This window comes from Faecalibacillus intestinalis (genome assembly GCF_015097455.1).
GTDB classification, from domain to species: Bacteria; Bacillota_I; Bacilli_A; order Erysipelotrichales; family Coprobacillaceae; genus Faecalibacillus; species Faecalibacillus intestinalis.
This window is the reverse complement of the sequence record NZ_AP024085.1, coordinates 1,038,088-1,095,758: the sequence shown is the minus strand read 5'-3', so window position 1 is coordinate 1,095,758 and position 57,671 is coordinate 1,038,088. Positions and strand designations below refer to the sequence as shown.

69 protein-coding genes, 7 tRNA genes, 1 riboswitch and 1 other annotated feature (2 of these 78 only partly in view) are annotated in these 57,671 nt (G+C 27.9%); of the genes, 13 read left to right on the top strand and 63 right to left on the bottom strand.

Annotated elements, in window-relative coordinates:
* On the top strand, positions 1-273 hold the final stretch of the coding sequence (locus tag Fi14EGH31_RS05755) for a MurR/RpiR family transcriptional regulator (RefSeq protein WP_117782304.1). The gene continues 477 nt to the left of window position 1, outside the view; the window shows 273 of its 750 coding nt (coding positions 478-750); the start codon falls outside the window, past its left edge; its stop codon occupies positions 271-273.
* An 11-nt stretch (positions 274-284) separates the two neighbouring features.
* Here Fi14EGH31_RS05755 and Fi14EGH31_RS05750 read toward each other — a convergent pair whose 3' ends face one another.
* The 13 genes from Fi14EGH31_RS05750 to Fi14EGH31_RS05690 form a co-directional block, all read right to left on the bottom strand.
* Positions 285-1,034: an arginase family protein gene (locus Fi14EGH31_RS05750; protein WP_227408604.1), complete on the bottom strand. Its 750-nt coding sequence runs from the start codon at positions 1,032-1,034 to the stop codon at positions 285-287.
* Between the two features lie 49 nt (positions 1,035-1,083).
* Complete coding sequence (locus Fi14EGH31_RS05745; RefSeq protein WP_118573496.1) at positions 1,084-1,374, bottom strand: HAD family hydrolase; 291 nt, start codon at positions 1,372-1,374, stop codon at positions 1,084-1,086.
* Between the two features lie 86 nt (positions 1,375-1,460).
* Entirely contained in the window at positions 1,461-2,324 is an 864-nt protein-coding gene (locus Fi14EGH31_RS05740; RefSeq protein ID WP_022000820.1) for a LysR family transcriptional regulator, read from the bottom strand.
* 18 nt (positions 2,325-2,342) lie between these two features.
* The gene (locus tag Fi14EGH31_RS05735; protein WP_200765232.1) at positions 2,343-3,230 is read right to left on the bottom strand and encodes a DMT family transporter; all 888 of its coding nucleotides are present in this window, start codon (positions 3,228-3,230) and stop codon (positions 2,343-2,345) included.
* Between the two features lie 95 nt (positions 3,231-3,325).
* Positions 3,326-4,519 carry a sensor domain-containing diguanylate cyclase gene (locus Fi14EGH31_RS05730; protein WP_267905659.1) on the bottom strand — a complete coding sequence of 398 codons (1,194 nt, stop codon included), beginning with the start codon at positions 4,517-4,519 and terminating at the stop codon, positions 3,326-3,328.
* Positions 4,520-4,585: 66 nt separating this feature from the next.
* Complete coding sequence (locus Fi14EGH31_RS05725; RefSeq protein ID WP_200765230.1) at positions 4,586-4,789, bottom strand: hypothetical protein; 204 nt, start codon at positions 4,787-4,789, stop codon at positions 4,586-4,588.
* A gap of 274 nt (positions 4,790-5,063) precedes the next feature.
* Positions 5,064-6,308: a diguanylate cyclase gene (locus Fi14EGH31_RS05720; protein WP_107030643.1), complete on the bottom strand. Its 1,245-nt coding sequence runs from the start codon at positions 6,306-6,308 to the stop codon at positions 5,064-5,066.
* Positions 6,309-6,432: 124 nt separating this feature from the next.
* A complete protein-coding gene (locus tag Fi14EGH31_RS05715; RefSeq protein WP_230308049.1) occupies positions 6,433-6,690 on the bottom strand; it encodes a response regulator in 258 nt (85 codons plus the stop codon).
* 258 nt (positions 6,691-6,948) lie between these two features.
* The gene (locus Fi14EGH31_RS05710) at positions 6,949-7,431 is read right to left on the bottom strand and encodes an RNA-guided endonuclease TnpB family protein (protein WP_107030644.1); all 483 of its coding nucleotides are present in this window, start codon (positions 7,429-7,431) and stop codon (positions 6,949-6,951) included.
* A complete protein-coding gene (locus Fi14EGH31_RS05705; protein ID WP_022001236.1) occupies positions 7,412-8,026 on the bottom strand; it encodes a TetR/AcrR family transcriptional regulator in 615 nt (204 codons plus the stop codon). The genes Fi14EGH31_RS05710 and Fi14EGH31_RS05705 overlap by 20 nt, the downstream gene beginning before the upstream one ends.
* Positions 8,027-8,256: 230 nt before the next feature.
* Positions 8,257-10,653 carry a leucine--tRNA ligase gene (gene leuS, locus Fi14EGH31_RS05700; RefSeq protein ID WP_022001235.1) on the bottom strand — a complete coding sequence of 799 codons (2,397 nt, stop codon included), beginning with the start codon at positions 10,651-10,653 and terminating at the stop codon, positions 8,257-8,259.
* Between the two features lie 35 nt (positions 10,654-10,688).
* Positions 10,689-10,896: a binding site (T-box leader), on the bottom strand.
* 45 nt (positions 10,897-10,941) lie between these two features.
* Positions 10,942-12,765: an ABC transporter ATP-binding protein/permease gene (locus Fi14EGH31_RS05695; RefSeq protein WP_200765228.1), complete on the bottom strand. Its 1,824-nt coding sequence runs from the start codon at positions 12,763-12,765 to the stop codon at positions 10,942-10,944.
* Between the two features lies 1 nt (position 12,766).
* On the bottom strand, positions 12,767-14,512 hold the full coding sequence (locus Fi14EGH31_RS05690) for an ABC transporter ATP-binding protein/permease (RefSeq protein WP_200765227.1): 1,746 nt from the start codon (positions 14,510-14,512) through the stop codon (positions 12,767-12,769).
* A 38-nt stretch (positions 14,513-14,550) separates the two neighbouring features.
* Here Fi14EGH31_RS05690 and Fi14EGH31_RS05685 point away from each other — a divergent pair, with 38 nt between their 5' ends.
* A complete protein-coding gene (locus tag Fi14EGH31_RS05685; RefSeq protein ID WP_118473717.1) occupies positions 14,551-15,489 on the top strand; it encodes a TIGR01212 family radical SAM protein in 939 nt (312 codons plus the stop codon).
* A 133-nt stretch (positions 15,490-15,622) separates the two neighbouring features.
* Here Fi14EGH31_RS05685 and hpf read toward each other — a convergent pair whose 3' ends face one another.
* The 3 genes from hpf to Fi14EGH31_RS05670 form a co-directional block, all read right to left on the bottom strand.
* Positions 15,623-16,153, bottom strand: a complete 531-nt coding sequence (gene hpf, locus Fi14EGH31_RS05680; protein ID WP_022001231.1) for a ribosome hibernation-promoting factor, HPF/YfiA family — start codon at positions 16,151-16,153, stop codon at positions 15,623-15,625.
* A gap of 126 nt (positions 16,154-16,279) precedes the next feature.
* Positions 16,280-17,422 (bottom strand): methionine adenosyltransferase, encoded by a 1,143-nt coding sequence (gene metK / locus Fi14EGH31_RS05675; RefSeq protein WP_117788494.1) that lies wholly within the window; start codon positions 17,420-17,422, stop codon positions 16,280-16,282.
* A gap of 62 nt (positions 17,423-17,484) precedes the next feature.
* A riboswitch (SAM riboswitch) is annotated at positions 17,485-17,584 on the bottom strand.
* Between the two features lie 228 nt (positions 17,585-17,812).
* Entirely contained in the window at positions 17,813-18,052 is a 240-nt protein-coding gene (locus Fi14EGH31_RS05670; protein ID WP_117482020.1) for a NifU family protein, read from the bottom strand.
* A 129-nt stretch (positions 18,053-18,181) separates the two neighbouring features.
* Here Fi14EGH31_RS05670 and Fi14EGH31_RS05665 point away from each other — a divergent pair, with 129 nt between their 5' ends.
* From Fi14EGH31_RS05665 to Fi14EGH31_RS05650, 4 genes are all read left to right on the top strand, one after another.
* Positions 18,182-18,559, top strand: coding sequence for a S1 RNA-binding domain-containing protein (locus Fi14EGH31_RS05665; RefSeq protein WP_022001228.1), 378 nt, complete (start codon positions 18,182-18,184; stop codon positions 18,557-18,559).
* On the top strand, positions 18,560-19,840 hold the full coding sequence (locus tag Fi14EGH31_RS05660) for a glucose-6-phosphate isomerase (RefSeq protein ID WP_022001227.1): 1,281 nt from the start codon (positions 18,560-18,562) through the stop codon (positions 19,838-19,840).
* A gap of 62 nt (positions 19,841-19,902) precedes the next feature.
* The gene (locus tag Fi14EGH31_RS05655) at positions 19,903-20,538 is read left to right on the top strand and encodes a sporulation protein YunB (protein ID WP_200765226.1); all 636 of its coding nucleotides are present in this window, start codon (positions 19,903-19,905) and stop codon (positions 20,536-20,538) included.
* A complete protein-coding gene (locus tag Fi14EGH31_RS05650; protein ID WP_117347149.1) occupies positions 20,523-21,311 on the top strand; it encodes a hypothetical protein in 789 nt (262 codons plus the stop codon). Before Fi14EGH31_RS05655 ends, Fi14EGH31_RS05650 begins: the two co-directional genes overlap by 16 nt.
* Positions 21,312-21,359: 48 nt before the next feature.
* On the opposite strand, the gene Fi14EGH31_RS15570 is transcribed toward Fi14EGH31_RS05650, so the two are convergent.
* From Fi14EGH31_RS15570 to sufC, 19 genes are all read right to left on the bottom strand, one after another.
* Positions 21,360-21,533, bottom strand: coding sequence for a M15 family metallopeptidase (locus Fi14EGH31_RS15570; protein WP_317994137.1), 174 nt, complete (start codon positions 21,531-21,533; stop codon positions 21,360-21,362).
* A gap of 88 nt (positions 21,534-21,621) precedes the next feature.
* Positions 21,622-21,852 carry a D-alanyl-D-alanine carboxypeptidase family protein gene (locus Fi14EGH31_RS15565; RefSeq protein WP_267905647.1) on the bottom strand — a complete coding sequence of 77 codons (231 nt, stop codon included), beginning with the start codon at positions 21,850-21,852 and terminating at the stop codon, positions 21,622-21,624.
* Positions 21,853-21,867: 15 nt separating this feature from the next.
* Entirely contained in the window at positions 21,868-22,110 is a 243-nt protein-coding gene (locus Fi14EGH31_RS15325; RefSeq protein ID WP_022001224.1) for a hypothetical protein, read from the bottom strand.
* 68 nt (positions 22,111-22,178) lie between these two features.
* The gene (locus Fi14EGH31_RS15320) at positions 22,179-22,403 is read right to left on the bottom strand and encodes a hypothetical protein (RefSeq protein ID WP_234697833.1); all 225 of its coding nucleotides are present in this window, start codon (positions 22,401-22,403) and stop codon (positions 22,179-22,181) included.
* 69 nt (positions 22,404-22,472) lie between these two features.
* Complete coding sequence (locus Fi14EGH31_RS15560) at positions 22,473-22,607, bottom strand: hypothetical protein (RefSeq protein WP_267905646.1); 135 nt, start codon at positions 22,605-22,607, stop codon at positions 22,473-22,475.
* 17 nt (positions 22,608-22,624) lie between these two features.
* Complete coding sequence (locus tag Fi14EGH31_RS15315) at positions 22,625-22,873, bottom strand: ATP-binding protein (protein ID WP_234697832.1); 249 nt, start codon at positions 22,871-22,873, stop codon at positions 22,625-22,627.
* A 243-nt stretch (positions 22,874-23,116) separates the two neighbouring features.
* A tRNA-Gly gene (locus Fi14EGH31_RS05630) sits at positions 23,117-23,190 on the bottom strand.
* Between the two features lie 6 nt (positions 23,191-23,196).
* Positions 23,197-23,285 (bottom strand) — tRNA-Leu (locus tag Fi14EGH31_RS05625).
* 13 nt (positions 23,286-23,298) lie between these two features.
* Positions 23,299-23,374, bottom strand: a tRNA-Lys gene (locus tag Fi14EGH31_RS05620).
* A gap of 8 nt (positions 23,375-23,382) precedes the next feature.
* Positions 23,383-23,458 (bottom strand) — tRNA-Gln (locus tag Fi14EGH31_RS05615).
* A gap of 13 nt (positions 23,459-23,471) precedes the next feature.
* Positions 23,472-23,555 (bottom strand) — tRNA-Tyr (locus tag Fi14EGH31_RS05610).
* A gap of 4 nt (positions 23,556-23,559) precedes the next feature.
* Positions 23,560-23,635, bottom strand: a tRNA-Thr gene (locus Fi14EGH31_RS05605).
* A gap of 30 nt (positions 23,636-23,665) precedes the next feature.
* Positions 23,666-23,741 (bottom strand) — tRNA-Val (locus tag Fi14EGH31_RS05600).
* A 64-nt stretch (positions 23,742-23,805) separates the two neighbouring features.
* Positions 23,806-24,330, bottom strand: coding sequence for a 5-formyltetrahydrofolate cyclo-ligase (locus Fi14EGH31_RS05595; RefSeq protein WP_107030621.1), 525 nt, complete (start codon positions 24,328-24,330; stop codon positions 23,806-23,808).
* Entirely contained in the window at positions 24,323-25,702 is a 1,380-nt protein-coding gene (sufB, locus tag Fi14EGH31_RS05590; RefSeq protein WP_200765225.1) for a Fe-S cluster assembly protein SufB, read from the bottom strand. Before sufB ends, Fi14EGH31_RS05595 begins: the two co-directional genes overlap by 8 nt.
* Complete coding sequence (gene sufU, locus Fi14EGH31_RS05585) at positions 25,692-26,144, bottom strand: Fe-S cluster assembly sulfur transfer protein SufU (RefSeq protein ID WP_022002251.1); 453 nt, start codon at positions 26,142-26,144, stop codon at positions 25,692-25,694. The genes sufB and sufU overlap by 11 nt, the downstream gene beginning before the upstream one ends.
* Positions 26,128-27,351: an aminotransferase class V-fold PLP-dependent enzyme gene (locus Fi14EGH31_RS05580; RefSeq protein ID WP_200765224.1), complete on the bottom strand. Its 1,224-nt coding sequence runs from the start codon at positions 27,349-27,351 to the stop codon at positions 26,128-26,130. The genes sufU and Fi14EGH31_RS05580 overlap by 17 nt, the downstream gene beginning before the upstream one ends.
* Positions 27,351-28,250: a SufB/SufD family protein gene (locus tag Fi14EGH31_RS05575; protein WP_107030619.1), complete on the bottom strand. Its 900-nt coding sequence runs from the start codon at positions 28,248-28,250 to the stop codon at positions 27,351-27,353. Before Fi14EGH31_RS05575 ends, Fi14EGH31_RS05580 begins: the two co-directional genes overlap by 1 nt.
* The gene (gene sufC, locus Fi14EGH31_RS05570; RefSeq protein ID WP_117347151.1) at positions 28,250-29,062 is read right to left on the bottom strand and encodes a Fe-S cluster assembly ATPase SufC; all 813 of its coding nucleotides are present in this window, start codon (positions 29,060-29,062) and stop codon (positions 28,250-28,252) included. The genes Fi14EGH31_RS05575 and sufC overlap by 1 nt, the downstream gene beginning before the upstream one ends.
* Positions 29,063-29,197: 135 nt before the next feature.
* On the opposite strand from sufC, the gene Fi14EGH31_RS05565 reads away from it, so the two are divergent.
* Entirely contained in the window at positions 29,198-30,277 is a 1,080-nt protein-coding gene (locus Fi14EGH31_RS05565; RefSeq protein ID WP_022002255.1) for an AI-2E family transporter, read from the top strand.
* An 18-nt stretch (positions 30,278-30,295) separates the two neighbouring features.
* On the opposite strand, the gene Fi14EGH31_RS15690 is transcribed toward Fi14EGH31_RS05565, so the two are convergent.
* Positions 30,296-30,370: a YjcZ family sporulation protein gene (locus Fi14EGH31_RS15690; protein ID WP_081919121.1), complete on the bottom strand. Its 75-nt coding sequence runs from the start codon at positions 30,368-30,370 to the stop codon at positions 30,296-30,298.
* Positions 30,371-30,503: 133 nt separating this feature from the next.
* Between Fi14EGH31_RS15690 and Fi14EGH31_RS05555 the strand changes: the two genes are divergently transcribed.
* Genes Fi14EGH31_RS05555 through Fi14EGH31_RS05545 form a run of 3 tightly spaced genes read left to right on the top strand, consistent with a single transcriptional unit; the run spans position 30,504 to position 32,863 of the window.
* Positions 30,504-31,499, top strand: coding sequence for a peptidylprolyl isomerase (locus tag Fi14EGH31_RS05555; protein WP_117793056.1), 996 nt, complete (start codon positions 30,504-30,506; stop codon positions 31,497-31,499).
* On the top strand, positions 31,499-32,407 hold the full coding sequence (locus tag Fi14EGH31_RS05550; RefSeq protein WP_117347153.1) for a peptidylprolyl isomerase PrsA family protein: 909 nt from the start codon (positions 31,499-31,501) through the stop codon (positions 32,405-32,407). The genes Fi14EGH31_RS05555 and Fi14EGH31_RS05550 overlap by 1 nt, the downstream gene beginning before the upstream one ends.
* Before the next feature lie 54 nt (positions 32,408-32,461).
* Positions 32,462-32,863, top strand: coding sequence for an HIT family protein (locus Fi14EGH31_RS05545; protein WP_107030616.1), 402 nt, complete (start codon positions 32,462-32,464; stop codon positions 32,861-32,863).
* A gap of 20 nt (positions 32,864-32,883) precedes the next feature.
* Here Fi14EGH31_RS05545 and Fi14EGH31_RS05540 read toward each other — a convergent pair whose 3' ends face one another.
* The 14 genes from Fi14EGH31_RS05540 to Fi14EGH31_RS05475 all read right to left on the bottom strand — a co-directional run bounded on the left by Fi14EGH31_RS05540 (position 32,884) and on the right by Fi14EGH31_RS05475 (position 46,210).
* On the bottom strand, positions 32,884-33,777 hold the full coding sequence (locus Fi14EGH31_RS05540; protein ID WP_022002259.1) for an SPL family radical SAM protein: 894 nt from the start codon (positions 33,775-33,777) through the stop codon (positions 32,884-32,886).
* A gap of 115 nt (positions 33,778-33,892) precedes the next feature.
* Complete coding sequence (locus Fi14EGH31_RS05535) at positions 33,893-35,509, bottom strand: putative polysaccharide biosynthesis protein (RefSeq protein WP_117788826.1); 1,617 nt, start codon at positions 35,507-35,509, stop codon at positions 33,893-33,895.
* 78 nt (positions 35,510-35,587) lie between these two features.
* Complete coding sequence (locus tag Fi14EGH31_RS05530) at positions 35,588-36,211, bottom strand: hypothetical protein (protein ID WP_117347155.1); 624 nt, start codon at positions 36,209-36,211, stop codon at positions 35,588-35,590.
* A gap of 62 nt (positions 36,212-36,273) precedes the next feature.
* Complete coding sequence (locus Fi14EGH31_RS05525) at positions 36,274-37,701, bottom strand: 6-phospho-beta-glucosidase (protein WP_107030615.1); 1,428 nt, start codon at positions 37,699-37,701, stop codon at positions 36,274-36,276.
* Positions 37,702-37,793: 92 nt separating this feature from the next.
* Entirely contained in the window at positions 37,794-38,498 is a 705-nt protein-coding gene (locus Fi14EGH31_RS05520; protein WP_022002263.1) for a MurR/RpiR family transcriptional regulator, read from the bottom strand.
* A gap of 50 nt (positions 38,499-38,548) precedes the next feature.
* Positions 38,549-39,442 (bottom strand): ROK family protein, encoded by an 894-nt coding sequence (locus Fi14EGH31_RS05515; protein WP_107030614.1) that lies wholly within the window; start codon positions 39,440-39,442, stop codon positions 38,549-38,551.
* Between the two features lie 25 nt (positions 39,443-39,467).
* A complete protein-coding gene (locus Fi14EGH31_RS05510; RefSeq protein ID WP_022002264.1) occupies positions 39,468-40,103 on the bottom strand; it encodes an RDD family protein in 636 nt (211 codons plus the stop codon).
* Positions 40,104-40,115: 12 nt separating this feature from the next.
* A complete protein-coding gene (locus Fi14EGH31_RS05505; protein ID WP_200765223.1) occupies positions 40,116-41,534 on the bottom strand; it encodes a 6-phospho-beta-glucosidase in 1,419 nt (472 codons plus the stop codon).
* Positions 41,527-42,864, bottom strand: coding sequence for a PTS sugar transporter subunit IIC (locus Fi14EGH31_RS05500; RefSeq protein WP_022002266.1), 1,338 nt, complete (start codon positions 42,862-42,864; stop codon positions 41,527-41,529). The genes Fi14EGH31_RS05505 and Fi14EGH31_RS05500 overlap by 8 nt, the downstream gene beginning before the upstream one ends.
* Before the next feature lie 162 nt (positions 42,865-43,026).
* Positions 43,027-43,737, bottom strand: coding sequence for a MurR/RpiR family transcriptional regulator (locus tag Fi14EGH31_RS05495; protein WP_022002267.1), 711 nt, complete (start codon positions 43,735-43,737; stop codon positions 43,027-43,029).
* A 59-nt stretch (positions 43,738-43,796) separates the two neighbouring features.
* Positions 43,797-44,348, bottom strand: a complete 552-nt coding sequence (locus tag Fi14EGH31_RS05490) for a DUF3793 family protein (RefSeq protein WP_117575909.1) — start codon at positions 44,346-44,348, stop codon at positions 43,797-43,799.
* Positions 44,349-44,350: 2 nt separating this feature from the next.
* Positions 44,351-44,701: a class Ib ribonucleoside-diphosphate reductase assembly flavoprotein NrdI gene (gene nrdI / locus Fi14EGH31_RS05485; RefSeq protein WP_117575910.1), complete on the bottom strand. Its 351-nt coding sequence runs from the start codon at positions 44,699-44,701 to the stop codon at positions 44,351-44,353.
* Between the two features lie 168 nt (positions 44,702-44,869).
* Complete coding sequence (locus Fi14EGH31_RS05480) at positions 44,870-45,373, bottom strand: DUF4351 domain-containing protein (protein ID WP_117575911.1); 504 nt, start codon at positions 45,371-45,373, stop codon at positions 44,870-44,872.
* A gap of 84 nt (positions 45,374-45,457) precedes the next feature.
* Positions 45,458-46,210 carry a hypothetical protein gene (locus Fi14EGH31_RS05475; RefSeq protein ID WP_117865365.1) on the bottom strand — a complete coding sequence of 251 codons (753 nt, stop codon included), beginning with the start codon at positions 46,208-46,210 and terminating at the stop codon, positions 45,458-45,460.
* Between the two features lie 239 nt (positions 46,211-46,449).
* On the opposite strand from Fi14EGH31_RS05475, the gene Fi14EGH31_RS05470 reads away from it, so the two are divergent.
* Positions 46,450-46,836, top strand: a complete 387-nt coding sequence (locus tag Fi14EGH31_RS05470; protein WP_117872467.1) for a hypothetical protein — start codon at positions 46,450-46,452, stop codon at positions 46,834-46,836.
* On the opposite strand, the gene Fi14EGH31_RS05465 is transcribed toward Fi14EGH31_RS05470, so the two are convergent.
* From Fi14EGH31_RS05465 to Fi14EGH31_RS05440, 6 genes are all read right to left on the bottom strand, one after another.
* Complete coding sequence (locus Fi14EGH31_RS05465) at positions 46,783-47,850, bottom strand: IS3 family transposase (RefSeq protein WP_032090451.1); 1,068 nt, start codon at positions 47,848-47,850, stop codon at positions 46,783-46,785. The genes Fi14EGH31_RS05470 and Fi14EGH31_RS05465 overlap by 54 nt on opposite strands.
* A gap of 56 nt (positions 47,851-47,906) precedes the next feature.
* Positions 47,907-48,260, bottom strand: coding sequence for an HTH domain-containing protein (locus tag Fi14EGH31_RS05460; RefSeq protein WP_117575914.1), 354 nt, complete (start codon positions 48,258-48,260; stop codon positions 47,907-47,909).
* 292 nt (positions 48,261-48,552) lie between these two features.
* Complete coding sequence (locus Fi14EGH31_RS05455) at positions 48,553-49,107, bottom strand: hypothetical protein (RefSeq protein ID WP_200765222.1); 555 nt, start codon at positions 49,105-49,107, stop codon at positions 48,553-48,555.
* A 24-nt stretch (positions 49,108-49,131) separates the two neighbouring features.
* Positions 49,132-49,773 carry a hypothetical protein gene (locus Fi14EGH31_RS05450; protein ID WP_200765221.1) on the bottom strand — a complete coding sequence of 214 codons (642 nt, stop codon included), beginning with the start codon at positions 49,771-49,773 and terminating at the stop codon, positions 49,132-49,134.
* Positions 49,770-50,468, bottom strand: coding sequence for a LytR/AlgR family response regulator transcription factor (locus tag Fi14EGH31_RS05445; protein ID WP_117575916.1), 699 nt, complete (start codon positions 50,466-50,468; stop codon positions 49,770-49,772). Before Fi14EGH31_RS05445 ends, Fi14EGH31_RS05450 begins: the two co-directional genes overlap by 4 nt.
* Before the next feature lie 80 nt (positions 50,469-50,548).
* Entirely contained in the window at positions 50,549-50,707 is a 159-nt protein-coding gene (locus tag Fi14EGH31_RS05440) for an AgrD family cyclic lactone autoinducer peptide (RefSeq protein ID WP_117575917.1), read from the bottom strand.
* A gap of 162 nt (positions 50,708-50,869) precedes the next feature.
* Between Fi14EGH31_RS05440 and Fi14EGH31_RS05435 the strand changes: the two genes are divergently transcribed.
* Both Fi14EGH31_RS05435 and Fi14EGH31_RS05430 read left to right on the top strand, forming a co-directional pair.
* Positions 50,870-51,169: a helix-turn-helix domain-containing protein gene (locus tag Fi14EGH31_RS05435; protein WP_117575918.1), complete on the top strand. Its 300-nt coding sequence runs from the start codon at positions 50,870-50,872 to the stop codon at positions 51,167-51,169.
* 1 nt (position 51,170) lies between these two features.
* Complete coding sequence (locus Fi14EGH31_RS05430) at positions 51,171-51,716, top strand: accessory gene regulator B family protein (RefSeq protein WP_158575456.1); 546 nt, start codon at positions 51,171-51,173, stop codon at positions 51,714-51,716.
* A gap of 209 nt (positions 51,717-51,925) precedes the next feature.
* Here Fi14EGH31_RS05430 and Fi14EGH31_RS05425 read toward each other — a convergent pair whose 3' ends face one another.
* From Fi14EGH31_RS05425 to Fi14EGH31_RS05395, 7 genes are all read right to left on the bottom strand, one after another.
* Positions 51,926-52,612, bottom strand: a complete 687-nt coding sequence (locus tag Fi14EGH31_RS05425) for a DarT1-associated NADAR antitoxin family protein (RefSeq protein ID WP_117575920.1) — start codon at positions 52,610-52,612, stop codon at positions 51,926-51,928.
* A 27-nt stretch (positions 52,613-52,639) separates the two neighbouring features.
* The gene (locus tag Fi14EGH31_RS05420) at positions 52,640-53,272 is read right to left on the bottom strand and encodes a DarT ssDNA thymidine ADP-ribosyltransferase family protein (RefSeq protein ID WP_117575921.1); all 633 of its coding nucleotides are present in this window, start codon (positions 53,270-53,272) and stop codon (positions 52,640-52,642) included.
* Positions 53,273-53,359: 87 nt separating this feature from the next.
* Positions 53,360-54,391 carry a hypothetical protein gene (locus tag Fi14EGH31_RS05415; RefSeq protein ID WP_117575922.1) on the bottom strand — a complete coding sequence of 344 codons (1,032 nt, stop codon included), beginning with the start codon at positions 54,389-54,391 and terminating at the stop codon, positions 53,360-53,362.
* A gap of 177 nt (positions 54,392-54,568) precedes the next feature.
* Positions 54,569-55,339, bottom strand: a complete 771-nt coding sequence (locus tag Fi14EGH31_RS05410) for a hypothetical protein (RefSeq protein WP_117865379.1) — start codon at positions 55,337-55,339, stop codon at positions 54,569-54,571.
* A 33-nt stretch (positions 55,340-55,372) separates the two neighbouring features.
* The gene (locus Fi14EGH31_RS05405) at positions 55,373-55,609 is read right to left on the bottom strand and encodes a hypothetical protein (protein WP_117865381.1); all 237 of its coding nucleotides are present in this window, start codon (positions 55,607-55,609) and stop codon (positions 55,373-55,375) included.
* Between the two features lie 1,303 nt (positions 55,610-56,912).
* The gene (locus tag Fi14EGH31_RS05400) at positions 56,913-57,359 is read right to left on the bottom strand and encodes a hypothetical protein (RefSeq protein ID WP_117575924.1); all 447 of its coding nucleotides are present in this window, start codon (positions 57,357-57,359) and stop codon (positions 56,913-56,915) included.
* An 80-nt stretch (positions 57,360-57,439) separates the two neighbouring features.
* Positions 57,440-57,671, bottom strand: partial view of an RHS repeat-associated core domain-containing protein gene (locus Fi14EGH31_RS05395; protein WP_200765220.1) — the end only. 8,501 nt of this gene lie beyond the right edge of the window; 232 of the gene's 8,733 nt are visible here — the last part of the coding sequence; the start codon falls outside the window, past its right edge; the stop codon is at positions 57,440-57,442.

Here is a 57,671-nt window from a genome sequence, read left to right as displayed (position 1 = left end):
CTTTATAATACAATTCACGAAGATGATCTCTTGATTTATTTTTCTATTGAAGGTAATCAAAATAATGTTTCTCGTTTTTTTGACCTTACAAACGCCTCTAAAAATACGTATATGATTACTTTAAATCCAAAGCCTAAATTATTGATTGAAAATACACTTATTCTTCCAGGATATACTTTATCTAAACAATCAATTGTTGATTTACAATCGATTGTTGTAATCTTTGTAGAATTACTTTTAAATATGTTTCATAATACTTTAAAAGAGGATTAAGTTTTTTTTACTTAATCCTCTTCTTTTTTTAAAAATGAAAGTATTTTTTCATTAAAAGCATCATCTTCTTTAATTTCATTTAATTGTCCTACTTCATTAGCACATTCTCCACAAATATCAATTCCAATTGTTTGACTGTTTTTAAATAAATAAGCGAGTAATATTTTAAATTCCATGAGTTGCATAGAACCTTGATCCCAATCTGTTTGAATAACATTTTGACTCAAAACATCTTTATCAATTGAAATATATAAAGGATATTGACGTAATAAATCATCAACTTTTTTCCACACTTCTCTATTTTCTAAATCATCATCTGTTAAATAGAGAACCTGATCTTGACGTTTAATCAATGAAACCTGTTTTTCATCAATACCTATTAAAATCACTTTTTTTAAATATTTATTATTTTCTAAACTATTTAAAATCCAAGATCCACAACTTAAAATATCATCAAACATCGGTTGCATCATATCACTATGATGATCAAAAACAACTAAAATAAAATCATGTTTCATTTTTTCTATCCAAAACTCACTAACATAATGAAAATTACCAGAATCTATAAAATGTATGCCTTCAGGAGATAGATTACTTATTTTAGCTTCTATTGTTCTTCTTGCTTCTTGACTACAATAACCATAAACACCTTGTAATTCATGTAAATCAAGCCATCTAATATTTTTATGTTTATAAAACTTTTCATTTTCATAAATTCCTGTAAAATCCATGACCGTCATGTTATTTTGTTTTTTAAACATTTTAAACACTTCCTTTGTTTTTATCCTAGCATAAAAAAAGTAACTTCCGTTACTCTTTTAATAAATATTTTTCAATTGCTTCAACGCACCCATCATGATCACAATCACTTACAATAACATCACCATATTGTTTAATTTCATCAATCGCATTATCCATCACAACCGCAAGTCCTGCTACCTTTAAAGCTTCAAGCTCTGCAGAGTTTCTTCCTGTATTTAAAATCACAATTTTATTATACGCAACCGCTCTAGCAATTGCTTCTTGAGTTTTCTTTGAAATTTGTTTATTAGAATTTAATAATGTTCCTTCCATATCAAAAGCTATTAGTTTATATTCCATACGACTTTCTCCACTACAAATGGTAGTGTATCATTTTTAATCAATTAAAAAAGTCTCTTTCCATTTTAGAAAAAAGACTTGTTTTTCTACAATACATCACAATTTACATGCTCAATAAATTCAAGAAATGCTTTAGATTTTTGCGTATTCTTTAAATAAGCCATATAAAATGTTTGTTTTTCATCTATATCTTTAATTTTTATTTTTTTGATTGGCAACAAATCATAAACTGCCATATCAGGAACAATCGCTACCCCTAAATCATGACCTACAAAACCACCAACGACTTCATCTTCCTCTAATTCCATTGATATATGAGGATGTATTTTTGACTTTTCTAAAAGATGATCGATCATTGGACGAATTCCACTATTTTTAGTAAAAGTAATAAAAGGTAGATCTTCTATTTGTTTTAAATCAATTTCATCATTTTTAGCAAGTGGATGATTAAGACTGACGATTACATAAAACTCTTGTGTTACAACAGGTTTAAAAAATATATCTTGATCATCTACATAGGAACAAAAAACAATATCTAAATCATTTTTCTTTAAATCATGAATAAGATCATAAGAAAAACCACTATGGCATTGAAAGGTCACATTTTCATTTTGAAAAGAAGAAATTAGTTGGGGAATATAGCTCATCCCTAATCTTCTTACAAAACCAATATTTAAAGTTTCTTTTCCTTTTGAAATTTGTTTAATATTTTCTATAGAATCATCTAAACGATTAAGAATTGGCTCGATTTCTTTTAAAAATAGTTTTCCATACTTTGTTAGAACAACATTTCTTCCCTTTTTTTCAAACAACGCAACATCTAGTTCATCTTCCAATAAATGAATGGCATGCGTTAAACTCGGTTGAGTAATATGTAATTTTAAAGCTGCTTTTGTATAATGTTCTTCTTGTGCTAATGTCGTAAAATAACGTAATTGATATAAATTCATTGTCATCACCTAATATGATTATACTAGGACTTCTTTTTCTTTTCGAGTACGTTTTTTAAATAATAAGCTAATTAAAACACCAACGATAATAAAAGCTGATCCCAATACAAATGAAGTTGTCAAAACTTCATGAAAAACAACAACTCCTAAAAATGAAGAAGTTAATGTTTGAATTGGATAAAAAGCACTACAAGTATTAGCAGGTAATAATGATAAACTTTTATTCCATAAAATATTCGTAAATGCCGTACAAACAACTCCCATATAAACAAGTCCTAAAACAGCACCTAAATCTACTTGAATAAGAGGGTGTGTCACTTGTACTTCTAAAAAGGAAACTGGAATATTACAAACTGTTGCAATCAACATTGATACTTTTGTAAGTGTTAATGCACCGTATTTATTAGAAATCTTTCTTGAAATAACGGACATAAACGCCCAACCAATAACTGCAATAAAAGAAATAAGCACACCTAAAAATTGAATATTAGCTCCTGTCCCAATAATCATATAAACACCAAACAATGATAAAATAATTCCTGCAATTTTATTCATTTCTAATTTTTCATTTAAAATAATCATGGCCATCACACTAATAATCACTGGATTTAATGAATTAATAAGTGAAGCCATTGATCCACCGGCAATCTTCGTTCCTAAAAGTTGGCAATCAACAGAAACAAAATAACCAATAAATCCCATAATAAAAAAATATTTATAATCACTTTTTTCAATTTTTTCTTTCTCACTTTTTAATGAGATTAAACTTAGTGCTATAAAAGCAATTAAATAACGAAACATTGCTACTGTAAACGTAGGAATCTTTCCTAAAACAAATTGACTGACAACATACAAACTTCCCCATAACATAAATGTTGTCAATAAATATACATAAGATTTTTTCATTTTCTTCTCTCCCTTAGTTCTACAGTATACATTTCTATTTATATAAATAAAAATAGATAAAAATTATCAATTTGATAGTTTTTATCTATAATTTATTATTTTGTATAACATGTATAACCATTTCTACCTTGATTCTTTGTTTGATACAAAGCCTGATCAGCTAAATTATACAAGTCTTTAAATGTTGTTCCATGTTCAGGATAAAAGGCAATCCCAATACTACAAGAAATTGTTCCTTTAAAATTGTCAATTTCAATATTTCTTATCTTTTGACATATTTCTTGGGCTTTATTTATCGCATTTCCATGCTCTTGAATATCTTTAACAAAAACAATAAATTCATCACCACCTGCACGCCCTACAATATCCTCTATTGTAAAAGATTCTTTTAAAATTGAGCCAAAGTTTTTTAAAACTTCATCACCAATAACATGGCCATTTAAATCATTTACTGTTTTAAAATTATCAACATCGATCATAAAAAGTGCCCCTAATTGTTGAGAAGAATCATTTTTTAAATATGTACTAATTTCATTTTGCAATGTTTCCTTATTTTTTATACCTGTTAATGCATCGATACGTACAAATTCTAATAATCTTTTTTGATGTTTATTGTTTACTTTATAAATTGTAAATAACAAAATCACTAACGCAAAAACAAATAAAGTAAAAAGCAAATATTCAGCATAAATGATAAATGTATAAGATTCCTGTGCTACATCTGCATCAATGTTATAACACATGATCCAATCATTGATTTTTAATGGATAATAAGCCATATAAGATGTTTTATTATTATAATTTAAAGTCATATAACCATTTTCTTGTTTAATCCATTTTTGTTTTAAACTTTGAAGATCATCCGGAGATAAAACATTGTATTCAGCAAAATAACTAAAAATACTTTCAGAAGCTAAAAAATCTTTATTTTTAACAGCATTATTATAAGTAATCAACTGCCCTTCTTTAGAAACAAGAAAGGCCGATCCTTTTCCATCATAAATACCTCTAAAAACAATTTTATTTAGATTCCCAATATCATAGCTACCACCTATAACTCCTACAATTTCTTTTTGTTGATCATAAATAGGTACCGCTATAATAACACGTGCCTCCCCTGCAATAACACTTTCAAGTGGAGCGCTTAAGACTCTATTTCCCTTTAGTGCTTCTTGAAAATATTCACGTTGACTTACATTCTTTACGGCACCATTATCATAATGACTTTCTCCATTTTTATCAATAATTCCAACATTTTCTAATTTTGTATATTCTTTAATGGAATGAATTAAATTTATATTATCTTCGCAAAATAAATCTTGCTGGCTTATATGATTACCAACACCTTCAAGATATCAATATTGAATATCTATATACTGTTTTAAACTTTCAGTTTGTTTTTCTGTATTAGCAACCACTTTATTAACAGATTCATTTTCTATATCTTTTTTTATATAAAAGAAAAACGAAATAGAACAAATCATTATAAAAACAATAAAAATCATCATTGCTTTTAAATATGCTTTAAAAGAGAGTTTATAAATTGCTTTTCTTTTCATATCGTTCACCATCTTTTCTTTAAAATATTTTACCATATTTAAACAAAGGTAAACAAAGATTTTAATAAAAAAAGAATTATAGTATCGCTATAATTCAATTAATTAAAAAACCTTGAGGATTTCTTGAGCAACAAATAACTCAGGAAATCAACTTTTGGCTTTTCTGTTGGTTATCAACTTTTTTAACTATTCTATTATTTTCACAAATGTTATATCATCTTCTTAAAATCAAATATATTTTCCAAATTCAATACGATAAAATCATTAATAACTCTTAGTTCTTTTCTACTTGTTTTTTTAATAAATCCATTAATCTTTTTTGTTTAGCGTAGAGTTTAATTATATTATAAACACGTCGATAAACAATTCGATAATCAAAAGGTCTTTTAATGTAATCAGATGCTCCCATCGCAAAACCTTTATTAATGACATTTGCTGAATCTTCACTTGAAATTAAAATAACAGGTATATCATCTAACCATTTTTCTTGTTCCATCCATTGTAAAACATCAAAGCCATCAATTTCAGGCATAATAATATCTAATAAAATCAAAGAAATTCCCGAACCATATTGCTTAATATAGTCAATACATTCTTGCCCATTTGTAGCTTCCAATAAATAAAAATCATCTTTTAATATTTCATAAAGAATTGCACGATTTAACTCAGAATCATCAACAATAAGAATTGTTTGTTTAGTATCATTTCTATCAGAATAATACTGATGATCTAATTCTGTAAATATGCAATTCTTTTTTCTTTTAGCATGGTATAATAAATGATCTGCCAAAGAAACTGCTTCTTCAATTGTCCCTGTTTGATACATTGTAATCCCTGCACTCAAAGAAAATTGAACACTTTCATACCTTCTGATTGTTGCATGATGAATATTTTCTAAAATATTTTGCATAATTAAATAAAGATCTTCTATTTCAATATTTGGCAAATAAATAATGAATTCATCTCCACCATAGCGAATAAGTTTATCTTGATTTCTAAGTGAATTCTTAATATGTTCAACAATCATTTTAAGAACCCTATCTCCGAAATCATGACCAAATGTATCATTATAAATCTTAAAATCATCCACATCGAGCATAACAATTCCTGCAGGAGTTGTTTGATGTTTTATTTTTTCTTCATAAAAACGTCTATTATAAGCACCTGTTAATACATCTAAATAAAAATCATCGTGTTTACCCAAATACTTTAAAATAAGATTGCTATTTTCTTGTCGCGATAACTCTAGTTGTTCGTCTAAACAACAAATAATTTCCATTACATATTCTTTTTGATCTACAACATAGTATTTAGAAATGACATGATAAAGTTTATCTTTACAATATTCTAATTTTGTACAATCTTTTTTTAAACGAAATGCTTCTATTGTACTGCTTAAACAATTAGAGTTCATTTGATTTAAATCTGTTTTTTCAAAAAGATGTACATTTGGATATAGTTCTTGATAACAAGCCATTTTATATAAAAGTTCTTTCATTGTTATTTTACTATTTTGCATGTTTTTTCCCTCAATATGGTTTTATTTTAAAAAAAGAAGCATAAAAATTCAATGAATATATCTAAAAAAGAGAAGAATATGTGATTTATAATAAATAACATCCTTTTTCTTTTTATTGAAAATATTATTTTAAAACAGAAATAATAACTTCCTCAACCTTTTTTACATCAATTGGTTTAGCAATATGATCATTCATTCCTTTTGAAATTGCCATTTTTCTATCTTCTTCAAAAGCATTAGCAGTTAAAGCAACAATTGGAATATGAGCCTTTCCTTCATCAGATAATTCTCTAATTGTTTCCGTTGCCTTATAACCATCCATATGAGGCATTTGAACATCCATTAAAATCAAATCATAGCCTTTAGCAGGCATTTGTTCCATTTTAGCCACACATTAAATCCCATCTTCAACACGTTCAACTATTAATCCCATATCTTCTAAAATCGTTATCGCTATTTCTGCATTCAAATCATTATCTTCAGCCAATAAAACGTATTTCCCTTTTGACACTCCCCATGTCTAAAGACAGGAGATTCTTGCTACCTGCCAACATTGTTGGCTGACCAGTTCATTTCTGATAGGTCGCAGTGCAAGATAGGGGTATGCCATTACCCTTCCTAGAGCAGAACCTATAGTTCTCTAGGCAGTATATCTGTTACCAATATACTCAGTTGAGTTGTATATATTTATAGCTCCTAGCAAATCCCTGTGTGTTTGATATCCACATCTGCATATATAATTTCTATCTTTTGCATGTTGGATTCTTCCACTTATCGGACAGATCTGACTTGTATATACTGGATCTACATACTCAACTTTTATGCCTGCCAGTTTTGCTTTGTATTCTACAAATGTAGCTAGTCTATAGAACGACCATGTATGCAGGCTATGATTGTTTTTTCGACTTGTTCTTGTCGTTGAGCGGATGTTTTGTAGTCGCTCTAATTTGATTACTGAGATATCATGTGCTTTTGCTGTATTTACAATTTCACGACTTAGCTTATGATCTGTATCTTTCATGATACGTTGTTCTTTGTTGTTGGTTTTGACAACCGCCAGCGTGTAAGAAATCAAAGATATAATCCCCAAAATTCCTAAATAATTAATCAATGTTCTTTTCATCTTTACCACCAAATTCCTTACTAAACCAACAAATATAATTATCTAATATATCCTCGTTAAATTTATTTCCTGCACTTTTCCTATCTAATTGATAATCAATCAAAGAATGTATTGTCATTGTAAAAGAGATAGCTGCCTGATCAATGTCTTTTACAAATATTTTTTGATGAACTTGTAATGCATAAAAAAGATTTTTTGTTGCTAAAATCATTTTTTCTGTTTCCTCACACATAATTTGAGCAGCCACAACATTTGTAGTGCGTGTGGAATAAATGATTTTATAAAACGAAAACATTTCACTTTGTGTACTCATCTTACAATAATTATGAACCATTAATTTTAAAACTTCTTCTAGACTTTTATCTTTGACAAGTTTTCCATAATCAAGATCCGTTATTTTTAGTTTTTCTTTTGCTTGTGTTCTTAAATAATCATACATTGCCTTTACAATTTCATCCTTCGAACGGAAATGATTATACAATGATGGTTTCTTTATCCCTAATTGCGTCGCTATTTGTGACATTGAAACATTGTCTATTCCATTTTTAGACGCTAACATAAGTGTCGCCTGAATAATTTCTTCTTTCCTCTCCATATCTATCCGCTTCCTTATGTTAGTTATATTACTACCTATTGTTAGTTTAATCAATAAAAATTTAACAATTTCCTAGCTTTAACCATTATTTCATGACATTCTCATAAAGATTTTATTTTATTTGTCACCCAAAAAATACATATATTCACAAAAAAGTAGAGACACTTTTTCAAAAAACTTGATTTTTCAAGGTTTTTGAGACGTATCTCTACTTAAATATTTGTAATATTTTATTTAACGACAATGTTTACAATTTTATTTTTAACCACAATTACTTTAACGATATCTTTACTGTCAGTATGTGCTTTAACGTTTTCTTGTTGGAATGCTAATTCTTTAACAGTTTCATCATCTGCATCTTTAGCAACTTCAATTTTAGCTCTTAATTTACCATTAACTTGGATACCCATTTGAACAGTATCACTAACTAACATTTTTTCATCATATGTTGGCCATGGTTCATAAGCAATTGAATCATTGTGTCCTAATTGTTGCCACATTTCTTCACAAATATGAGGTGCAATACATGAAAGCATTTTAATAAAGTTTTCAGCATATTCTTTATAAACATGTTCAGCTTTATAACATTCATTAATGAAAATCATCATTTGTGAAATAGCTGTATTGAAACCTAATTTTTCAAAATCATCAGTAACTTTTTTAACTGTTTGATGATATACACGATCTAAACTATGATCATTTTCATCAGATAATTTACCAGTTTCAATCATTAAACGATAAACACGGTCTAACCATTTACGAGAACCATCTAATCCATTTGTTGACCAAGGAAGTGATGCTTCAAGTGGTCCCATGAACATTTCGTATAAACGAAGTGAATCTGCACCATGACTAGCAACGATATCATCAGGGTTAACAACGTTACCTCTTGATTTAGACATTTTTTCGTTGTTATCTCCTAAAATCATACCTTGGTGTACTAAACGTTGCCATGGTTCTTTACATTTAACAACACCACAATCATAAAGAACTTTATGCCAGAAACGAGAATATAATAAGTGTAATACCGCATGTTCTGCTCCACCTACATATAAATCAACTGGTAACCATTTATCTAATAATTTTGGATCACAAATTTGTTCACTATTATGTGGATCAATATAACGAATATAATACCAACATGACCCAGCCCATTGAGGCATTGTATTTGTTTCACGACGTCCTTTTTGTCCATCAATTTCTACTTCTAACCAATCTTCACAATTAGCAAGTGGCGATTCACCACTATCATGAGGTTGGAAGTTTTTAGTTGCTGGTAATTCTAATGGAAGTTCTTCTACTGGAACTGTACGCATTGTTCCATCTTCCATATGAACGATAGGAATTGGTTCACCCCAATAACGTTGTCTTGAGAATAACCAATCTCTTAATTTATAAGATACTTTCTTTTGTCCACAATGATGTTCTTGTAACCAATCTACCATTTTATCAATAGCTTCTTGTTTTCCAAGACCATTTAGCCATTCAGAGTTAATATGAACACCATCTTCTGTATAAGCTTCTTCTTCGATATTTCCACCTTCTAATACTGGAATGATTTCAATACCGAATTTTTTAGCAAATTCATAGTCACGATCATCATGTGCTGGAACAGCCATGATAGCTCCTGTACCATAACTTGCAAGTACATAATCAGAAATCCAAATTGGGATTTTTTTACCATTTACTGGATTGATTGCATAAGCTCCAGTAAAGACACCTGTTTTATCTTTATTAAGTTCTGTTCTTTCTAAGTCAGATTTACTAGCACAACTTTCTTTATAAGATTCAACATCTGCTTTTTGTGCTTCGGTTGTAATTTCTTCAACATATGGATGTTCTGGTGCCATAACACAGTATGTTGCCCCAAATAATGTATCACAACGTGTTGTAAAAACTGTAAATACTTTATTTGTTCCATCAATTTTGAAATCAACATTTGCCCCAATAGATTTACCAATCCAGTTACGTTGCATTTGTTTTGTAGCTTCTGGCCAATCTAAGTCATCTAAATCAGCCAATAATCTTTCTGCATATTCAGTGATTTTTAAAACCCATTGACGCATTGGTTTACGAATAACAGGATACCCTCCACGTTCACTCTTACCATCAATAACTTCTTCATTTGCAAGAACGGCTTTTAATTCTGGACACCAGTTAACTGGAATTTCATCAATATAAGCTAATCCTTGATCATATAATTTTGTAAAGATCCATTGTGTCCATTTATAATATTCAGGATCACTTGTTGCAATTTCACGATCCCAATCATAAGAAAATCCTAATGATTTAATTTGTTTTCTAAAAACATCAATATTTTTCTTTGTAAATTCTGCAGGATGATGACCTGTTTGAATTGCAAATTGTTCAGCAGGTAATCCAAATGAATCAAATCCCATTGGATGTAATACATTATATCCTTGCATTCTTTTCATTCTTGATACGATATCTGTTGCAGTATATCCTTCAGGATGTCCTACATGTAAACCATTTCCAGATGGATATGGGAACATATCCATACAATAATATTTAGGTTTTGAATCATCATAACAATCTGTTTTAAATGTTTTGTTTTCGTCCCAATATTTTTGCCATTTTGGCTCTATTTTTGTGTGATCGAACGGCATAATTTTTCCTCCTTAAATATAAAAAAGCATCCTTATCTAAGGACGCCAATTTCAACGCGATACCACCTTAGTTCTAGAATAAAATTCTAGCACCTCAAAACTTTAACGCAGTTCTACGATATTTTTTACTTTATTCAAAAATACATCTCATAGGCGAGTTCACAAATACTATAATCAGTTTGCACCACCCACTGACTCTCTAAATATAGGGGATTTGCTAGTACTCCTATTCATTGATTTTGCTTTTCTATTATACCACATCACATACTTTATGCAATAAAAAACTCCCTAACTCTTTAAAGCTTCTATAATTTCTATCTGTTTTACTTTTTTAATTGGGATCAAACAACATAATAATGTTAAAATAAGTACTCCTATAAAAACACCTAAAAGCACATTATTTTGTATAACAAAAAATTCATCCATCAAATCTGAAATACTTTTTTGAATCAACTGATTAGCAAAAATAAATAACTTTTTTAAAACAATCATTGCTTCTATAAATGCTGTGCAGGAAATACCTAGACCTTGACACAAAACAAGAGTTATCATCTGCCATAATGAAGCCCCCAATGTTTGTAAAATAGCAAAATATTTTTTTCTTTTAATGACCATCAAATATAAAACAACACCTAATAAAAAGCAAGCTGTTACAACTGCTAAAGAACTAAAACAATAAAGGATCCATTCAATTTGTTGAAATTTTTCATCGATGCTTGAAGATAATGAACTATTTGCAAGTTTAAATTGATATAAAGGATATTTATTTTTTAAATCTTTTAAAATATTTTTATCTTTCACTTGTAAAAAAGCGGTTTGCCCTACTTCTATTTGATAAAGTTCTTTTAACATTTGACTCATTGCATATTCATTAAAATAAACGGTCTCCATTAAAGTCTTTTTATTTTCAATCCCTACAATTTTAACTTTATAAAAACAAATTCTATTTTGATATTCAAAAAACAAATATACATCTTTATTTATTAAATTCTTCTGATGCGATAAATATAAAAGTTGTTCATAAGTAGACTTAGATAAAATGATTTCTTGAGCATTTTTTATCTTTCTTCCTTGAATTTTCTTTTGTGGTTGCTGAATATAATCAGAAATATAAAGTGTTTTTTTCGTTTGATATTTTTTAGAAAAAGAGATTCCTAAAAAATCCACCTGATCATTTTGTAAAAAACGGTATTGAATTGCTGGATGTTGAATTTGTTTCAAATCATCCATCTTGATCATTTGATTATTTTTCTTTTTTAACATAATGGTTGTTGAAGGAATAATTTGTTCTAATTGCTGATGAATTTGTTTTTGTGTTGATTGAGTCAATGAAAGGGTCAATAAAATACTTAAAAGTGCTAAAAATAAAACTTGTACAACAACAAAAGAACTCTTCCACGTCATTTTCAATTCTTTCAATATAAATTGTAAAAAAGATCTTTTACTTGTTTTTTCTTCTTGTTTTTTTCTTTGCGTTATTGGATTTTGATGAATTAATTTTAATTGATAATCTTTTATTTCATAGAGATAATCATGGTATTTTTTAGCAAGTATTTCATCATGACTAATAACAATCACTAATTTTTCTTTAGACAGTTGTTTTAATATTTTAAAAATTTCTTCACTATTTTTTGCATCTAAAGCACCTGTTGGTTCATCACATAAAATAATGGGATGCTTAGCAATAAATCCTCGATAAATAGCGACTCGTTGTTTTTGACCTCCAGATAAAATTGCTGTTTTATAACGTTGTAAGTCTTTTATTTTTAAACGTTCTAAATAATATTCTTTTTTAAAAATCATTATTCTTTTAAAATACGAAATGAGATTTACATTTTCTTTAACATTCATTTCTTCTATTAAATAAAACTGTTGAAAAATAAAACCAATGTATTTTCTAATATAATGTGGTATTTGTCGAATATCTTGCCCATCAATTTCAATCACACCTTGATACTCATTATCCAAACCTCCTAAAATATTTAAAAGTGTCGATTTGCCACTACCGCTTTTACCAACAATGACATACATCCCTGTTTCTTGAAATGTCATAGACATCTCCTTGAATAAAGGTCGATCAAAAGACTTCGTTACATTCTTAATTTCTAACATCCTATTCCTCCCTTAAACACTCATACATTTTTATTTTTTTCATCTTTAAAACTATAAATAGACTTAATAAAATTCCTTGCACGATATATCCCAAAAGATAAAAGAAATATAACATAAATGACCATTGAAACTCTCTTGGTAAAACAAACAAATGGTTTATGCCCCATATCTTTTTAGAAATATCAAAAAATGAAATGATTTTTAAAACTCCACTAGAAACCAAACAAGAAACTATTCCAATTGAAATCATCATTAAGCTTATTTTTTTTAAAATAAAAAATGCTAAATGATTATTTTGATAACCATTAGCAAGCATGATGGCATATATTTTTTGATTTTCATAAAACATCGATAAAACCATATATCCCATTAAAACGATTGCAATCATAAAACTTAAAAAAATAAAAACAAAACTAATCTTTTTAAAAAGATCAATAACTTTAAAATAACTTTCATATTCTTCATAAATAGGTGCTATACCTTGATATTGAACTGATAAATGCGTTAAATAATCTTTCATATATTTATGATTTTTAACATAGACAATACACGTTGAAACATCAATGCATTGAAGGACTATTTCATTGGATAATGAATGATAATAAAGAACAGGTTCTTGATAATCATCTTGAATCACTCCTTTGATTTTTAATGTATATTGATGATGATTAAGTTTATAAATAAGTTTATTTTGTTTTATTTTGGTAATTAAAGCGTGATTGACATAAACTTCATTTTGCTTTGTTTTTTTGTTAATTGAAAAAGATTGAAAGTTTTTAAGGCCTTCAATCTTTCCTATATCTAAATGATATTGATATTTTCCTTTCAGTTTTGTTATTTCTTTTTCTTTAAAGGGTTCTTGATTTTTCTTTTGAATCATAACTAAATTATTATTCATTGCTTGATTATATTGTTTTTGATAATAGCCATTAAATCCTTCTAAACCAGTAATAATGAGCGTCATTGCTAGTACCATATAAATTTGTGAAACAAACATCATCACCCATTTCTTTTTATCTTTTAAAATCATTTGGATCATTTCTTTAAACAATAATCCACATTTTGTTTTTCTTATTTCATAACGTGAATATAATTGATGGTTCCAATCATAATGATGTTTTAAACATTCAAAATTCAAATGACAAGGTGTATATTTTGAAATTTTTTGATCATGAGAAACAATAAGAATAAGGCGTCTTTGACTCGCTTTTTTAAAAAAACGATAAACTTTTTGACGATTTATTTCATCTAAAGCTCCTGTCGGTTCATCACATAAAATAATAGGACTTGAACATAATAAAGCACGAATAAGGGCCACGCGTTGTTTTTGCCCACCTGATAAATTCTTTACCTTTTGATTTACTAGTTCATTTAATTCAAAGATTTCTAATAATTCTTGTAACTGTTTTTCTACAACCTTTATTCCTTTTAAGTGACAATAAAATAAACAGTTATCTTTAACACTCAAATAATCAATTAACTGATAATTTTGATAAACAAAACTAATAACAAGTTGTCGATAATCTTTAATATCTTCTATTTTTACTTGATTAAAAAGAATCTTTCCCTCATAGTCTTGATCCAATCCTGCTATTAATTGTAAAAGTGTTGATTTTCCACATCCACTTTCCCCTGTAATAGCAATCAAACCATAATCAGGAAAATGAATATTCAAATTTTCAAAAATAACTCTTTCTCCTTCAATTGTTTTAAATTTTTTTGTGACATTCTTTAACTCTAATCCCATTTTCTTACTCCTTATGTTATAATTGCTTCGGTGATAAAATGAATCAATTTAAATACTCTTTAGATAACAAACGTTATCATACTTATAACTATTATTTAAAAAACAAATACCATCAAAAAGTCGCTAAAGTTGCACTAAATGCTGATTTTACCTGTCCTAATCGTGATGGAACAAAAGGCTATGGTGGTTGTATTTTCTGTAGTTCATCAGGATCTGGAGATTATGCTGGAAATGTTCATGATCATTTAGAAAAACAATTTCAAACAATCTCTCAAGTCATGAAAAGAAAATGGCCTGAATGTGCTTATATTGCTTATTTTCAAGCCAATACAAATACCTATGGTCCATTAGATAAAATAAAAAAAATGATTGCCCCTTTTTTAAACAAAGAAGATGTTAAGGGAATTGCCCTTGCTACAAGACCTGATTGTTTAAATGAAGAAATCGTTCAATATTTAAGTACCATCAATAAACAAAAAGATGTCTATATTGAACTAGGTTTACAAACGATCCATGAACAAACAAGTAAACTTATTAATCGTGGTCATACTTTTCAAGAATTCTTGGACGGTTTAGCATTATGTAGAAAATATAACCTTGAAGTATGTGTCCATATCATCAATGGTCTTCCTTTTGAAACAAAAGAAATGATGATTGAAACAGCTAAAACCTTAGGTCAATTAGATATTCAAGCACTTAAAATACATATGTTATTCGTTGTTAAAAATACAAAACTTCAACAAATGCATGAAAATCATGAATTTAACATGCTCTCTCGTCAAGAATATATTGATATCGTAGTAGAACAACTTCGTTATATTAAACCTGAAATCGTTATCGAAAGATTGACTGGTGATGGTAAAATTGATGATTTAATCGCTCCTTTATGGTCCATTAAAAAGGTAACTATTTTAAATGATATTGATAAAAAAATGAAAGAACTTGATATTTATCAAGGTGATCTATATAAAAAATAGCCCAGTTTTTCTGGACTATTTTTTTACACTATTATTATACATCATTTTTTAAGCTATTTTGTCTCAAATTTGTTTCAAATTTGTCTCAAAAAACACTAACCTATTATAGTTGGTTAGTGTTTTTACATCATACCTATTCAGTTTCGATAAGACCGTAATCTCCATCATTACGACGGTATACAATACTAATAGCATCTGTTTCAGTATCACGATATACGAAGAATGAATGTCCAATTAATTCCATTTGCATAATTGCTTCTTCCATATCCATTGGTTTTGGAGTAATTGTTTTTGTTTTTACTAATACGTCTTCTTCTTCATCTTCTAAAGGTTCAATTGATGCTAAATTGAATGCAAGTTTATTATCTTTAGATTTTCTGTTTAATCTAGTTTTATACTTTCTAATTTGACCTTCTAATTTATCGATAACTAAGTCAATTGCATTGTATAAATCTTGATCCACAACTTCTGCTCTTAAAAGTACATATTCAGTAGGAATTGTCACTTCAATTTTTTGTCCGTAAGGATAAGTTCTTACAAGTACTTTGGCTTCAACATTTTCACTTACAATGAAGTATTTGTCTAATTTTGATAATTTTTCACTGACTTTTTCTTCAATTGCTTCAGTAATTTCAATGTTCTTTCCTCTTAATGTAATTTTCATAATTAATTCCTCCTTTTTGATAACTATATTATACTATAAACTTTTCTAAATTCCTACTTTAATATGCTTTTTTATCCTGTTTAAAAAATACACATAACAAAAAAAGCTCAATTCATGAGCCTTTTTCTACATATATTTTTTTAAATTTTCCACCTTATCTAATTGTTCCCAAGGTAAATTTGCTTCAGGTCTACCAAAGTGTCCATAAGAAGCTGTCTTTTTATAAATTGGTGTTCTTAAATTTAAGGTATGAATAATTCCTGCTGGTGTTAAATCAAATTCTTGTTTAATTGCTTCAAGAATCACATCATGAGGTACTTTTTCAGTTCCTTTTGTATCAATATAAATAGATGTTGGTTCTTTTACACCAATTGCATAAGATAATTGGATTTCAAGTTCATCACACATATTGGCTGCAACAACGTTTTTAGCAATATAACGTGCCATATAAGCAGCAGAGCGGTCTACTTTTGTTGGATCTTTTCCAGAGAAAGCTCCTCCTCCATGACGTGCATATCCACCATATGTATCAACAATGATCTTTCTTCCAGTAAGACCTGTATCTCCATGAGGACCACCAATAACAAAACGTCCTGTAGGATTGATTAAAACACGATAATCTGTATTCATATCATATTTTTTAACAACGGCATCCATAATGTTTTCTTTAACGAATTTTTTAAATTCTGCTTCATCAAAATCATCATCATGTTGAATGGACATTAAAATAGTATCAATTACTGGTTTTTCATCTGTATAATCAATTGTCACTTGTGCTTTCATGTCAGGTCTAGCCCATTTAAAAGTCCCATCATGTCTTAAAGTTGAAGCGTAACGAACTAAATGATGCGCAATTGAAATAGCAAGAGGCATATACCCTTCTGTTTCTTTTGTCGCATAACCAAACATAATACCTTGATCTCCTGCTCCACCAACTTCTTCATTTGTTCCAAGAGCAATATCACTTGATTGACTATCCATGACAACTTCAACTTTACAAGTTCTATAATCCATTCCTTTAGCTTCATCATCATAGCCAATTTCTTTTAAAACATTTCTTGCCACAGCTTTATAATCCACTTTCGCATTTGTAGTAATTTCTCCACCAATGACAACTAAATTTGTTGTCGCAAAACATTCACACGCAACACGTGAGTTAGGATCTTGTTTAAAACATTCATCTAAGATGGCATCACTGATTTGATCACATACTTTATCAGGGTGTCCTTCTGATACAGATTCTGACGTAAATAAAATTCTTTCTTTCATTTTCTTCCTCCTTAAATAACAAATAAAAAAGCTTCCTAAAGAGAAAGCCGTTAGGAAGCTTTCTCTTATTGTTCAAGAATAAACTTGCTCAGTAAAGGCACCTTCTAACATATAGGGTTGCCACCACTTCATCGATCTTCATCTCATGGTTCTTAATAAGAGTCCTTTTTATTTTATTGATATTCTTCTTTTTTTAACGATGTCATTTTCTCTATGAGTTCATCTTCCAAACCAATTTCTTTCAAAATGTGAGCGATTTTGATTTGTTGTACTTTTCGATCATTCAATTTAATCACCTAAAATAAGTGTGTTTCATAAATTGAAATTTATGATGAATTCAACGACTAAAACATAATATTACAAACTCTCTATAAATGCAAGACATTTGTACTATAATGTACTAGAAATATTTTGAACTTCTAAAACACCAGGTACTTCTTCCATTAAAATTTGTTCAACACCATCTTTTAATGTTTCATCAATCATGGTACATCCAGCACATGCTCCTAGCATTCTTACATAAACAATCCCATCTTTAAAATCAACATATTCAATATCTCCACCATCTCTTTGTAGATAAGGTCTTAATTTATGAATGACATTTTTTATTTGTTCTTCAATATTTTCCATTTTTGCAAACTCCTTTTTTACTTATTAAGTATATCATATAAATCCTACCATATTTTATATTTTTTCCTTATTAAATACAACACATATGCTTAAATTGTGCTATAATAGTGCCGCAAGGAGTGAAATCAAATGACAAAACTCATCAAACGAGGGGATATCATTGATGTTAAAATAACCGGTATTCAACCTTATGGCGCTTTTGCACTCTTGCCTGACAATTCAACTGGATTAATTCATATTTCAGAAATATCAGATAAGTTTGTTAAAAGTATTGCCAGTTATGTGCATATTAATGATATTGTTAAAGTAAAAGTCATTGATTTTGATCATTCTAGCAATCACGCCAAATTAAGCTTGAAAGCTGTTGACAATCGTTTTCGAAGAAAAGACAAGAAACTCGTCTATAAAAATCCACGAAAACCAATTGTAGAAACACCTAAAGGTTTTTTACCTTTAGCTCAAGCAATGGAAGAATGGTTAAAACAAGGTGTAATGGAGGAAAACTAAATGATCACATTAGATTTATCAAAAGCAAAATTAGCTGAAGATTTAGGATCATACAAAGAAAAAGTAGCAGAAATTCATGATATGATTCGAAACAAAACAGGTGCTGGTAACGATTTCCTTGGTTGGGTTGAATTACCAGAAAACTATGACAAAGAAGAAGTTCAATTAATGAAAGAAACTGCTGCTAAATTAAGAGAAAAAGTAGACGTATTATTAGTATGCGGTATCGGGGGATCTTATTTAGGAGCACGTGCTGCTATTGAAGCAATCAATGGTTTATATTCAGATGATAAAGTTGAAATCATCTATGTAGGAAATACTTTCTCTTCAAATTATATTCATCAAGTTGCTAAATATATTGAAGACAAAGATTTCGCTATCAATGTTATTTCTAAATCAGGAACAACAACTGAAACATCTATTTCTTTCAGAATCTTCAAAGAAATGTGTGAAAAGAAATATGGTAAAGAAGGAGCTCGTGAAAGAATCGTAGCTACTACTGATAGAGAAAAAGGTGCTCTTAAAAAATTAGCTACTGATGAAGGTTATGTAACATTCGTTGTACCTGATGATATCGGTGGACGTTATTCAGTATTAACTGCTGTAGGTTTATTCCCTATCGCTATGGCTGGTATCGATATTGATGAAATGTTAAAAGGTGCTAAAGATGCAATGGTTAAATATAACGATGCAAACATCGAAACAAATGATGCTTATCGTTATGGTGTAGCAAGACAATTATTAAATAAAGCTGGATATTCAGCAGAAATGTTTGTAACTTATGAATTACAATTAAATAACGTTGCTGAATGGTGGAAACAATTATACGGTGAATCTGAAGGTAAAGAAAATAAAGGTATCTTACCTCATAGTGCTGTATTCTCTACAGATTTACATTCATTAGGACAATTTATCCAAGAAGGTTCTAAAGTTTTATATGAAACAATCTTCGAAGTTAAAAATCCACAAAATGATATGATTATTCCAAGTGATCCAGATGATTTAGATGGTTTAAATTACTTAGCCGGAAAATCAGTTGATTATGTTAACAAAAGAGCTTGTGAAGGTACAATCGATGCTCATGTTAATACTGGTAATGTACCAAACATCATTATTTCATTAGATAAAATGGATGCTTATGGATTTGGTTACATGGTTTATTTCTTCGAAATGTCATGTGCAATGTCAGTTTACTTCTTAGGAGTAAACCCATTCAACCAACCTGGTGTTGAAGTTTATAAGAAAAATATGTTCAAATTATTAGGTAAACCTGGTTATTAAAATCAAAGAAAGTAGATTTGTTCTACTTTCTTTTTTTTTACATATTTTATAATGGTGATATGATGAAAAAAGAAAAATATATTTTAATTATGCTTTCACTTTTTATATGTGCTTATCTTTTTTCAAATCGTATGACCCCTAGAATTGAAAATATTGCCAGTAAAGAAATAAATCAATTTATTCAGATACTTATCAATCATACTTCATTTACTCAAAAAATAGATACACATAAACTCTATAAAAAAGAAAATAATTCCATTAGTTTTCAAATGAATTATATCAATGATATTGCCTCTAATTACATCAATAATCTTGAAGAAACTCTTTTAAAGCTTGAAGAAGGCTCTTACCAAGAAAACAATCATTCTCCATACAATAAAAAACTCTTAAAAATCAATCAACAAAAAGGTATTGTTGCACGTATACCTATCGGTTCTCTTACCAATAATATTTTCTTACAAGATCGAGGTCCATCTTTTTCCATTAAATATAAAACACTCTCTTTAACTTCTTCAAATATTAATAAAAAAATTAAAAATTATGGGATCAATCATCTTGCTATCTCTATTGATTTAAATGTTACAATTGTTTTACAAATTCTTTTTCCCTTATATCATGAACATTTTAAAGAAAATTATACGATTCCTCTTGTTTATGAAGTCATTGAAGGTGAGGTTCCCTCATGGTATCAAAATTAAGTATTTTAAAAACATATTATCATCTTCCTTTAGAAGATCAATTTTCATTTACTTATGAAGATGAACATTATTATTTAACAAATAAACCTTTTCCTTTATATTATCAAAAATACATTTCTTTACTTCAAATCAATCCCTTCAAAATCATTAATAATATTTACCAACAAAAAAACTCTCAAGGATACATCCTTTATCAAGTACAAAGCATTCCTCTAGATATCCAAAAAATCATTTCCCTATCACTCATCCCTCAAGAAACAAAAACAATAAAAGAAATAAAAAAAGAGTGGATTCAATATTATGAATCTATTCTTATCTACACACCTTTAAATTCTCTAGAATATCAAATCATCTATTATTCTCTATTTACTCTTTGTCAGCTTTCTATCGAACTTTTAAATCATTATTTCTTGTCCACAACAGCCATTAACCTCTCCTATCAACATAAAAATATTCATTCATATGAAGATGTTTATCTTATAGAGAATATAAACCTCAATTTATACATTCATGATATTTTCTATTTATATCTAAACAATACAATCACAATCAATCAATTAGAACAAATAATCAATGAATATAATCTCACTTCAAAAGATCTACAAATTCTTTTATGTTATGCGCTTTTTCCTCAAATGTGTCTTGTACATTTCCATGAAGATTCTTTAACAAAAAAAAGGAGAAGATTAGTAAAATATAATAAAAAATTGTATTCTCTCATTCTTCTCCTTCAAAAATATATTCAAATCCCACCTCTTAAATGGATAAAATAAAACTACCGATAAAATTTTCGGTAGTTCTCTATTTATAATATTATGTACTTATTTATTCATTTTTACATATTCTTCTAAACATATTCCTAATTCATTGATCTTTTTAGCGTGAACTTTTCCAACATAACGATAATGCCATGGCTCATAGCCTACTTTAGTAATACTATTTTTATTTATTGGATACCGCAGGATAAAACCATATTTCCAACTATTTTTAATCAACCATTGTTATTCGGCTGTTTTTTCTTGACTAGGATCAAGACGTTGATTTTTCATAGAGACAATATCTATTGTTAAACCTAATTGATGTTCACTTGTTTTTGATCTTGCTACCCAAAAAAACAGCTTTATCTAAATCTTCTGTTTTTGAATATCCTTGATTTAAGTATTGATTTACTTTGTTTTTATAAAGATATTCTTGCTTTTTTTGTGTTCGATAGAAAGAACAAATCAGTAAGTTTAAACCTTCTTTTTTTGTCGTTTGTAACATCTCCATTAAATCTTTATAAATTCGTCGATCAACTACTTGTCCATTGTTCAACGATACTAAATCAACTTACCAATTTTCAGGTAGACTATTTTCATAATTAACCAATGTCAACAATTCATCGTGATTAACACTATTGTCTGAATTTTCTTGTTTGTTTTTGATTTTACCAGCAGCAAACAATTGATTACTATTTTGCTGAAGTTGTTTACTCATTAAAAAAATAAACTTGTAATCAATCCACCAATTACCCACACAACAACTAATACTTTCATTTTTTTCGTTTTGTGCTCCTTTCAATAAAAAACGCATCTTTTTTACACTTTTCAGTGTATAAAAAAGATGCGTAGAAACATCACCAAAGAAGTATCAAAGTTGTATCAATAACTAGAACTATCTGTAATATATGTTTGATTATCACCCATTTTAAATAAATATTTATGTATTTCTTTTTCAGTTAAACCTAAATGTTTTCTTCCAAAAGTATATATTTCTATATTTTCTTTATCGCCATGTTTTTTATTGTAATAATCATATTGATATATCAAATGTGTATCTGCATCATTTATAGCATTAAAAAATCCTTGTTCATTTGTTTGTAACATACATAATTTTCATTAAAATCAAATTCTGTCAAAATGCCTAGATTTTTTAACAACCGAAAGCTTACTCGTTTAAACATCTAATCTCTCATTTTTTATTTTTTCAACTTGAAGATGTCCAATTAATTGATTATTTTGTGTTTTAGAAACTGTTAATGGAACTAATGGGATAATGATCAATAAAGTGACAGCAAGCAGAAACTTCATTCTATATTTACACTTCTTCATGCTTCTTTGATCTTACTTAATTCATTTGTTTCCATACCACAACCATTATCTTCAATTATAAACTGATACCCCCTTTCTACTGGATGACCTTTTAAAGATATTCTAGCATTTCCTCCTACTGCTTTACGGGCGTTATCAAGTAAATTTAAACACACCGTTTTTATCAAATCCGGTTCAATAGAGAGCTCTCCAGGTTCAATTATAGTAGAAAATCGAATATGATTTTCTTTCATCAATAAATCCACTGTATCCTCAATTCCTTGGAAAAAAACTTTTGCAGAAATCCTATACACCTTAAAATATTGTTTTTTTTAAAACAATCAATTCCAATAACTTCATTGACATTGATTCTAATCGTTTTCCCTCTTCAACAATCAATATTTTATACATGGAATCACCTCAATTTCCACCTTACATCTAAGTTGCATCATACTTCATCATTTTAATAAAAAACACACACCTACATAGTAAGTGTGTTAGCTCCTTCATGGAGCGGGTGATGGGAATCGAACCCACGTAGTCAGCTTGGAAGGCTGAAGTTCTACCATTGAACTACACCCGCATTGAATGGTGCCCAGGGCCGGAGTCGAACCGGCACGGATTTTAAGGTCCGCAGGATTTTAAGTCCTGTGCGTCTACCAATTTCGCCACCTGGGCTTATTCAGTTAAATGGTGACCCGCAGGCGACTCGAACGCCTGACCCTCTGATTAAAAGTCAGATGCTCTACCAACTGAGCTAGCGGGTCATACCTTATGGCTGGGGTAGCTGGATTCGAACCAGCGCAATGACAGAGTCAAAGTCTGTTGCCTTACCGCTTGGCTATACCCCATTCATTAGATAGATGGTGGAGAGGAGTGGATTCGAACCACCGAACCAAAAGGAACTGAGTTACAGTCAGCCGCGTTTAGCCACTTCGCTACCTCTCCATCATGGTGCCGGCTAAAGGACTTGAACCCTCAACCTACTGATTACAAGTCAGTTGCTCTACCAATTGAGCTAAGCCGGCATTTTATTTATTTTAAACACTATTTTTTAATGGTGGAGGCTAACGGGCTCGAACCGCTGACCCTCTGCTTGTAAGGCAGATGCTCTCCCAACTGAGCTAAGCCTCCTTGACTAGTGCCCACTTATAATAACATCTCTATTCCCTTACGTCAACAGCTTTTTACATTTTTTTCATATTTTTTTATCAGTTATAATATCATCTAATGGAATATCAAAATCTTCAGATTGATAATGCTCAATATATTGAAATGAATAAGCCAGTCCTATTGTTGGTGCATTAAAATCTTTAAGATATCGATCATAATAACCTCCACCATAGCCCAAACGATAACAATTTGCATCATAACCTACAAGTGGAACAATCATTAAATCAAGAAATTCTTTATTAATTTCTTGTTTATCTATCGGTTCATCAATACCATATTTATTTTTTATCATTTTATCTTGATATAAAGTAAAATACATTTCTTTACCGCGAACTATGGGAACATAAAATTCTTTTTGAGTTTTAAATTCTTCAATTAATTTCCAAGTATCCACTTCATGTTTATAAGATAAATAGATTCCTATTTTTTTACTTTTAATGAAACGTGGATCTTTTTTTAACTTTTCTATAATGAAATGAGATTGTTTTTGATAATCATCAAAAGCCAATCTCATTTGTATCAATTGTTTACGTAATTGTTTTTTATCCAATTCCATTTTCACCAAAGTCCATTTTAATCAATTGATTTAATTCAACAGCATATTCCATTGGTAATTCTCTTGAAAATGGTTCAATAAATCCCATAACAATCATTTCTGTCGCATCTTTTTTAGAAAGACCTCTAGACATTAAATAGAAAAGTTGTTCATCTGAAATTTTAGAAACAGTTGCTTCATGTTCAATTAAAGAATCATTATTTCTAGCATAGTTTGTTGGCACTGTATCACTTGTTGAAATTTGATCTAAGATCAATGTATCACATTCAACTTTACTTTTAGCGTTGATTGCCTTTGGATTATGTTGTACTAACCCACGATAGTTTGTTTTACCACCGTTTTTAGCAATTGACTTAGAAACAATACTACTTGAAGTATTTGGTGCTAAATGAATCATTTTAGCTCCAGAATCCATAATTTGATTTTCTCCAGCAACAGCAATTGTAATACAAGAACCTTTCGCTCCTTCTTCCATTAAAACACAAGTTGGATATTTCATTGTAACAGCAGAACCAATATTTCCATCGACCCATTCCATTTGTCCATTTTTATAAACCTTCGCTCTTTGTGTCACTAAGTTTAAGATATTATTAGACCAGTTTTGAATTGTTGTATAACGGCATTTAGCCCCTTCTAAAACAACAATTTCAACAACTCCTGTATGTAATGAATCTTTTGAATAATTTGGTGCTGTACATCCTTCTACATAATGAATATCAGAACCTTTATCAACAATAATCAATGTTCTTTCAAATTGTCCCATTTGTTCAGAATTGATTCTAAAATAAGATTGTAAAGGTTTTTCTAGTTTTACTCCTGGTGGTACATAAATAAATGATCCCCCAGACCAAACAGCTCCATTTAAAGCTGAAAACTTATTATCATTATAAGGAATAACTGTATCAAAATACTTTTTAAATAATTCTGGGTATTCTCTTAAACCACTATCAATATCTAAGAAAATAACACCTTTTTCTTGAACTTCTTTCAACATATTATGATAAACCACTTCTGATTCATATTGAGTTGTTACCCCTGATAAATATTTTTGTTCTGCTTCAGGAATTCCTAGTTTATCAAAAGTATCTTTAATCGTTTCAGGGACTTCTTCCCATTTATTTGTTTGTTTATCAGAAGGTCTAATATAATACGTATACTCATCAAAATCTACTCTACTTAAATCGACACCCCATGTAGGCATTGGCTTTTTCAAAAAACAATCGAGTGCTTTTAAACGATATTCCAACATCCATTCAGGTTCACCTTTAATGGCAGAGATTTCTCTAATGATATCTTCATTAATTCCTTTAGGTGTTTTAAAAACAGACACATCTTTATCAGGAATCATAGTTTCATCATTTTCCATGAGTTTCCTCCTTTTCACTTTCATCAATTAATTGTGTAATTCCTTTCCATCCAAGAGTTGCACATTTAATTCTATTGGCCTGTTTATGAGTGTTATAAAAAGCAATCGCTTCTTCTAATATTTCAGGATCATAATCTTTTTCAAAAATCATATTCATATAATTTTCAATAATAACCCTTGCTTCATCAATTGTTTTACCAATTAATAATTCTGTCATAATAGAAGTACTTGATGTACAAATCGCACACGCTTCTCCATCAAAGCGAATATCTTCAATCACTCCATTTTCTATTTTTGCTTGTATATCAATATTATCAATACAAGTTTCACTATCCATATTGACTTTTTTATAGCTATCGTCTTCAACTAATTCACGATTACGTGGATTTTCATAATGATCCATAATAATTTGACGAAGCATCATATTATCCAAAGAAGGCATCTAAAAAGTCATCCCCTTTCTTACATACTTCAATAAACTGATCTATTTCTTCTTTTGTATTGTAGAAATAGAATGAAGCTCTTAATGTTTGTGAAACATGTAAATATTCATCTAATATTTTTGCACAGTGTTGACCAGCACGGATGGCAATTCCATACGTATTAAATAAAGATGCACCATCTTGAGAAAAAACATTTTTAATATTGAAAGCAATTGCTCCAACACCATTTTCATTGTAAATTTCAATGTTATCTAATTCTTTCATCTTTTCAACGGCATATTTTCTAAGCATTGCTTCATGTTCTTCAATATTTTTCATACCAATATTTTGTAAATATTCAATGGCACTACCAAGACCAATGACCCCTTCAATATTAGGTGTTCCCGTTTCAAATTTTGTTGGTGCATTTTTAAGCTTTACTAAACCACAGCTATTGTATCTTGCATTACTTCCTCCACCAAAACGTGTTGGTGTCATTTCATCCAATAAATGATATTTTCCATATAATACACCTACTCCTGTAGGTCCACACATTTTATGTCCTGAAAAAGCAAAGAAATCAACATCTAAATCTTGAACATCAACAGCATAATGAGGTGCACTTTGAGCCCCATCAGCACAAACAATAATATCGTGTTCATGAGCAAAATTACAAATTTCTTTAATTGGTGCTAAATATCCTAAAACATTTGTAATTTGCGCAAGTGAAATAATTTTTGTATGTTCAGTCACTGCTTTTTTGACATTTTCTAAAGTCACTTTTCCTTCTTCGTCTAGATCAATATATTTAATGATAGCTCCTGTATGTTTAGCCACTTCAAACCAAGGAAGCGTATTGCTTGCATGTTCAGCAAGAGTAATCAATACTTCATCTCCTTCTTTTAAATGTGTCACTCCATAACCAAAAGCTACCATATTCAAACTATCTGAAGAACCATAAGTATAAACAACTTCCTCTGGTTTACAATGAATAAAATCAGCAACAATACTTCTTACATATTCAAATTTTGTATCTACTTCATGTGATAAATCATAATCTCCACGATGTGCATTTCCAGAATAATTTGTTAAATAATCACAAACACTATCAATCACACATTGAGGTTTTAAAGTTGTTGCCCCATTATCTAAATAAATAAGAGGTTTTCCATGCATAGTCTTTTTAAGCATTGGAAAATCTTCTCTAATTTTTAAAACATCTAACATTATAGTCCCACCTTTTCTTTCAAAACATCTGAAAATCTTTCTTTTAAAGATTCTACACTGATAAATTCTAAAACAGGTAAGAAATAACCATAAGTGACTAGATGCATAGCATCTTGTTTAGAAAGACCTCTAGACATTAAATAATAAAGATGATCTTCATCAATCTTTCCAACACTTGCTCCATGGCTTGCTTTAACATCATATTCATCAATATATAAATACGGATTAGCTTGTGCTTTGCACCCTTCATCAAAAACAATAATTTTATTTGTTTGATGTGTATCTGATCCAGACATACCTTTATAAATACGTCCCACACCATCAATAATTAAACTTGCTTTTGATTTAACAATACCATAGTTATCCATATCACCATATGTATGTGGTGCTAAATGTTCTAAAGTCATTTCATAATGTTTATTTTCTTTTTCTTTGCTTAAAGAAGCTAAACGAAGTTTAACACTTGCTTCCTCTTCAAGTAAACGATATTTTATTTTTGATAAAGTTGTATAATCTGTTAATTCTACATAAGCGCAAGACACTCTTGCATACTTATAAACATCAACATTTTCATCTAAATCAAGTTGAATATTTTGATGACTATTTTTTTCAACATATCTTAAAACTTCACTTGATTCATTGATTTTTATATTTTTTGTATAAGAACAAGACTTTGATGCTTCATACATTTCTACAAGATCTACATGTAAACGATCTTTAATTTCAATATTAAATTGATAAGTTCCTTCTTCTGTTGTCTTATAAATAATTTGTACTTTTGCATCTTCATTAATCATTAAAGTTTGATTTTGAATTTGAATATCTTGTTTAAAAGATGTTTCTTTGATTGTTCCATTTTCTAAAACAAGATAATTATCAATATCTACTAATCGACTCATTATTTAGCTTTAACCTTATTTCCACAACTACCTAAAACAATAGGTTGTTTATCTTCTTCAGTTTCAAAATCAAAACCTAGTTCTTTAACCCAACGATAACCTTCTTTATCAATACGATCTATTAATTCTTGTCCTCCACTTAATACAATTTTTCCATCTACTAATATATGAACATGACTAGGTGGTACAAGTTCAAATAATCTTTCATAGTGTGAAACCATCACACAACCAAATGAATCTGATTTCATATCATTTATAGCTTCAGAAACAATTTTTAAAGCATCAACATCTAAACCAGAATCAATTTCATCCAATAATGCAAATTTTGGTTTTAATAATTTCATTTGCAAAATTTCATTTCTTTTCTTTTCTCCACCAGAAAAACCTTCATTTAAATAACGATGTGCTAAATTTTCGTCCATTTTTAAATCAGCAATATTTTTATCTAATTCTTTAATAAATTTAAATAAAGATACTGGTTTTTCTTGATGAGCATTGAGTGCAGCTCTTAAAAAATCAGAAGTGACAACTCCTGGAATTTCTTGAGGATATTGCATTCCTAAAAAGATTCCTGCTTTCGATCTTTCATCGACTGACATTTCTAAAACATTTTGTCCATCCAAGTAAATACTTCCCTCTGTTACTTGGTATTTAGGGTTTCCCATGATAGCTGATAGCAATGTTGATTTACCATTACCATTAGGTCCCATTAATGCATGTATTTCTCCTGTATTGATTGTTAAATCAATTCCTTTTAGTATTTCTTTATTATCAATACAAACATGTAAATTTTCTATTTTTAAAGTTGACATAAATCAAGCCCCTTTCTACCCACAACATTCTACTAAAATGTCAAAAAAAAAACAATCAATGTGATAATCTTTTGTATTAACAATTTATATTATATCCAAAATATGGTATATTATTTAAACAAAAGGAGTGATAATGTGAAATTTCTGAAATCTTTATTTCAAGTCATATCATCCAAAAAAATTACACAAACCCTGTTAAACTTACTTATTTTATTTTTGATCGTTCTTTTATTAGATATTACAAAAGAAGTATGGGGTGGCGCTTTTAGTATTTTTTGGAAGATTATAAAACCATTCTTTGTAGCATTTGCAATCGCTTATGTTTTAAATCCGCTTATTGAATGGGTACAAAAATATGTAAAAAATCGTGGATTATCTTTAATTATTGTTTATGTAGGAATCATTGCTTGTTTAATACTTATTTTATCACTAGCAATTCCACTTGTAATTAATAGCGTAACAGACCTCTATCCTGCTTTTGAAGACGGTTTGATTTTTATTTCGCGCTTTGTACAAAGTCATTTAGGCTTCAATATTTCTGAAATAACAACTTATATTCAAACAGAAGCAGCGAAACTTTTACAAGATATGACAGTTATTAATACAACGTTTGATGTTTTAAATTCTGTTATTGTAAAAATTGGAAACGGCTTGATTTATTCAATCCTTGCAATCTATATGTCTATAAAATTTGATAGTATAAGAATTGCAATTAATCATTTTGCAGGAAAATTTGATGAAAACTTACCTGTTTATTTAAAGGAAATCAATATTTCTTTAATTGAATATATTGAAGCTTTTGCTTTAAGTGCTCTTATTCAAGGTCTTACAACAGCTTTTGTCTATTTGGTTATTGGTCATCCAAACTGGATCTTACTTGGTATTTTCTCAGCTATCAGTTCGGTAATCCCTTATGTAGGTCCAATTGTTGCTAATTTACTTGGAATTGTCACTTCAATTACGATGGGGACAACAAAACTTATTATTTTATTTGTACTGATTTTTATTCAATCAAATGTTGTTCCTTATGTCATTCAACCAAAAATATATTCATCAAAAATCGATTTATCGATTATGTGGGTATTATTTGGTATTTTAACTGGTTCAACTTTGTTTGGTGCATGGGGAATGATCATCGCAATGCCTATTCTTGTTACTATTAAAATCAGTTATCGTGTTTATCGTCAACATAATCCTCAACCTAAAAATGCTTAGCAAATTGCTAAGCATTTTTTATAACATATTACAAATAATCACTAATAAAATAAAAAGTACTAAAACAAGCGTAAAAGAATTTTCACACTTCATATAAACCCCTCCCTTATATCCTTTTAGTATAAATTATGTAATAAATATGTTTGACCGTGTGTTTTTGCCCATAATATTGAAATAAGTGGGAAAAAATAGTATACTTTTTAAGTCTACAAGAAGGAGGAAAATTATGAAATTTAAAAAATGTGCTGCCTTATTACTTGTAAGTAGCTGCCTTTTGACTGGATGTACAACTTCATCAGCAAAAAAAGTTGATTCAAAATACGTTGTTGCATCTTTAGAAAAAGGAAATAAAACAAAAAATATCTTTGCTGATAATTTATATAAAGATATTATTGATAATTCAAGTAATAATTCAACAGTCTTTAATGCTGTATTACAAAACTTAGTTGATCAAAAATTCCCTGTCAACGATGATATGAAAGAAGATGCTGCTACAATTATTAAACAAATTAAATCAGCATATAAATCTAATTATGGTGATAACTATAAAGATTCATTAAATCAAGCTTTAACATCTGCAGGATATAAGAATTTATCTGAATATCGTCAAAAAATGATCAAACAAATTCAATATGCTAATTTCTTATTAGATTATATTGATGATCATTTTGATGATGTCTTTAATGATTACTATCAACAATGTGCTCCAAAATATGTAAGTTTAATTAAAATTTCTGTATCTGATACAAGCTCACCTACAGATGATGAAACTTCTAAATTAAATGAAGTTAAAGAATTAATCAGTAATACGGATAAATCATTTGGAGATATTGCTCAAGATTACTCTAATGATTCTACTTCAAGTAAAAAAGGATCATTAGGTATCGTTGATAGTAAAGATACTTCTGGTATTGCTAATAGTTATGGTAAAGATGTCTTTAATGCTATTGAAGCATTAAGTGAAGGACAAGTTTCTGATGTTATTACTGGTGATAATGGATATTATTTTGTAAAAGTAACAAGTACTGATAAAAAAACTTTAAAGAAAGAATTAAAGAAAACTGATATTGATTCTCCTTTATTAGCTTATGATGATTATTTACAATATGTTGTCTATAATTCTTATAAAATCAATTATAAAGATAAAGATATTAAAAAAATCGTTCAAGAAGTTGTTAATAAAGCCTTAGAAGAAAGAAAAACAGAAAGAGGTGAAGCCTAATGAATTCATTAAAAGATAAGCTTTACCAATATAGATTATTAGTTATTATCGTATGTATTTGTCTTATTGGTGGTTGTGGTTATGGTCTTTATAAAAGCTTTAACAAAAAAGATGATTCCTATGTAACCCATGTAAAAGATGGTGATTCAGCAGTTGTTAAAACAGGTGATGTAACAATTACTAAAGATGATCTTTATGAATATTTCTTAGATAATGATGGGTTAAATATGACTTTAAACAGTGCTATCAATTATGTAGCTGATCAAGAAATCACTGATGAAGATGCTATTAATTCTAAAGTTGAAGAATTAAAACAACAATACCTTCAATATGCTGGTACAAGTGATCTAGAAACTTACGCTAAAGATGCTGGCTATGAAAGTGAAAACGATTTTGTAAAACAAATTTTAGAGCCTAATGCAAAAATTCAACTTCTTCAAGAAAAATATGTTGAAGATAATTTCAAAAGTTTAGTTAAAGAATATAAAGTAAAATATCTTAAATATTTTACGGTTGATACTGAATCACAAGCTTTAAAAATTATTAAAGATTGTACAAGCGAAGAATCTTTCACAAATTATTTTAATGAAAATAGTGGAACAGATGCTGGTTTAGTTACAAAAGAATCAAGTAGTGTTGATTCTAAAATCATTAAAAAATTAGATAAATTTACAAAAGATGGTATTTATGCAAAAGCAATTAAAACATCTGAATCTAAATATGCAATTGTTTGGGTTTACAATACGGATAAATCAAATTTAAAAGATGAAATTAAAAAAAGTTTAACTTCTATTTCTAATTTTTCTACAAAATGTGAAACTTCTTATTTAAGAAAGTATAACTTTGATGTTTATGAACCATCAATCAAAAAGAAAATAAAAAAATCTTCTAAAGATTATTTTGAATAAGGTCTCGACCTTATTCTTTTTTTGTTTTAAAATAGAGCTATGGAGGAAAAGAAAATGAGTAACTGTATTTTTTGTAAAATTATTAATAAAGAAATTCCTGGAAAAATCATTTATGAAGATGATGTATGTATTGCTTTTTTAGATTTATCACAAGCAACTTATGGACATACCCTTGTTATTCCTAAAAAACATTTTGAAAATATTCTTGAAGTTGACGCACAAACATTGGCTCATGTAATGCAAGTCACTCAAAAATTAGCTAAACAAATCGTTGAAAAACTAAACGCTAAGGGATTGAATATTTTAACAAATACAAATGAAGTTGCAGGTCAAACCGTTCATCATTTCCACGTTCATATTTTACCTCGATATGATGAAAAAGAACTTGTTATTGAATTTAATGATCATAGTCAAGATGTTGATTTAGATGAAGTTTATCAAAAAATCGTAAAATAAAAAGATGGTTTTCCATCTTTTTAGAATAAAGAAAGTTGTTCAAAGTCATGAATATCTTTCTTTTTTATTGGTGTTTTTTCTTCAAATTCTTGTAAATATTCAAATATTTCTAAGTAATTACACATCATTTGATATTCTTGGCATTTTTTAAAGAATAAATTCATTAAATCCCTATTATGCGGGCTATTAAGCGTATATTGATCATTATACGTCATTTGATACTTTTCTTTCATACCAGGAAATAAACGATCTAGTTGCTTATAATAATATTCTCTGCTTCCCTCTCTTAAAGTAACTCCCATACCAAAACAAATAATTCCTTTAACTCCTGCTTCATGACATTCTTCTAAAATCTTTAAAATATTTTCTTGACTATCATTAATAAAAGGCAAGATTGGTGTTAACCAAACAATTGTGGGAATCCCATTTTTATGGAGTTCTTTTAATACTTCTATTCTTCTTTGAGTTGTACAAACACCTGGTTCTAACTTTTGACATAAATTTTCATCAAATGTTGTAAGCGTCATTTGAACAACACATTTTGTTTGTTGGTTAATTTTCTTTAAAAGTTCCAGGTCTCTTAAAATTAAGTCTGACTTCGTAATAAGTGTTACTCCAAAATGATATTGTTCAATAAGTTCTAAAGCTTTTTGTACATGCTTTAATTCTTTTTCTAAAGGCATATATGGATCACACATAGATCCCATTTGAATCATACATTTCTTTCTTTTATGTTTTAAACCATTTTCTAATAAAGAAAGCGCATTTTCTTTAACTTCTATATCTTCAAAGTCATGTTCAAAATGATAACACTTGCTTCTTGAATCACAATAAATACAGCCATGTTGACATCCCCTATATAAATTCATTGTATTATCATTAGATAAAATTCCTTTTACTGCTTTATAATGCATATTATAACCCCCATTGCTTATCATTTTAACATAAATTAAAACAATAAGTTTGTCATATTTCAAAAAATACATCAAAAAATTGGATTTAAAAACGATTTTGTATTTCAAAAATCGTTTATTTCTTCATTATTCTCTTAATTTTATAATAAAGTGTTTTCATATAAGGAATTTCAAACAAATAAGCTGGATGTTCCCAATAAATATACATAATCATTATAAAATAAACAAATACGCCTACAACAACAGATAAAATAAGAGGTAAAAAGACTCTATGAGTAAGTGTAAATAAACCATAATAAACACCTAAAACAATCGCTCCCATAACCAATGAAGCTAATAAAGGAATCACATAAGTTCTTTTTATTTCTTGTTTATAGCCTATTTTTTGACGTAAAGCTTTTTGATTTAAATAACACACTTGAAGCGCATATGTACAGTTACCAAACACTAAAACATAAACCCCTAAAGGTGTAATAAACAATAATAACGCAATAATGATGATGTGACAGACAAGTGAAAATGCTGCATTTCTTAATGGAACATTCACTTCTCCTAAAGCTTGTAAAATCCCATTTGTAAGTGTTGATAAACCATAAAAGATAATCGCTGGAGATCCTAAAGCAAGCAATAATGTAGCTGTCATAATTGTCTCTTTTTGAGGAAATAAAACACCCATGATTGGATAAGATAATACTGCCATTCCTACTGCCGCTGGAATTAAAATCAACATTGTTACTGATAGCCCAGATGTAATATGTACTTTTGCTTCTTTAACATTTCCAAGTGCCCAAGCAGATGAAATAGAAGGAATAGAAGCTGTAGACATCGCTGAAGCTAGAGCAACTGGCACATTTTGTAAAACAACATATTTTCCTGCATAAACACCATAATTTGAAATATAAGTAATTTTATCAATATGATGAAATGATTGAGCAAAATAGAAAATATACATATCGATCGTAGTGACTAAATTATATACACAAGTTGCTAGAATGATGGGTGCAATAATATGCATGATCATTCTAAAAATTTCTTGATACGAATCTACTCGTTCACTCGCTTCTTCATCTTTTTCTTCTACAAAAGTATTTTTCTTTTTTAAATACATAAAAATCATGTAGATCAAACCAACTAAAACACCAGCCCCTGTTCCAATTGCAGAACCAGCAGCACCATATGATCCTACTTTTGTTGCATCTACACCAAGATATGGTTGAATAAAAATATATGCAGCTAGCAATGCAACAACTGCATTAAAGATTTGTTCAATGATTTGTGAAACAGATGTATAAACCGTTGTCTTATGTGCTTGAAAATATCCTCTAAATACTCCTAATAAGCCCGATAAAAAAATTGTTGGACATAAGACCCTTAGTGCAGGAACAGCATTAACATCCACAATGAATGGCGCCAAGATAAATAATAAAATTGCTGCACTCCCAGCAATGGCACAAACATAGATAAATACACATTTTAATATTCTTTTAACATTTTTATATTCTTTTAAAGCAATCTTCTCTGATATCAATTTAGAAATAGCTGTAGGAATACTATACGATGAAATAAGTAAAACTAACGCATAAATATTATAAGCTGTTGAATAATACCCATTTCCTTCGTCTAAAATCATCGCAGTTAAAGGGCTACGATATAAAAGCCCAATGATTCTAACTAAAATTCCTGCAAGTGCTAAAATTGATGCTTGTTTAACAATTGAATTAGAACGACTCATAACGACCTCACTTTCCAAAATTCATTATAACAAATATTACCATAAAACAAAATAAGCAATCTTATGATTGCTTATCTTTTATTCATCAATACCTGTAATGATCCATTTGTCATTTTTCTTTTCTAAAGTAAATGTTGCTGTTAGTTTTTCAGTAGGTGCGTTTTTATATGTTTCTGTCATGCTTTGATAAAGAATAGGTGCAATACCATCATATACTTTAATTTGATATGCTGATAGACCTTCTTCTTGATAGACTTTAGCAAGTTCATCTTGATGTTCTTCTACATATTGTTGTGCAGTTGTGTTTAATTCACTTTGATCAAAAGATACTTGTGAGTAATCTTTTTGTTTTCCTGTCACTTTAACTGTTGTTTTATCCCCATCTGCTTTGATATCTTTAATTTTGATATCTGTAAATAAATCTTTGAAAATAGCTTTTTTGAATTTATTTGTTTCATCAACAAAAACTTTACCATATTCTTCTTCAGTATATTGGCTTAATTCTTTTTCCATTTTTTCAAGATCCATTCCTGATAAAACATCTTCACTCGCTACCTTTTTAAGTTTTGTAATGTCGCATTCCTTTACATAATCAAAAAAGTTTGTTACAACTTCCTTTTGTTCATCTGTTGATGAAGAAGCACCACATCCAGCAACAAATACAAGTGCAAATACGCACATTAACTTCATTAACTTTTTCATACTATTCTTATCCCTCCATAGGATAATTATATCATAAAAAAAGAATGAGGACATCCCCATTCTTATAATTCTTCTCCGTTTGTTTCGATAACATGTTTATACCAATCAAATGATTTCTTTTTACTTCTAGAAAAATCACCTTCATGATTATTATTATAGTTAACATAGATAAATCCATAACGTTTATCATATTCACCAGTTGAAGCGGAAACAATATCAATTGGAGACCACATTGTATATCCAAGTAAATCAACACCATCATATTCAACAGCATCTTTCATTGCTTGGATATGTTCTTTTAAGTAATCGATACGGTATTGATCATCAACTGTACCATCTGCTTCTTTTTTATCGTAAGCACCAAATCCATTTTCAACAATCATCATTGGAAGTTCAAAACGGTCATTGAACCAGTTTAGACACCAACGTAATCCAAGTGGGTCAATTTGCCATCCCCAATCTGATGCTTTTAAGTATGTATTTCTTACGAAATCTTCAGGTACATAATCAAATGTTTTTTCATTACGTCCTTGATATTTTGTCGCAAATGACATGTAATATGAGAATCCAATATAATCTACTTTACCTTCAGCTAAGATTTTCTTATCTTCTTCAGTAATGAAATCATATCCTTTTCTTTCAAATTTCTTTAAGATATGACGAGGATAATGACCTCTAGCATGTACTTCTACATACCAATATTTTTGATGCATTGCACCTAGAGCATTCATTACATCTTCTGGTTTTGGTGAAGCTGGATAAACACCATTCATCCCAATCATACATCCTACTTGTAAATCAGGATTGATTTCATGTGCTGCTTTTACAGCTAATGCTGAAGCCACTAATTCATGATGTGCTGATAAATACATTAAATATTCTGCATCGTCACCTTCTTGAAGTAAAACAGCACCTTCTTGAATTAAGTTATGTTGTGTCGCATCAGCTTGGTTATTGATTTCATTGAAAGTCATCCAATATTTTACTTTATGTTGATATCTTTCAAAACATACTTTCGCAAATTTAACGAACATATCAATTGCTTGACGATTTCTAAATCCACCATATTCTTTAGCTAATGCCCAAGGTAATTCAAAGTGTGATAATGTAATAACAGGTTCAATACCATATTTATGACACTCATCAAATAAATCATCATAGAATTTTAAACCTTCTTCATTTGGTTCTTTTTCATCTCCTCTAGGGAAAATACGAGTCCATGCAATAGAAGTTCTAAATGCTTTAAATCCCATTTCTGCAAACAAAGCAACATCTTCTTTATAACGGTGATAGAAGTCAACACCTACATGGTTTGGATAATCTTCACCTTCAATAATACCATCAGTTAAACGTCTTGGCGCACCTGTAACGTTATCTCCTGCAGTTTCGACATCGCTACAGCTGATTCCTTTTCCACCTTCTTGCCAAGCACCTTCACATTGATGAGCAGCAACTGCTCCACCCCATAAAAAATCTTCTCTAAATCCCATTCTATTTCCTCCTTAAAATACACATCTATCATACCATTTTTTAGTACCGTTTTCATTAGTATAATAAAAATTGGTAAAGAAAATTTTGCCAACTATAAACTATTTGCTAGACACTCTAAAATATACAAAACAGGAACTTGGGTTACAGAATTAGCATAATATTTATCTTTTACATTAGGTAAATGGTAATTGATACATAAATCAGCCATTTGAGCCGCTTTATTATGACTATTTTCAGAAATTAAAATGACCTTCGTTCCATAACTTTTTAAATTCTGTATTCTTCCTAATACCTCTGTTGTATTTCCTGAAACCGATAAAATAATTGCGATCGCTTTTTCATAAAAATCAAGTCGCATACTAAAATCTTCTATATATAACGATCGTATTCCTTTTCGATTAAACAAACCATGGCCATATTGTGCAAGAATGCCTGATAAACCAATTCCATAAAAAATAACATCTCTTGCTTCTTTAATTAAAGCTACTGCCTCTTGAATTTCTTGATAAAACATCTCATTATCAACACTATAAAAAAAATTAAAAATATGTTCTAATTGAAATGTATTGGTATTTACTTGTTCATGTTCTTCTAATTTTAAATAAGCTTTATATTCTCCAAATCCTTCAAAGCCTAATTTTTGGCAAACTCTTGTAATCATAGCTGTTGATACATGTAATTGATTTGCTAGATCTTTTAATTTCATTGAAATAACCATGTTTTTATTTTGTATTAAATAAAAATAAATATCATATTCTAAAGGATTTAAATTTGTTATTACTTCATTTACTTCCATTTACATCACCAAATACATTTTACTAAAAAAAAACTACTAATCAAGTATGATTAGCAGTTATATATCTTTTTATAGTTTGCAAGTGCACCTATTAAATTTGAATCATTATCATATTTACAACGAACAATGTTTACTTGAGGAATTGGAACATCAATTGACTGATAAATCTTATCCAGTGATTTTTGAAGATATTCTAATAAAATTGGTTGTTTACTAATACCTCCACCAATAGCAATTTTATCAGGATCAATAACCGCTTGTAAATTATATAACCCTGTCGCTGTTATATTACAAAATTCTTCTAAAGCTTTTAAAGCATCTTTATCTCCTTGATTACAATATTCAAAAGCTTGTACACCATCAATTTCTTCTACTAATCCTTTAGCTTTAGCTATCATTTCAACCAATGTAAACGCTCCAAAATCAGTTCCCCATTTATTTTCAAAGCCTAAATTCTTTTTCCAATCTATTGATAAATAACTAAATTCTCCAGCAAAGCCATGAACACCGGTAAAGACTTTATCTCCAATAGTTACACCTCCACCGATACCAGTACCAATAATACAAACAGCACCTACTTGGCTGTCTTTTAAACTGCCATAAACAACCTCGCATAAAGCTGCACATTTAGCATCATTTTCAATTGTTAAACGATCTGTTGTAACTGATTTCAACTCTTTTAAAATGTCAACATCTTGATTATAAAGTAATGCTCCTGGTATTTGCATTTTATTCGTTTTTTTATTAATTAAACCAGGAAGTGACATAGCAATTCCATCTACACGTTCTTGATATTTTTGATAAAGATTTTGAACTTCTTTTTTGAAATCTTCTAATGATGTTTTAGGTGTTGGTACTTGCCCTTTTTCAAGAAACTCTAATTCATCATTCATTAAAGCATATTTGATTGCACTTCCACCTACATCTAATACTAAATATTCCATAACTTTCCTCTAAAAGAAAATCAGGCTACTTACCTGATTTTCTTTTTACTTTCTTTCTTTTCTTTTGATAATATGTATAATCATTGCTTTCAAGATATACTTCTCGTGTATCAGCAAATAGATCATGTAACGGTCTTCTTGATTTTAAAACAATCATTAAAATCACTGAAATAAGTGTCATAAATATTCCAAAATAAGCATAATACTTTGGAATATTTAAACCTGTTACAACTTGTAATAATTGATGTAATATATTACTTGAAGTAAATACACTTCCTTCAACTAATAAAATCATTATAAATTGTCGAATAAATAATTGTTTATTTGTTACTTCATCATAATTATTTGCAATAATTTTTAAATGAAAGATTTTTTTCCCTAATGTTTGTCCTTTAAAAACAAACATTGGAACTAAAACATAATATCCACTAGCAACAATAAATGATAGACTTCCAGCAATGATATTGTAAGGTGCATGAAAGATGGATAAATTTTGAGGTATATACGTTGCATCTTGATGTAACATCATATAAATAACAATCACTGGTAAAGAGGCAATCATTCCTCCAATATACCAATCAAAAGCATAAGATAAAATTCTTCTAATCCATCCTATATCATTAGGAATATCTTTTTTTAGTTGTAGAAAGTAATTGTTCATATAATTCTCCTTTTATAACACTTCACCGTTGGTTTCAATAACTTTTTTATACCATTCAAAAGAATCTTTTTTACTTCTTTTTAATGATCCTGAACCATCATTATTTTTATCAACATAAATAAATCCGTAACGTTTTTTCATTTCTCCAGTTGAAAAACTTACACAGTCAATACAACCCCAAACAGTATATCCTAATAAATCAACACCGTCTATATCTACAGCTTTTTTCATTTCTTGAATATGTTCTTTTAGATAATCAATACGATATTGATCATGAACTGAACCATCAACTTCTTTTTGATCGATTGCACCAAAACCATTTTCAACAATAAACATTGGAAGTTGATAACGGTCATATAACCAATTTAATGTATATCTAAGACCTTTAGCATCAATTGGCCATTCCCATTGTGTTTTTTGAATATAAGGATTATCGCATAAATCATTTTCTTCATCATAATCAAGATTAATATTACCATCACCTTTTGTTGCAAAAGACATGTAATAACTAAAACCTATATAATCAACACAACCATGTTTTAAGGCTTCTAAATCTTCTTGAGTTAAATCTAAATCATATCCTTTTCTTTTAAAGAATGATTTCATATAACCAGGAATAATTTCTCTAGCATGAACGTCTAAATACCAGAAACGTTTATGATTCGCTCCTACAGCTTTTAACATATCGTCTGGATTACATGAATAAGGATAGATTGGTGTCATGGCCATCATACATCCAATCATTAAATCAGGATTGATTTCATGTGCTATTTTTACAGCTTTTGCACTAGCAATTAATTCATAAAGTGCTGCTTGATAAACAATTGCTTCACGATCTTCTCCTTCTTCAAATAAAATACCTGAGTTTGTAAAAACTGCCACATCTGCTTTATAGTTTGCTTGATTATTGATTTCATTGAAAGTCATCCAATATTTGACTTGATGTTGATATCTTTCAAAACATACTTTCGCAAATCTTACAAAACAATCGATCAGTTTTCTATTTCTCCAACCACCATATTTTTTTACTAAACCATAAGGCATTTCAAAATGGCTTAAAGTAATAACGGGTTGAATACCATTTTTTAATAATTCATCAAACATCTCATCATAGAATTTTAAACCATCTTCATTAGGTTCTAATTCATCCCCTTGAGGAAAGATTCTTGCCCAAGAAATAGATGTTCTAAAACATTTGAATCCCATTTCTTTAAACAAAGCAATATCTTCTTTATAATGATGATAAAAATCAATAGCTTCATGATTAGGATAAAATTCATTAGGTAAAATCGTATCTGTAATTTGTCTTTTTTTACCAACACCCCCAACTGTCATCATATCTGAAACATTGAGACCTTTTCCTTTTTCATTATAGCCACCTTCTACTTGGTGAGCAGCAACAGCTCCACCCCATAAAAAATCCTTACGCATTTTCTGCTCCTTCTGCTTTTAGGGCTGCTTTTGTACTTGCGATAACAAATGGTAAATAAATTAAAGTACTTACACCAACACAGACAAAACCAATAACTAAAGCCATGATATTATTTGCTCCTGAACCTAAGAAAGGAATCAAGAAACCTGGTGTTGTCCATGCAACACTATAAGCAACTGGTGGAATGATTTTAATGACACATACACAGAACCATCCAATAATGTTACATACGACCGGTGATAAAATAAATGGAACAATATACATTGGATTCATAACTAATGGTAAACCAAAGATAATTGGTTCATTGATATTAAATAAACCTGGTGCAAGTGACATTTTACAAATTTGATATTGTGCCTTATTCTTTTTACCAACAATAAATGTTGCAATAATTAAACCTAAAGTTGCTCCGGAACCTCCTGTATTACCAAAAGCATCATTAATAGATCCCCAGTTAATTGGATAAGGGGCACCCCATGCAGTTCCATGTGCAGCTACATAAGCTAAGTTCATATTTTGTTGTTCTGTAAAGATCACTGAACGTAATGCATTTAAAGTGTTTGGACCATGGATTCCTAAAACCCATAAGAATTGTTGTACAACAACAAAAACAATAATTGTTCCCATTGAGCTTCCTAAGCTTGTAAGTGGTGCTTGAATCATGTTATAAATCAATACTTGAATACCATCACTTGTAATATTATTGAAAATAAAGTTAAGAACACCTGTAACCGCTAGAACAATCATAATTGGTAATAATAAATTAAATGATTGAGATACTGCTGGTGGTACTTGTTCAGGCATTTTAATAACAAGTTTTTTGTTATTCCCTAAACGTGTTAATAATTCAGCGACAAATAAGCCAACAAATAAAGCAACAAATAAACCTTGTGCTCCAAAATATGTAGTCATTAAACCACTTCCAGATTTATCAGCAAAATTTCTTGCTGCTGGATATAAAATGAAATAAGCAGCTAAAGCTGTAATTCCACATAAAACTTGATCTCCTTGCATTTCTTGTGCTAATTGATAAGCTACTAGAAAAGCAATTAAAATTGCTAAAATATTTGTTGTCCCATTAATAACAGAACTCAATACTGCTTGATAATCAGCTAAATTAGGAATTAAATCTCCTAAATGTAATAAACTTGCAACAAATCCTGTTGGATCTAAAAATACATAGTTTATTAATAATACCATCGACCCTGCCATTGTAAGCGGGAATGATAAAGTAAAAGCATCTCTTACTGCAGCAACATGTCTTTGACTATTAATTTTTGCAGCAAAAGGAACAAAGAATCGTTCCATGAACGCTTGCATTTTTTCCATATAATTTCCTCCATTAAATATTTATATTTGGCCAAATGATCAAGATATCTTCTTGATACAAAAAAAGAATATCACGCTTATATTTTTCATTCAATAAAATTGTAAGCGCTATATTCTATGTTACATTTCTGTTTTTTGTTATTTTAAAAAAACGTTTGTTTTTTAATCGTTACGTGCTAATCTTTCAATAATAGCAACTGCAAGAATTTGACTTGTCAGATCTATTTGATCAATATTATCTATTTTTAAAAAGTAAGGAATAGATATATCACTCATTAAAGCAAGCGGTGATTTCATATTGGCTGTAATAGAAATAATACAGGCGCCAAATGTTTTACACGACTCTACAATACGAAGTAATTCAGGTGTTTTCCCTGATATAGACAAAGCGATAATAACCGTATCTTCCATTGAAGCATTAATACGCATAAAAGGATCATTGATAACATTGGCATATTTTCCAGCACTTGAAAAAATACGTGCTCCATATGCTCCTATCAATCCTGAATTTCCAACACCTGTAAAAATCAAATTATTATGATTGCCTATCATCACCTTGGCAAGATGTAATTTTTCTTGATAGTATTCATTGTCTAATTGAATTAAAGCACCTATAACTTGTTTATCATCATATATTCTTTTAGATTCTCTTGATTTTCTTTCTTGCAAGCGATAAGCTAATTTAAATTCTTTAAAACTTTTATATCCCATTTTTTTTACATAATTTAAAATAACAGTTGTAGAAACTTGTACTTTATCTGCTAGTTCTCTAATTGTCATAAAAGGAAATTCTAGTGAATGCGCTAAAATATATTGATATACTTTTATTTCCTTTTCATTTAATTTTTCAATTGCTTTTTCTTTTTCTAACATAACTTTCACCTAAAAACATTATAAACAAAAATAAAAATTGGTAAAGAATTCTTTACCAATTAGACATATCTGCATATTTGCTCAACGCTTTCTCCTTGATTAAATCTTTTACATAATTCATGTGTACATTTATGATATTTATCAAATGTATGCTGACAATTTTTAACATGACTATAAACTTTCCAATAACCAACACTTAAATGTTCTTTCCCTTCAATAAAACCTAAAACATCTGTCATAGGATATCCTAAAAACAAACCGATTTCATGAGGAAAATCATAATCATTGAGGCGTTTTTGTAAATCTAGGATAAGAGTATCTAAAGATGTACAATTGTAATCATATTGTTTAAAGATATTTTGGATTTGTTTACATGCGCATAATTTATTTAACTTTTCTTTTTGATAAACATAAATCATAGAACGTTCTTTTATTTTAAGTACTTTTAAATAAATATCTTTTTTATTTAAAAGTTCATTATAATATTGGATACATTCTTCTAAATCATCAAGATCATTTAAATTATAAATACATGCAACTTTAAGTTTTGTAAGTGTTGGTGAAGCATAAAAGATTAATCTTCTTTCAAATTCGTAAGCAGACAATGGCATAATTAAGCAATCATTTTTTTGATAGCTTCGATATCTTCGTCACTACCATCATTTTCTACTTTATATAAGCATGGTACATTATATTGTTCAGCAATGACATCTCCTGCTTTACAATAAGCTTCTCCATATCCAGTATCACCACTTACAACAACACCTTTTAGATGTTCACTTTGACTTTGTAAGAATTCATCTACTTCGTAAGGAACATCTCCAAAACCATCAGTATAAGTAAATAAGATATAGTCTTCTTCTACTGTTTCACTTCCATCTTCAACTTTTAAAGCATCTTCAATTCCTAATTTAGAAATAATACTTTCAACATTTCCTGTTCTTGATGCATATACGACTTTCATTTTCTTCCTCCTTTAGTTAGCTACAACTAACTCACGATATTATGTTAGCATAAGCTAACTTAACTGTCAAATATTTTCATTTCTAGTTTGTCTTATCTAATAAAATATATACAAAAAGCTATAAAGAATTTCTTGATTGACAAGATTAGATTCTTTATAGCTCATCTTTTAATTCATTAAATTTAAAACATCTTCTTCACTATTAATATTAAAGATATTTAATGTAAGTTCATTCAATTTTTCTAGCGATGTTTCTGTAAGTTGTTTTTCTAAAGGACTTGATAAAGTTCCTAGTTTCACTTTAAGCAGTTCTTTTAAAGTACTTTGTTTTTCTTCTTGTCTAACTTTTTTAATTCCAATACTTTCTCCCTCGTTTCTCATTCTTTGAAATAATTGATTCATTGCTACACACATATTGATTTCATCTCCTCCTAGTAAGTCTTCTTCTTTAATGTCTGTATGCGTAAAGATGGCTGCCATCTTAAAACTCTCTGCACAGATCATTCGATTTTTTCTTAATCCTTCATAGTCTCCTTTAAGCATACTTTGACTGATCTCTACTATTTCTTTTAATCGCTGACTTTTAAGTATTCTAGTATCTCTTTTTTTATATTGATGTAAGGAATTTTCTTGATTTAATTGTATTATATGTTTAATGATAATTTGTCTCATATTTGTTTCATTTCTATTATTATTTTATCTTCTTTTTTCCTTCTTTCAATGGACGGATAGTCCAATAAAAAAGATGCTCTACATTTAATTGTAAGCATCTTGATTTTCATCTTCATCTAAATAATCTTTATAATCTATACTAAAGAAACGATGTTGATTCATTTTCCATAAATTGGGATTAAAATCATCTAATTGATGATTAATAATAATTTCATTAATAAGTACAGACAATCCTAAAACATCTACTAATAAATCTGGTTGGTTTAATATTTGAATCGTATTAGCAATAAATATTTGAATCAAATCTGTTGGTTCATCTTGATCAAAGAATAAATCAACAGCTTCATTTATTGCATCAATATCACATTTTTTTATAGTTCCTACTGTTTCTACAAATATTTTATTTAACTCATAAGCTGCATCTTTATATGTGTCTAATTCCACAGAAATCATTTCTTCATTTAATTGTGGATTAAGCCTTATAAACTCTTGAATATATTCTTCTTTATATTCATTAATTGTATTAAAGATCGTATTCGTACATGCTGCTAAAACAGGTGCATCAAGCCCTATATGATGAATAAGTTGATCAAAAATATAATCAATTCTTTCAACATCATTATTTGAAATACGCTCATGATACATGATTTCTGTAAATTCATCTGTTAAATTTTGGATACGTTCTCTATTATTTGCATACGTACTGATTTCGTTTAATACTTTTTGATTGATATTATTCATTTCATAAATAATTGATGATTTTTCAACATCATCCATCATTGTTTCAACTTCACTTTTTTCAAATAAATCATTAATATTAATTTTAAATTGTTTCATGATTATCCCCTTTCAATTATTCTTATTTAATCATATATTTAAAATAATGTGAATATTATCCGTATACTATTATATAACATTATTTCTCGATAATCATTAGCTAAATAATCCAAAAAAAGGGGATGTTACGAAATAATTTTAAAATGGATCCTGTAAAACGGACACAAGAAAAAAGTACTTAAATTTGAATAAAAATGAATATATTCTCAAGGTATAAAAAACCAGGAGGATATATTTTTATGTCTAAATATTGTAAATATGTAATTATAAAAAACAATGAATTTAAAATTTTAAAAACTAAACGAATGACAGATCTAGTTAAAAGAGAACTGGGTGTCTTTGATTATCGTAATTATCTGTTTGAAGAAGATCTTTCAATCTATCTTCTTGTAAAGGATTTAAGCATTTATGATGATGATACAACTATTATCTATAGAGGGTATTTGAATGATTGTGATGGTGTATTTAATGGAACTGTAATCTTTACTAAGATGGATGAACTTGGTTATGTATCTCTTTCAGATAATGATGTTGATTTAATCCTTAAACATTTATGCAAGCTGCCTAATGGGTTATTTGAAATGAGATATTCTATTGATAACACTTATCAATCTTTTGATTGTTAAGTCCTTATTTAGATTTTGTCTGACCTGTTTGAATTTTGCTTTATATTCAGCAGGTTCTTTTGTTATATGATTCAATGGATAGTTTCCTGTCTTGTAATACTCAAAATATTCATTTGGTGACAGTTTAGCCAGTTTGTATTGATAACGTTCATTATTGTAATAATCAATGTAGCTATCAATCACTTCTTTTAATTCATCATACGTTGATGCTGCATTTATATATTTGTCAACCTCATCTTTCATATGTCCAAAGAATGACTCTTGGGGAGCATTGTCCCAACAGTTTCCTCTTCTTGACATTGATTGCCTTATTTCTAAATCTTTTAGAAGATCAATAAACATAACGCTTGTATAATGAGCACCCTGATCACTATGAATCAATGCATCAGTATGAATGTTATGTTTATGATTTTCAAATAGCTGATTTATTGTTTCTAATACAAAATCCTCTTCCAATGAAGATGACAATACATATGAAAGAATTTGTTTTGTAAAACCATCTTTTACCACAGAAAGATAAGCTTTTGAACGTTTTTGACCATAAAATAGATAGGTAATATCTGTTTCTAACACATATCCAGGTCCATATTCATCAAAATGCCTTTTTAAAATATTATCCGCATAATTTGATGTCTTCAATGCTTTAGCCATTCTTCTTGCAGGATTTGCTTTCCTTATAGGACAAAATAAATTAAATTTTTTCATCAATCTTGTTATTTTCTTATGATTCATCAAGACTCCCATATGAAGAAGACACATATGAATACCACGTCTGCCTTTATCATAACCTTTAAAATTGTAGGCCTCTAAAATCAATTCGAAGTCTTTAAGATCCTGTTCTTCTTTCTTGTTATATGTTGATGATAAATCGTTTTTTCTTTTTTTCCATGAATAGAATCCACTTCTTGATACTCCGGCATTTTCACAAAGATACGAAACTGTTAATACATTATTTTTTGAGTTTAAAGTTCTATCGATAAGTTCATATTTTTCTCTTACTGTTTGTTCTTCGATTGTTTTGAAATTTGCTTTCTGTTGATAAATCTCACTCTTTTTAAAAAATCATTCTCCTATTGGAGAACTTTGTTCTTATGTTTCAATCTTTCGATCTGTTCTTCTAAAGATAGCTCTTTGGCAGATGGTCTACCTGAATTATCTTTTCTTGTATCTTTAAATCCTTCTACTCGTTGAGTTTGTTTTTTTAAACGCTCAGTAAAAGTATTTCTTCGTTTAGCTCCTAATACATTTGGATCAAATCCATATTTTTTAAATATTTCAATGGGTTGTATTCCATTTTGATAATCAATCCAATATAGTTCTTTGAATTCTTCTGCATAAGTTATGCTTTTATTAGAAACTTTCTTTACATATGGATTCTTTTCAAGCTCTTTGACCTGTTCTTCTGTAAAATAATTAACCCCCATAAACACACCACTATTCCTTCAATTATCATAATACACAAAATAAAATCCCTGTAAAACAGGACTAAGCACCAAAGTACTTTTTTTCTTGTGTCCGTTTTACAGGGTCCATTTTATAGAAGGTATTGCTCTAATTTAACCAAAAAAAAAGCAACTCACTTAAAGTAAAAAAATAAGTGAATTACTTTTATATACAATATGTACTAAACAGTTTTTTAATTAAACCCACATTCAAAATTCATATCTAATTTTTCTTTATAAAATATAATTTTGAGGAAATAAAATAGAATATTTATTAATCTATTTTAAAAAGTACTTTTATCTCTATATTATCATTTTTTATTTGAAGCTTTCTTTTTTTTACAATACATTCATCATAGCTATCATTAAATTTAAATACTTTATCTGTACATAATGTTAAAATCTTTAAAACTACAAATTCATTGACCTCATATAAATAAAATTCAAAAGTTTTATTATACAAACAAAATTCAGCAATTTGTTTTAGAATTGACTTTATCTCTTTAACAAAATTTTCATTTTCTAAAATTCTTGTATTATTTATCGTGATAACCTTCTTTATTGAAAATCCATCATTTTCTAATGAAATAAAGTATTTAATAATTTCTTCATCAAATAATTTGACACCTGTAAAATTAGAGAATTTATAAAAATCAAATTTATTTAATTGTGTTTCTATAAGTCTTTCAATTGCATCATAATCATTCGTATCTAAATAATGCTTAAAGGACATCAAAATGTAACACATCATGTGTTTTTCTTGTAGCATTTGATAAGAAAGCTTATTAATCTTTTCATAAGTTTCTGTTGCATACTTACTTTTTACCAATTCTTCATTTAGAATGAGATTGTTTTAATATTCTTTTTGAATATTAAAATAAAATATAAAAAAAGAACAACACATGACAATTAATTGAAATAATAATTTATACATATTAGTAGAATTTACTATATGATAAAAAATCATTTCAAACAACAATGTATATACTCCTAAAAATGATAAAATAAATAAACAAAATGACCACCAGTAATTACCTACTAATAATCTATTTTTATTCAATCTATATTTATTGTCATAATATCTAAATAAATAAGCTAAAGCTAAAAATACAATTCTTGATAAAAGAGACAAGAAAATAATGTAAATATTATTAGAAGAAATTTGCATTGGATTTATGAAAAATATTGTGGAAACCAAAATAATAGACACTGTATTAGAAAAAAGTAGAATTATTATCAATATTGCCGGTACAATAAAATATATTAAATTTCTTTTTTTATCATAAAAAGAAGATATAAAAGTAAAAATTACAATCAAAATAATCATTAACCAATAATTATTTAATAGCAAATTATTAAATATAAAAGTAACTATTGTACAGACCAGTGTTAAAAAAATGACCAACTTGTTATTAATAATATTTAATGTTTTAAAATCAAAATAAGCAAGAATGAAATCTTCAATCAATGTCATAATAATATCAAAAAAAATCATCTTAAAAGAAACTCCTCATACTTTCTTACAAGCTCATCTTGATATTTCCGACCAACAAAATATTCTTCATCATTTAATGTTATAACACTTGTTTTATCCATTCTTTTAATAAAATTAAGATTAACTACTAAACTTCTTTCAATTTGAACTAGTTCATCAAAAGATATTTGATCCATAAATTTTTTTAAAGATGAATATATCAAATATTCCTTCTGATATGTATTAATATATAAATCATGACCTATGGACATAATATATTTTATATCGTTCAATCTAACAACATAACTTCTTCCATCCATTTTAATGCATATCTTTTTTAAATTTTCTTTTAAATAATCCTCTATTTGTTTCAATACTTTTACAATATCAAAATCATATTTTGTTTTTCTTATAAATTGAAAAAAACCGATAGATAATGCAGGAAAAACAAAATCCTCATGCATTGATACAAATACAATAATTATCTTAGGAAACTTAGATTTCAAATAAGCTCCTATATCAATCCCATTCATTTCAAAATTCAAATCAACATCTAAAAAAATGAGGTCAATTTGATCAATGTCCTTTATTGTATCAAACGAATCATTTAAAACAATAAAATTGATATTTTCATCTAGCTGTTTAAAATACAACTTAACATCTACTTTTAATTTATTAGAAAATTCAATATCATCATCAACTAAAACAATATTCATTATAAAAACCTCCAAAAAAGCAAAGAATTAAGTCATTAAGTAACTTAATTCTTTTCTTTCATTATATCATATTTGATATATTAAATATTAGTTTGTTTTTTTAATTTTTCTGGTTTTTTTGGCTCATATGGTCCTACAAAAGAATATGATGAACAAGATGTATATGCAAGTGAATTAAGAAAATCACATGCTTTTTTCGATACAGCTTTTTTTACCCTATTTTTACTACGTTCTTTCATAATTATCTCCTCCTTACTATAATCTAAATATAATTTAATGATATTTGTACATTTTTATCATATTATGCAATCTTTTATCATAAAAAACAAAAAATGTTGCAAATTGTAACATTGCGACCTAGAGTCGCAAGAATTTGTATATCTTTTTATTAGGTGATAAATATGTACAAAGAAATAATTGGTAAAAATTTAAAATATTTACGAGATAAGAAAAATGTTACACAAATATTAGCTGAAGAAATGACAGGCATAGATAGAACAACAATTTCTGCTTATGAATTGGCAAAAAGAGAACCAAGCGTAAGTAATTTAATATCACTTGCCAATTATTATAAAGTAACATTAGATTTTTTATGTGGGCGAAACCAAAGAATGATTATCGATATTACTGATCTTGATGAATTATCAAAAAATAAAATAATGTCTATAATTAATAATGTGGATAAAAAAAAGGAGCTATGATATGAACTTTAAAAATATTGTCAATAAGTTATGTTCACAATTTGATTCAAAAGCATATGATCAAGATATTTTAAAATACGGACTAGAAGTTTTGATTTATAATTTATTTACCATATTAATTTTAATCGTTTTGTCTATTTTATTTCAAAATTGTGGATTTGGATTATATTTTATACCTACTTTTTGTATATTGAGAATTACATTGGGAGGTTTTCATTGTAAAACAATATATGGATGTACCTCTTTAATGGTTATTATATACTCACTAACAAATATACTAAGTAAAGAAATCTTTTATCATAATTTATTAAAAATCGCTTCACCTATCCTAATTATATTACTTTTTATTATAAAGCCCTGTGAAGAAAATACTTTACATTTGAAAAATTATAATATTTACTACAAATATCTTCTTATTATTATTTTTTCTTTAGTTCTAATAATTTCTAAAAATAAAATTCTTAATTTAGGTATGTTTTCTGCTCTATTTGTTACAGAGCTAATGTACTATATTAAATATATAATTAATTTAAAAAATTATAACTAGATACCGCAATCTATTAAAAATATAATAATATTGATAAAGAATCCGAAAAGTAAAGATAGCTTTTCATTTTATTTTAACTTCCTTAATAAATATAAATATTTATATTCTTACAAAGATCATATACAAATAATTTGAATTTAAAAAAGCACAGAATAATCCGATAACTAATAACCGTGAAATTTTGTGCTTTTTAAAATTTACTATTTTTTTTACATTTTGAAAATATTTAGTTGCTCAACTTTGTTATGGTGCTTTTCTCCATACACTACTTTAAAAAATGATTCCTTTGACTTCATTGCTTCTTCTAATTTTTTTGATTTACTAAGTCCTACAAAAATTGCTACAGCTCTTGCCTGACAATTAACAGATCTTTTAGGATTAAATTCAATATCAGAAAAACTATCATATTCTAATATTCTCTTAGCCAATCCAGGATTTCTATATAAAGAATTGATATAAAGCCAATTATAAAAATAATCTTTAGGTTCTAAGGGAAAAATCATATCAAAGTAATTAAAATGTATCAATTCTCCACTTTCTTTCAATCTTTTGTCTCTTTTTGCATCTTTTGGATTTTTTGATAGTAAATCTCTATATGGTCCACCATTTTTAAAGGTCTTACTTCCTTGAAAAAGACATTCAACAAAAAAGTAATTGTTCTTATATTTTACTTTTAAATTGAAAGCACTAAGTTTAACTCCTAAATCAGAAGTACTTTTTGTTGAAATATCAATAATTTTTCTATTTTTAAATTTAAAAATATAATTGGATTGTAAACTATTCAAGCTTTTTTGTTTTTGAATTTTAGAAAAACCTGAATAATAGACAAAATCTACATCTATCTCTTCGTAAAACGGATAATAAGGTAAAGTATGAAATATTGGTCTACTAGCCACTATACTATGTCATCTCCTTTTTTATTTTCACCAACAGGAATAGTCTCTTCTAGGTAAAAAGTATCCTATATTAACACAACTTAGAATCCCAAATTTATTTAAAAAATCTTTATATTCATTATATACATCTTCCGACTCAAAATATACAAATTTGATAGATTTATATGATATTTCTTCAAATAGTAAAATTTCAGCTTGCGGATCAGTTGTCTCATTATCTGATAATTTCAATTGTTCACGAGTGAAATAATGATTGTTTTCGGAAAACATTTTTTTAAAAGAATCAACTGTCATTCTTTCTTCAATCGGTATCTTACCTAATAAATGATTTGCTGCATTTGTATAATTAAATGCACATTTTTTTGATAAAACAGAATACGCATCGATTACTAAAACCGCCCAATTTTTAGATGTATCTTGAGTTCTTATTGAATAAAACATTTTATAATTTGGAAAAGTAATAGATAAAGAAGTTGCATTTTCAAATCCGTCATATCTATATACATCATTTTCTTGAAAATTCATTGATTCTTCTTTTAAAGTACTTTTTGGAAGAAGTCCATAATTTATAATACTCTTCAAGTTTAATACATTTGTAAAATGAACACAATCTTCAATATGTCTACTTTTTGCATATTGTATAATACTTTGATTATTCATATAATATCACCTCTATTTTTTAATTCTATGTTAGAAAAGCAAGTAACTATCCTCAGCCAAACCATTCATAAATAATTTTATTCTTACTTATTTTTTTGATCTATGTAAAAATCTTGCCTTTAATTTATTTATATCATTTTTCATATTTTTTAGAGAAAAGGAGCGATTTCCGATATCTAAACTGAATTGTTTACCTACTTCACTAATGTTTTCTTTACCATTAAAATAATAATCATAATTAATAATTACATCCTTTAATACTTCTATAAATTGTTTCATTTGCTTTTCTTCTTTTTTTAAATATCCCAATAAGAAATTTGTCTCATATTTTTTATATAAATAAATAAGGAATTTATAAAAAAAATATGAACTTACTATCACAATTAAAGTAAAAACTAGAACAATAATTATATCTTTCTTATTCTCAATCTTATTAAAAGATAATAAATTTGTTAAAAAGACAGTTAAAAAAATGGTTAAAAAGGAAACATATATGTTTATATTTGATGTATTAGCTATTTCTAAAGATATGCTTCTTATAGAATTCTCCATAAATTTATATATTGTCATTAATTGTTCTTTAGAATAGCCTTGCAATTGTTTTTTTATGAATTTTTCCTTTTCTTCTTCTAAGTATTCTTTAATTGTTTCATTAACGCTAGGAACTTGTATTTTACTAATAACCTTATGAATTGCTTTCTTGTACCATTTTTTCTTAATTGATTTATTAATATCAACCTCACTAGTTTCATTAAAAATCTTTTTATATTTTTTCTCTTCAATTCCAAAGGTATCCATAACCTTGTTTGCCAAAAAGTTTTCCCCAAAGAACAAAGTAATCACTGTAATAAACATAAAAAATAATAATTCTCCTATATAACATAAAAATGATTTACCATCATGAATACTAATCATTTCAAAAGATTTAGCATTTAATTTAAATCCCAACTTATAAAAGTAATATAGGAATATCACTAAAACAATAAAAATAACTTCTATTATGTATATAAGATTTGCATATATGCCCGTTTTCTTTATCATTGCTCTACTTGTACATGTATTATCAAATTCTTTATATAATTTTTCCGCACTCTTTAATTTTACAACTTCTTTTTTCAATTTGTATTTCCTCTCTAACTTAACAATAAGACATTAGAAAAATTTTACCAATGTCTTATTGTCTATATTCAGTTTTATTCTTTTAAAATTTCTTTTAATAAAAAATTATTTTATTTAAAATAATCATTATTTAATTTAATAGATTACTTTTATATAATTCTTTCACCTCCAACAAGATTATATTAATTTATATCCATTATTTTCCAATAATGTAGATAGATTATATATATACCCTTTACCTTTCACAGGATATTTCCAAAAATTATCAAGTCGTACTATTACATAATCATTTTTTATAGATAAGCGACAAACCCCTATGTTAGTATCATCGTCAAATTTAATTTCATATTTCTTACCCTCTGTTAAATAATAAATTTCTATAATATTTTTACTATACCTATATAGAACAGGTTTATCATATTTGTCTAATATTAAATCTCCAATAAATTCCCCAAAATATCCTATGGCGAATTTAGAATATGAAACTTCTTTTTCTCCTTTACGTATTCCAAATCTACAATCTACATTTTTAACTTGCCATAATACAATATCATTTTTTAAATCAAATACACTTATATCATATTCACTTTTTTCTAATTTCAAATTTTTCTTATATTCAATACAATAATAACCATTCCTAGAAAATGTCAATGTTTTATTAGGTACCATAAAATCTAAATGATTATATTTCTTTAAATGATAATTTTCATCTATTTCATAATAAGAGCAATATTTATTCTTTTTATTTTGTAAATCAATTTCAACATCTAATTTAAATATTAGTCTACCCTTGTGGTAATAAACCTGTTTATCAATATGTTTAATCTCTTTTTTATTTATTTTTTCTAGTTTCTTTTTTTCTATATCATATACACATAATAAGATATCTTTATTACAATAGCTATCACATAAAATAAATATTTTATCGTTATTGAATTGTTGAATCAATGATACATAATGTTGCCGAGATACAGTTTTTTTTTAAATAATATTTTTTTCTTTCAAATCATAAATAAAGATATTAGAACCAGTTGTTGATCCTATCAACAACTGGTTATCATATGTAATATGTGTATTGGAAACATATTTCATATTTACCCTAAATAGCTTATTTTCTTCCATATCAAATATAGTAATGAATGTATTCGCATAAAGAACAGCGTATTTTTCATAGGGAGAAATATAAATATTATCAATAATCAAATTTTTTTCTACCATATATCCTCCTCGTATAAGTATTTAAATAAAATGTAATTCAACTAAATATATTGACTATCGTTGACTCATATCCTAAATCTAGAAATAAAATACATATCCAAAGTAAATCATTGGTCCATATAATAAACCAATGATTTACTATTATTTTTTGCACCCTAATTACTTTTTTCATATTTAACAAAAAACATGTTCTTTAGTTGTAATGATTCAAGTCTTTTAAATATCAATCAAATACTGAAATTATACTCATAATTTCATTTATACTATATATTTCTACCAAAATACTTTTGATTTCTTTTCACCTTTAATAAATTCCATTTACAATTCCACTAAAAATAATTCTATAAATAATCCACTATTATTAAAAAATGTATTTACGAATGTTGTACTTACCATACTTTTAGATGTATTCTCTTATCATAATATTTTAATTTATTCATTTATATACACTTATCTATTTGAAATTCAAATTATTATAATCAAATTTAACATCTTTCTTTAAATCAAGTGCCCATAATATCAATTCAACATCTTCATTATTATAATTAAATTGCAATGTCATATGTTTAACATTTTCCTCGTCACATTACCTATTAATTCTTCTATCCAATCTTCAAATGAAACATTATCAAAAGATGTACACCCCACAAGAATACCTAAGCATAATAATAAACATATTATTTTCCTTCTTAAAGCTATTTAATTTCTGTTAACATAGGAAATAAATGGAATAGTTCATGTTATTGATTTTGTTACAGCTTATACTATTTTTTTAGTTATTATTAAATTATTTTATAGATAACATAAGAAAAATAATATGTATCATTCAATCATTTTGAATACGATATCTTTTAGATCATCAAATCCTAGAAAAATAAATGTAAATAGCATCTCAATAACCGGTAAAGATATCACAGACTAAAAAAGAAAATCATAGATTATATCTCTATATTCCCCATTGGAATAAAGATTAATATTATGCTACATATAATAACCTGTGAATATTTCACTTTCACAGATTGGTTATATAATGCCTGTTTAGAGAATATAGATTTTCTTTTATCATTCATCTTCGTTAATAAAAGATATTATAAATATAAAGCTAATAGATATTTCCACTATTTTAATCACAACTAATAATTTTATCATTACACTGATAATTAACAAAATATTTCCTTTATAAAATATAATAATTATAACATTGTAAGTAGCATGAAAATTATTTCATTATTTTCTGTTTCCTTTTTTGTTACATTCCTAGTAGCTTATCTATAAATGAATAAATATTGTATATCCTACATATCTACTCAATCATTTTATAACAAATTGCTTTTAAACCACCTAAGCCAAAGCCAAGAAAAAGTGCATTAGACAACATTTTTGTAAAGTCGACTGCTTGTTTAAAAAAATAATCATAAACAATCCCAAAATCAACAAATAAAAACACAATAAGTAATGTCGAAAACATAAATGCTTGTATATATTTATTCTTAACTGATTTTTTATATAAGTTTAGTTTGTATGAATTAGGATCTTTCTCTGCTATTCTTCTACGGTCATCTTCAGTTATAAAAGGAATTGTATAGATAAAACTCACACTAATTTCACATAATTTCATGATAATTAACGATCCTATCATTGCAAGAAGTATAAAAAAAATATTTCCTGAAATGAATAAACAAGCAAATAAATGAATACCGATTATTCCTTTTTCCACATTGTTATAAATTAATTTAATATTTTTTTTCATATATATCCTACCTACCTATATTTTTTTATTTATTAAAGATTATACAGGTAAAATACAATTAATATTCTACCTGTATATAACTAACATGCTAAAAGTTTATTAATAAAAATATTTATTCTAAATAAAAGACCTATACCTAAATCAGCAATATTTACAATTTCAAAAACATTTTCCACACTATCGTAACTCCATCCAAACTCTATTCCTATTCCCGTAACTATTCCTAAATCAAGTTTTGTAAAGCTATTAACCATTATACTATATGTAATTTCGTAAAATACTAGCTGACATTTTATTTTATGATCGAAAGAA

Coding starts and splice junctions, on each gene's coding strand:
- sufB (WP_200765225.1), bottom strand. CDS start 25,702: ATGGAAAATGATGAAACTATGATTCCTGATAAAGATGTGTCTGTTTTT.
- Fi14EGH31_RS05490 (WP_117575909.1), bottom strand. CDS start 44,348: ATGCCATTGTCTGCTTACGAATTTGAAAGAAGATTAATCTTTTATGCT.
- Fi14EGH31_RS05725 (WP_200765230.1), bottom strand. CDS start 4,789: ATGAAAAGAAAAGCAATTTATAAACTCTCTTTTAAAGCATATTTAAAA.
- Fi14EGH31_RS05440 (WP_117575917.1), bottom strand. CDS start 50,707: ATGAAAGAACGTAGTAAAAATAGGGTAAAAAAAGCTGTATCGAAAAAA.
- Fi14EGH31_RS05715 (WP_230308049.1), bottom strand. CDS start 6,690: ATGGAACAAATGCCTGCTAAAGGCTATGATTTGATTTTAATGGATGTT.
- Fi14EGH31_RS05530 (WP_117347155.1), bottom strand. CDS start 36,211: ATGAAAAAGTTAATGAAGTTAATGTGCGTATTTGCACTTGTATTTGTT.
- Fi14EGH31_RS05525 (WP_107030615.1), bottom strand. CDS start 37,701: ATGGGATTTAGAGAAGATTTTTTATGGGGTGGAGCAGTTGCTGCTCAT.
- Fi14EGH31_RS05460 (WP_117575914.1), bottom strand. CDS start 48,260: ATGGGGGTTAATTATTTTACAGAAGAACAGGTCAAAGAGCTTGAAAAG.
- sufU (WP_022002251.1), bottom strand. CDS start 26,144: ATGCCTTCTTTGGATAATATGATGCTTCGTCAAATTATTATGGATCAT.
- Fi14EGH31_RS05535 (WP_117788826.1), bottom strand. CDS start 35,509: ATGAGTCGTTCTAATTCAATTGTTAAACAAGCATCAATTTTAGCACTT.
- metK (WP_117788494.1), bottom strand. CDS start 17,422: ATGAAAGAAAGAATTTTATTTACGTCAGAATCTGTATCAGAAGGACAC.
- Fi14EGH31_RS05545 (WP_107030616.1), top strand. CDS start 32,462: ATGAGTAACTGTATTTTTTGTAAAATTATTAATAAAGAAATTCCTGGA.
- leuS (WP_022001235.1), bottom strand. CDS start 10,653: ATGCCGTTCGATCACACAAAAATAGAGCCAAAATGGCAAAAATATTGG.
- Fi14EGH31_RS05505 (WP_200765223.1), bottom strand. CDS start 41,534: ATGCGTAAGGATTTTTTATGGGGTGGAGCTGTTGCTGCTCACCAAGTA.
- Fi14EGH31_RS05480 (WP_117575911.1), bottom strand. CDS start 45,373: ATGAGACAAATTATCATTAAACATATAATACAATTAAATCAAGAAAAT.
- Fi14EGH31_RS05475 (WP_117865365.1), bottom strand. CDS start 46,210: ATGAAACAATTTAAAATTAATATTAATGATTTATTTGAAAAAAGTGAA.
- Fi14EGH31_RS05450 (WP_200765221.1), bottom strand. CDS start 49,773: ATGATTTTTTTTGATATTATTATGACATTGATTGAAGATTTCATTCTT.
- Fi14EGH31_RS05540 (WP_022002259.1), bottom strand. CDS start 33,777: ATGCATTATAAAGCAGTAAAAGGAATTTTATCTAATGATAATACAATG.
- Fi14EGH31_RS05735 (WP_200765232.1), bottom strand. CDS start 3,230: ATGAAAAAATCTTATGTATATTTATTGACAACATTTATGTTATGGGGA.
- Fi14EGH31_RS05435 (WP_117575918.1), top strand. CDS start 50,870: ATGTACAAAGAAATAATTGGTAAAAATTTAAAATATTTACGAGATAAG.
- Fi14EGH31_RS05710 (WP_107030644.1), bottom strand. CDS start 7,431: ATGAAAAGAACATTGATTAATTATTTAGGAATTTTGGGGATTATATCT.
- Fi14EGH31_RS05515 (WP_107030614.1), bottom strand. CDS start 39,442: ATGGAATATTTAGTATTAGATGTAGGTGGAAGTGCAATCAAATATGCT.
- Fi14EGH31_RS05685 (WP_118473717.1), top strand. CDS start 14,551: ATGAATCAATTTAAATACTCTTTAGATAACAAACGTTATCATACTTAT.
- Fi14EGH31_RS05575 (WP_107030619.1), bottom strand. CDS start 28,250: ATGAGTCGATTAGTAGATATTGATAATTATCTTGTTTTAGAAAATGGA.
- Fi14EGH31_RS05550 (WP_117347153.1), top strand. CDS start 31,499: ATGAATTCATTAAAAGATAAGCTTTACCAATATAGATTATTAGTTATT.
- Fi14EGH31_RS05420 (WP_117575921.1), bottom strand. CDS start 53,272: ATGAATAATCAAAGTATTATACAATATGCAAAAAGTAGACATATTGAA.
- Fi14EGH31_RS05555 (WP_117793056.1), top strand. CDS start 30,504: ATGAAATTTAAAAAATGTGCTGCCTTATTACTTGTAAGTAGCTGCCTT.
- Fi14EGH31_RS15560 (WP_267905646.1), bottom strand. CDS start 22,607: ATGAAGTTTCTGCTTGCTGTCACTTTATTGATCATTATCCCATTAGTT.
- Fi14EGH31_RS05470 (WP_117872467.1), top strand. CDS start 46,450: ATGTCTAAATATTGTAAATATGTAATTATAAAAAACAATGAATTTAAA.
- Fi14EGH31_RS05520 (WP_022002263.1), bottom strand. CDS start 38,498: ATGGAAGTAAATGAAGTAATAACAAATTTAAATCCTTTAGAATATGAT.
- Fi14EGH31_RS05750 (WP_227408604.1), bottom strand. CDS start 1,034: ATGTTTAAAAAACAAAATAACATGACGGTCATGGATTTTACAGGAATT.
- Fi14EGH31_RS15325 (WP_022001224.1), bottom strand. CDS start 22,110: ATGCGTTTTTTATTGAAAGGAGCACAAAACGAAAAAAATGAAAGTATT.
- Fi14EGH31_RS05745 (WP_118573496.1), bottom strand. CDS start 1,374: ATGGAATATAAACTAATAGCTTTTGATATGGAAGGAACATTATTAAAT.
- Fi14EGH31_RS05720 (WP_107030643.1), bottom strand. CDS start 6,308: ATGCAAAATAGTAAAATAACAATGAAAGAACTTTTATATAAAATGGCT.
- Fi14EGH31_RS05705 (WP_022001236.1), bottom strand. CDS start 8,026: ATGGAGAGGAAAGAAGAAATTATTCAGGCGACACTTATGTTAGCGTCT.
- Fi14EGH31_RS05690 (WP_200765227.1), bottom strand. CDS start 14,512: ATGGGATTAGAGTTAAAGAATGTCACAAAAAAATTTAAAACAATTGAA.
- Fi14EGH31_RS05430 (WP_158575456.1), top strand. CDS start 51,171: ATGAACTTTAAAAATATTGTCAATAAGTTATGTTCACAATTTGATTCA.
- Fi14EGH31_RS05405 (WP_117865381.1), bottom strand. CDS start 55,609: ATGGTAGAAAAAAATTTGATTATTGATAATATTTATATTTCTCCCTAT.
- Fi14EGH31_RS05660 (WP_022001227.1), top strand. CDS start 18,560: ATGATCACATTAGATTTATCAAAAGCAAAATTAGCTGAAGATTTAGGA.
- Fi14EGH31_RS05665 (WP_022001228.1), top strand. CDS start 18,182: ATGACAAAACTCATCAAACGAGGGGATATCATTGATGTTAAAATAACC.
- hpf (WP_022001231.1), bottom strand. CDS start 16,153: ATGAAAATTACATTAAGAGGAAAGAACATTGAAATTACTGAAGCAATT.
- Fi14EGH31_RS15320 (WP_234697833.1), bottom strand. CDS start 22,403: ATGTTACAAACAAATGAACAAGGATTTTTTAATGCTATAAATGATGCA.
- sufC (WP_117347151.1), bottom strand. CDS start 29,062: ATGTCAACTTTAAAAATAGAAAATTTACATGTTTGTATTGATAATAAA.
- nrdI (WP_117575910.1), bottom strand. CDS start 44,701: ATGAAAGTCGTATATGCATCAAGAACAGGAAATGTTGAAAGTATTATT.
- Fi14EGH31_RS05670 (WP_117482020.1), bottom strand. CDS start 18,052: ATGGAAAATATTGAAGAACAAATAAAAAATGTCATTCATAAATTAAGA.
- Fi14EGH31_RS05500 (WP_022002266.1), bottom strand. CDS start 42,864: ATGGAAAAAATGCAAGCGTTCATGGAACGATTCTTTGTTCCTTTTGCT.
- Fi14EGH31_RS05510 (WP_022002264.1), bottom strand. CDS start 40,103: ATGAACAATTACTTTCTACAACTAAAAAAAGATATTCCTAATGATATA.
- Fi14EGH31_RS05650 (WP_117347149.1), top strand. CDS start 20,523: ATGGTATCAAAATTAAGTATTTTAAAAACATATTATCATCTTCCTTTA.
- Fi14EGH31_RS05495 (WP_022002267.1), bottom strand. CDS start 43,737: ATGTTAGAAAAAGAAAAAGCAATTGAAAAATTAAATGAAAAGGAAATA.
- Fi14EGH31_RS05445 (WP_117575916.1), bottom strand. CDS start 50,468: ATGAATATTGTTTTAGTTGATGATGATATTGAATTTTCTAATAAATTA.
- Fi14EGH31_RS05400 (WP_117575924.1), bottom strand. CDS start 57,359: ATGAAAAAAAATATTAAATTAATTTATAACAATGTGGAAAAAGGAATA.
- Fi14EGH31_RS05580 (WP_200765224.1), bottom strand. CDS start 27,351: ATGTTAGATGTTTTAAAAATTAGAGAAGATTTTCCAATGCTTAAAAAG.
- Fi14EGH31_RS05655 (WP_200765226.1), top strand. CDS start 19,903: ATGAAAAAAGAAAAATATATTTTAATTATGCTTTCACTTTTTATATGT.
- Fi14EGH31_RS05695 (WP_200765228.1), bottom strand. CDS start 12,765: ATGTTAGAAATTAAGAATGTAACGAAGTCTTTTGATCGACCTTTATTC.
- Fi14EGH31_RS05740 (WP_022000820.1), bottom strand. CDS start 2,324: ATGAATTTATATCAATTACGTTATTTTACGACATTAGCACAAGAAGAA.